Genomic DNA, 57,103 nt, shown 5'->3' on the forward strand with positions numbered 1-57,103 from the left:
TTAAGACCTGGTTTTTTACGCTCAACCATACGTGGGTCACGTGTTAATAGGCCTGCAGCTTTTAAAGGAGCACGGAAATCTGGGTCCACTTGTAGTAACGCGCGAGCGATACCGTGACGTGTAGCGCCAGCTTGTCCAGTGTATCCACCGCCATTTACGTTTACGTGAATGTCATAGCTATCCAAAGTTTCTGTAACTGCTAAAGGTTGTTTAACGATTACATAAAGATATGGGAAAGGCATGTATTCAGTGATGTCTTTTTTGTTCATGATGATTTTACCAGTTCCGGGTACTAAACGTACGCGAGCTGTTGAGTTTTTACGACGGCCTGTGCCGGTATATTGTACTTGTGCCAAAGAATTTCCCTCCTTAAATTAGGTTTGTAATGTCCAATACTTCTGGTTGTTGTGCTTGGTGAGTATGTTCTGCTCCAGCGTAAACGTGTAATTTCATGCCTTGTGCACGGCCTAAAGTGTTTTTAGGTAACATACCTTTAACGGACATTTCAATCAATTTACGAGAGTTGTTAGAACGCAATTCTCCAGCTGAGACTTGTTTCAAACCACCAATGAAACCAGTGTGGTGATAATAAATTTTGTCAGTTGCTTTTTTACCAGTTAATTTGATTTTTTCTGCATTAATAACAATCACAAAGTCACCAGTATCAATGTGGGGTGTGAAAGTTGGTTTATTTTTACCGCGTAGAATAGATGCTACTACAGTAGACAAACGTCCCATTGGGATATCAGTTGCGTCTACCACATACCATTTACGTTCTACTTCGCTAGGTTTAGCCATATAAGTTGTACGCACGTTTTATTCCTCCATATTCTTATCTGTTTGTTTGATGCACAATATAAGTTTCCGGGGCTCATTATGTGGTGGCAAACAATACCATCTAACATTTTACCGTTTATAAAGATAATTGTCAATGTTTCCAGATGTTTTTTTTATTTTAATTTTTCTTATTTAATTTTTTCATTTAATAACAACTTGTCGCCTTTAAGATCAATCACTTTTAGCCAGTTATTATTCTTCACATAAACCGTTTTGTAGACTTGTTCATTGTCTTTTGAAAACAACATCACACGAGTTCCTTGGTTATCTGTCACTAAACGACTCTCGTAAACAGATAAGTCAATCGTGTCTTTAGCATAGACTAGCTCTTCGTATTGACTAATATCTGTCACTATTTCAGCTTTAGCTACTTCTTCTTCACTGATTTGGGCTAGATCGTCGTCTTCCTCGTCAGGCATCTCTGTTGCTGTCGAACTTTCAACAGCCATACTTTCTGATGATACACTTTCTGTCCTAACTTCCTCGCTAGATTGAGCAACTGAATCTGAAGACTCTACAACAGATTCATCCGTTGTTTGTGTGCTGCAACCTCCTAAAACAAATGCTGCGGCAAAAAAGACCATTATTCTTTTATACATCATTTTTCTTTCATTCTCCTTTCAAACATATTCTAAGATAAAATCGTTGATTCATTATAATCTTCTTATCACTATAACAAAACATACTGCTATTCACAAAATATAACTCATCAGAATATCATCTATAAATTGATTATTCATCCAAAACTCTTCTTTCAACGTTCCTTCAATAACAAACCCATTTTTTTGATAAAATCGAATAGCCCCTTGATTTGTTCCTAAGACGCGTAAGCTTAATTTATGGATCCCTTGTTTTTCCGCTTCTTCTTTAACGGCATCCATTAATTTTTCTCCTACTCCGCTCCTTTGCATCATAGGGTCAACACCTATATCAATCGTCCACGTCTTTTTATGGGCCTCTAAGTGCGTTGGAGGATGAAAGCCGATAAATCCAACAGCTTTCCCTTCCAGTTCGCTAAAGGCCACTAAATGTGTACCAATAGGATAGTGTGTTTTATACGCTGCTGCTGAAGAATACGTTATGACTTGAGGTGTGTTTTCTTCATTCCATATCTGATTTTCAATCGCAACTAAAGCCGGATAATCAGACCATAGACTTGGTCGTATCGAAATCGTCATTGTGCCCCTCCGTCTCATGAATAACCTTACTTTCAAATGCCGTTCCTTTCGTTGCTTTTTCATTGTCATAAAAAACTTCAACTAAATACAACCCTTGCGGTGATGCTGTCGGACCAGCTTGACGTCGGTCTTTGACTTCCAACAATCGTTTCATATCATCCGCTGGACGTCTACCATTTGCAATTTGGAGCAACGTACCAATAAAAATTCGAACCATATTATACAAAAAGCCATTACCTCTGAACGTAAAAATAAGTTCTCCTTTTTCTTTATCTTCTACCACGCTCGCTTCATAAACGGTTCTCACTTTATCCTCACGACCACTATTAGTCGCACAAAAACTAGAAAAATCATGAGTTCCCTCGATATCTTTTAGAGCTTGCTCTAAAACAGGTAAATTAATTGGGTATTCATGGTGTTTTGCATACAACCGTTTAAATGGATTTGTATTTTCATGAGTGTCTACTCGGTACATGTATTTTTTTCCTTTTGCTAAATAGCGGGCATGAAAATTAGAATCGACGATTTCAACTTCACGGACTTCTATTTCATCAGTTGTTAAACTATTCATCGCCCGCTGCATATTTTCAGTTGGCATAGGGAAGGGATAGTCAAAATGAATGATTTGTCCTAAAGCATGAACGCCTGAATCGGTTCTTCCTGATCCATGTATCTTAATATCGACTCCTTTTGACATGATTTTTAAAACCCTCTGGATTTCACCTTGCACCGTTCGCCCTTTATCTTGAATTTGAAATCCATTAAAATTTGTTCCATCGTATTGAATCATTATTTTATAGCGTATTTTCTCCATATTATCTAACTCCTAAAGATTCAGTTTTCTTTTCAAAACAGAAAAAGACCGTTCGATTGGTTAATGAACAAGTCTTTATTCTGATCTATTTTCTTAATAAAATTAGTCCAACAGTCAAAAATGCATATGCAACAATCACAACGGTATCACGCGTTTCCCATTTCAAAAGACGGTACTTGCTTCGGCCTTCGCCACCTTGGTACCCTCGCGCTTCCATCGCCGTTGCCAATTCCTCAGCGCGGTTAAATGAACTCACAAATAAAGGGATCAGTAATGGAACAATAGCTTTCATTTGTTGAAAAACAGTGCCTTCGCCAAAATCTACCCCACGCGCACGTTGCGCATTCATTATTTTTTCTGTTTCATCCATCAATGTTGGAACAAATCTTAATGCAATGGATAACATTAAAGCAATTTCATAAACCGGTACTTTTATCGCCAACAAAGGACGCAACAAGAACTCTATTGCATCTGTAAGCGAAAGAGGCATGGTTGTGAGCGTTAATAGCGTCGACATGAATATGATTAGCACAAAACGACAAAAGATGTACACACCGTTTAAAACGCCCTCTTGAGACACCGTGATTGGCCCCCATGAAAAATAAATCGTTTCTCCACCTGTAAACAATACTTGTAAAATCACCGTAAATAAAATTAGCCAAATTAAGGGCTTAACGCCATTGATGAAAAAGCTTAATTTTATTTTAGATAAGTAAATAACAAACATCGTAAAAAGAAACAACAACCCATATGTTTGCCAGTTATTGGCTAAAAATATAATTCCAATAAAAAACATGCTGCCCATTAGTTTAGCTCTTGGATCTAGCTTATGAATCAATGACTGTCCAGGGATATAACGACCAAAAATTAATTTATCCATCATTTGATATCACCTGCTTTTAAGGCTTTCACACGATCAGCGATAGAATCCGCTAACTCTGTAGCCGTTAGGGCAGTTTGATTTTCTTTTACCCCTAATTTTGCGTTTAAACGGTTGCTAAAAGAAACGGCTGCCGGAACTCCTAGTTGTTTGGTTTTTAACCAAGCTTCATCCTGGAAAATTTCACGCGGTGTCCCCTCTTTAACAACCGTTCCTTTTTCTAAAATAATCATGTGATCAGCATAGTCAGCAACGTCATCCATTAAATGTGTTACTAAAACTATCGTTAATCCTTTTTCTTTGTGTAAACGATAGAACATGTCCATCATTTCTTTCCGGCCTTGCGGATCCAGTCCAGCAGTTGGTTCATCTAAAACGAGTATATGTGGCTCCATTGCTAAAACTCCTGCTATAGCAACTCGACGCATCTGTCCACCTGATAAATCAAAGGGTGACCGTTCCATAAAGCTCTCATCCAATCCTACTAAAGGAAGCATCTTTCTAGCTAATTCAGTCGATTTCTCTTCAGAAACACCAAAGTTTTTCGGACCGAAGGCAATATCTTTTGCTACGGTTTCTTCAAATAATTGAGCTTCTGGAAATTGGAATACAATCCCTACTTGCTTACGAATAGATTTAAGATTCTTATTATTGGTCTCTGATGTGATTACACGGTCCCCTATTGTTACTGTACCTTCTGAAGGTTTCATCAATGCATTCAAATGCTGCAACACAGTCGATTTCCCACTACCTGTATGACCAACCAAAGCAGTAAAACTACCTTCTTTAATGATCATATCTATGTCGTATAAAGCTCGATTTTCAAAAGGTGTGCCTTTTTGATAGGTGTACCCTACTTTGTCGAAAATAATGTCCACAGCCAGTCCACCATCCCTTCTTCTGTCAGGTATTCCATTGGCACATCAATACCACGTTCCTTCAATGATAATTTTAACTTTTCAGGAAAAGGTAAATCTAATCCCATTTGGATTAATTTTTCTCCACTAGCAAAAATTTCCTCCGGTGTACCTTCTTGAATTAATTCGCCATTCTTTATAACCATAATACGATTAGCATTAGCCGCTTCATCAATATCATGAGTAATAGAAATAACCGTTAAATTCGCTTTCTCTTTTATCGCCTTGACAGTAGCCAGAACTTCTTGTCGTCCTTGAGGATCCAGCATACTCGTTGCCTCATCTAAAATAATAATCGCTGGACGCAATGCAATCACACCTGCGATAGCTGCGCGTTGTTTTTGACCTCCAGAAAGTCTAGCAGGCTCTTTTTCCATAAACTCAGACATCTTAACTCTTTCAATCGCGTCAATAACACGATCGATCATTTCTTCTCGTGGGATACCTTGGTTTTCTAAACCAAAAGCCACATCATCTTGCACCGTTGATCCAACAAATTGATTATCAGGATTTTGAAAGACCATTCCAACTAATTTTCTTATTTCCCAAATGTTTTGCTCACTTAAAACTAATCCACCAACCGTTACTTCTCCTTGATTAGGCGCAATTAATCCATTAATTGTTTTTGCTAAAGTAGATTTTCCAGACCCATTATGACCAATAATAGCTACCCATTCTCCTGCCTCTATAGAAAGCGAAATATTATTTAAGGCAGGTTTGGCGTCCGTTGTATGGTATTGATACGATATATTTTTTAATATTATAATTTTATCCATTGAACATTCCTCACGTTCTCATTAATTTCAAGTCTCTATAAGACTATCAAAAAAGTAGTTTTGGTGCAATAAACGATACTGCCCTACTTATGTGTATTTTAGCATATTCTAACAGTTCATTTTATATACTAAAACAGGCAACAAATAAAGGGACAAGCCCAGTTATTTGTTGCCTGTTTTAAGACAAAAAAAATCACTTTCCTCGATGAATTTACCCCTCTTAGATGAAACCCATTTTCATCTAAGAGAAGTTTCGAGCTAGACTTGGAGAAACCTAAATGGCTTTCCATCATCGTAACACTCTTTACATACATCAAAAAAGTAAACTTGTTTGAATGTTGTATAATTAAGAACGACTAATTGTAGTAACCGAAGCCATACAACGTTGGTTTAAATTAAACTAATTCAATAATAACCATTGGTGCAGCATCGCCGCGACGTGGTTCTGTTTTCATTATACGTGTGTATCCGCCTTGACGCTCAGCGTAACGAGGTGCGATATCACTAAATAATTTTTGTAATGCAGATTGGATGACAACAGCATCGTCTTCTTCTTTAATAGCTGCTACTTCATTACGAATGTATGCTGCTGCTTGACGACGTGCGTGCAAGTCGCCTTTTTTACCTAAAGTAATCATTTTCTCAGTTGTTTTGCGAACTTCTTTAGCGCGTGCTTCAGTCGTTACAATACGTTCGTTAATGATTAAATCAGATGTTAAATCACGTAACATTGCTTTACGTTGTGAGCTTGTACGGCCTAATTTACGGTAACCCATTTTGATTTTCCTCCCTTGTTACAGTACTAATCGTCTTGGCGCAAACTTAAATTAAGTTCAGCTAATTTATACTTAACTTCTTCAAGTGATTTACGTCCCAGATTGCGTACTTTAATCATTTCAGCTTCAGACTTGTCAGTCAATTCTTGAACAGAATTAATACCAGCGCGTTTCAAACAGTTGTATGAACGTACAGATAAATCAAGTTCTTCTATTGTCATTTCAAGCATTTTTTCTTTATGAGTCTCTTCTTTTTCTACCATGATTTCAGCTTTGCGAGCTTCATCAGTTAGATTTACAAAGATATTCAAGTGTTCTGTCATAATTTTTGCTGCAAGACTAACAGCTTCTTCTGGACTGATTGAACCATCTGCCCAAACATCAAGTGTTAATTTGTCAAAAATATCTTTCTGACCCACTCGTGCGTTTTCTACTTGGTAGTTTACACGACTAACTGGGGTGTAAATCGAATCGACAGGCAATACACCGATAGGCATATCTTCTGGTTTATTGTGTTCAGCTCTTGTATAACCTCTACCTGTTTTAGCTGTCATGCGAACGTGGAAACGTGCACCTTCGGCTACTGTACAAATGTACAAATCAGGGTTTAGTATTTCAACATCGCTATCATAAATGATATCGGCTGCTGTTACAACTGCAGGACCTTTTACATCGATTTCAATCGTTTTATCTTCACCAGAATATAACTTGAGTGCAAGTTTTTTTACGTTCAAAATAATTGACGTTACATCTTCAAGAACACCGTCAACAGCTGAAAATTCATGTAAAATACCATCGATTTGAATAGTGGTTACTGCTGCTCCCGGTAGAGAAGACAACAAGATACGACGTAGAGAATTCCCTAACGTAGTTCCATAACCGCGTTCAAGTGGCTCTACAACGAATTTGCCGAATTTAGCATCATCGCTGATCTCAATCGTTTCGATTCTTGGCTTTTCAATTTCGATCATTCTATCTATACCCCTTTCAAAACGTGAAGTTCATGTTACCGAGTGCAAAAACATTAAATGAAATAGCTCTCAATTATACACGACGGCGTTTAGGAGGGCGGCATCCATTATGTGGAATAGGTGTTACGTCGCGAATAGCGGTAACTTCTAAACCAGTTGCTTGTAGAGAACGGATAGCTGCTTCACGACCTGAACCAGGACCTTTAACGGCTACTTCTACAGTTTTCATACCATTTTCCATACAAACTTTTGCTGCAGTTTCTGCTGCCATTTGTGCTGCGAATGGTGTTGATTTTTTTGATCCACGGAAACCTAGAGCTCCAGCAGATGACCATGCAACAGCGTTACCATGAACATCAGTGATCATTACAATTGTGTTATTAAAAGTAGAGCGAATGTGAGCAACCCCACTTTCGATATTCTTTTTCACACGGCGTTTACGTACAACTTTTTTTACCATGAAGGTTGACCTCCTTACTTAATTATTATTTTTTCTTACCTGCGATTGATTTAGATGGGCCTTTACGAGTACGAGCGTTGTTCTTCGTGTTTTGTCCGCGAACGGGTAAACCACGACGGTGACGCATACCTCTGTATGAACCAATTTCAAGCAAACGTTTAATATTTTGGCTTACTTCACGACGAAGGTCACCTTCGATTTTTAATTTGTCAACTTCTGCACGAACGGCATCTAATTGATCATTTGTTAAATCGATTACACGGATTTCTTCAGAAACGTCAGCAGCTTTCAAAACTTTTTGAGCTGTTGTTTTACCGATTCCGAATATATATGTTAAAGAAATTACTACACGCTTATCACGTGGAATATCTACACCAGCAATACGAGCCATTTATTTACACCTCCTGTTAATTTAACTGATTAACCTTGACGTTGCTTGTGTTTAGGATTTTCGCAAATCACCATAACACGACCATTACGTCGGATAACTTTACATTTGTCACAAATTTTCTTAACTGATGGTCTTACTTTCATGAATTATACCTCCTATTTTAATTGACGGAGTACAATTATTTAAAGCGATAAGTAATGCGTCCACGGGTTAGATCATATGGGGACAATTCAACTGTTACTTTGTCTCCAGGCAGGATTCTAATGTAGTGCATCCGAATTTTTCCTGAAACATGTGCCAATACAATATGGCCATTTTCAAGTTCAACTTTAAACATTGCATTCGGCAAAGTTTCAACGACTGTTCCTTCTATTTCAATGACATCGTCTTTCGCCACGCCTCGTACCTCCTTAAAAGTGTTTCGCATTTTAAACGCGATAAACAGTGAGCGCACTAGCCCTCACTTTTCTGTTTCATCTTAACCTATTAATTATACCACAACATAACAGCATTGAGAATTCAACATCTGGCACATTATACCACAAAATTAATACAGTAACAAGTTTGCTGCAGACTATCGCTATGCTTAGTTCTACTATCCACTTTAATGCGAGATATTGTTCAACACGAGTCAAAACTAGTCACAATCAAACTAAAGTTAATTTTACTTAACTTCTGAAATAATTGCTTGAATATCTTTGAACACATCTTGAAAATCATCTTCACCATTAACGGTATGCAAGACATTGCGTTTTGAATAAAAGTCTACAAGAGTATTTGTTGATTCAAGATTAACATTTATTCGGTTTTCAACGGTTTCAGGTTTATCGTCTTCTCTTTGATAGAATTCATGTTTCCCACAACGATCACAAGTTCCTTCAACCTTTGGCGGGTTGTAAATTTTATGATAGGTTGCGCCACATGAACGACAGATAATCCTTCCAGTTAAACGTTCCATCAAAATGTCTTTATTTACGTTAATGTAAACAACAGCATCTAATTTCTTGTTTAAATCCTTTAAAATACCTTCCAAAACGTTCGCTTGGTTAAGCGTTCTTGGATAACCATCTAGTAAAAAGCCGTCTTTTGTATCTGCTTCAGCCAAACGTTCTTTTACAATCCCGTTTGTTACTTCATCAGGAACTAGTTCGCCTTTGTCCATAAATGTTTTTGCTTCTATTCCTAAGGCAGTTTCATTTTTGATAGCAGCACGAAACATATCACCAGTTGAAATATGCGGCACATGATATGTGTCTACAATTTTCTCGGCTTGTGTTCCTTTTCCTGCACCAGGAAGACCTACTAAAATGAGATTCATCATTTTCCCTCCTACTAATGTAAGAATTGGTGCTGAGGATAATCCCCAACACTTTCTTCTTATTGTATAAAGCCTTGGTAACTTCTTTTAATCATTTGACCTTCTAATTGTCTAACTGAATCTAAAGCAACACCAACTACGATTAATAGACTGGTACCACCTAGAGCTAGGGAAGGAGGCAAATTCCATAAATTAGCAGCTATAATCGGCAACAATGCGATAATTCCTAAATAAATAGCACCTACTGTACTCAAGTTCGTTAACGTTCTTGAAATAAAGTTTTGTGTTGGTTTACCAGGACGCACGCTTGGAATATAACCACCTTGTTTTTGTAAGTTTTCAGCTACTTTTTCTGGATTCACTTGAATGAATGCATAGAAGTAAGTGAATAAAATGATCAATAATGTATACAAAGCTGCACCAGTTGGTTCTTGTAAGTTAAAAACACTATTTAAAACAGTAAACCATGAAGAATCAGCATTGTTCTGACTAAAGAACCCTAATAATGTCTGTGGTGTTGTAATAAATGAACTTGCAAAAATTACTGGGATAACTCCAGCTGAGTTTACTTTTAAAGGCAAGAACGAACTTTGGCTTCCGCCAGTTGCTCGTTTTGAGTACTGAATAGGAATTTTACGTTTAGCATTTTCGATATAAATAACAACAATAACAACTGCTGCAATAGCAATTAACAAAGCTACTGTAAACAAAATTGCTTCAGTAAGTTCATCTCCGGCATTGCGAATTTGAGTATTGTAGTAAGTCATAACGTCTGATGGTACTTTTGCAATGATACCTGAAAAGATAATCATTGATGTTCCATTACCAAAGCCTTTAACCGTAATTTGTTCACCTAACCACATAACCAACATAGTTCCAGCCGTAAGAATCAATGCAATTGAAAGATAAGTAGATGTACTTGGATCTTTAATCAATCCAGTATTCGTTAGAGCATTAAATCCAAAAGAGATACCAATCGCTTGAACAAAAGCCAATCCGATTGTAAAATATCTCGTTACTTGATTTAATTTTCTACGTCCTACTTCACCTTGCTTTGCCCATTCCACAAACTTTGGAATAATGTCCATTTGTAGCAGTTGAATAACGATTGAAGCGGTGATATATGGAGAAACACCTAGAGCAAAAATAGAATAGCTGCTTAACGCTCCACCACCAAAGGTATTTAATAAACTAAAAAGTCCATTTGACGAATCAGAAAGTCCTTTTAGAGCTGATGCATCCACGCCAGGAACCGTTAAATGAGTTCCTATGCGAAAGATAATCAAAATACCAAGAGTGAATAGAATTTTTTTCCTAATGTCCTTTGCTTGAAAAGCATCCTTCAACAGTGTGAACATTAAATCACCTCGATTGAACCACCAGCAGCTTCAATAGCTTCTTTAGCTGCTTGAGAGAATTTGCTTGCCTTAACAGTTAGTTTGCGTTCAACTTGACCGTTACCCAAAACTTTAATCCCAGATTTTTCAGCTTTAATGATACCAGTTTCAACCAACATAGCTGGTGTTACTTCTGTACCATCTTCAAAACGGTTTAATGTTTCAAGGTTGACAATTGCATATTCTTTGCGGTTGATGTTCGTAAATCCACGTTTTGGTAAACGACGGAACAATGGTGTTTGTCCACCTTCGAACCCTAGACGTACGCCACCACCTGAACGTGAGTTTTGTCCTTTTTGACCACGACCTGAAGTTTTACCATTGCCTGATGAAGATCCACGTCCAACGCGATTGCGTTCTTTACGAGAACCTTCGGCAGATTTTAATTCATGAAGTTTCATATAGATTGGGCACCTCCTTCAATAAAAGATTTCGTTCTTTTTAGACTTCTTTAACGTCCACTAAATGTGAAATTGTTTTTACCATACCGATGATTGCTTCATTGGCAGGCTTTACTACAGAACTATTAGTTTTTTTCAAACCTAAAGCTTTTACTGTATCACGTTGGTTTTGAGGACGTCCGATAACGCTACGTTTTAAAGTGATTTCTAAATTAGCCATTTCTTATTGTCCTCCTTTTATCCTAGAATTTCTTCTACAGATTTATTGCGAAGTTTTGCAACTTCTTCAACGCGTTTTAATTGTAATAAACCGTCAACTGTTGCACGTACCATATTAATTGGTGTGCTTGAGCCTAAAGATTTACTTGTAATATCAGAAACTCCAGCAAGTTCTAAGATTGCACGGACAGGTCCGCCAGCAGATACTCCAGAACCTTCTTTAGCAGGTTTCATTAAGATGTTACCGCCACTGTAGCGTCCGATAACTTGATGAGGAATCGTAGTGTCTACCATAGGCACTTGAATAAGATTCTTTTTAGCGTCTTCAATTGCTTTACGGATAGCTTCTGGAACTTCTTGTGCTTTACCAGTACCAAAACCTACGTGTCCGTTTTTATCTCCTACAACAACTAATGCAGCAAAGCGTAGACGACGTCCACCTTTTACAACTTTAGTTACGCGGTTAATAGAAACAACGCGATCTTCTAAGTCCAATTGAGTTGGATCGATGTAAACCATGTGTGGTATTCCTCCTTTTTTTAGAATTCTAGTCCATTTTCGCGAGCAGCTTCAGCTAAAGCTTGAACACGGCCATGGTAAAGGTATCCACCACGGTCAAAGACTACTTTTTTAATTTCTTTTTCAACGGCTAATTTAGCTATAGTTTCCCCAACAATTGATGCTTGGTTTACTTTAGTTTCGCCTGCAATATCTTTATTATCGAATGAAGATGCACTTGCTAGCGTCACACCCGCTACGTCATCAATTAATTGAGCGTAGATATTTTTATTAGAACGGAACACGTTTAAACGTGGGCACTCTGCAGTACCAGAAATTTTTGAACGTACACGTGAATGTCTCTTCAAACGTACTTTATTTTTGTCTGGTTTATTAATCACAATTGTCACCTCTTATCTTTTATATTAGTTTTATGCAGCTAAGTAATTAAAATTACTTACCTGTTTTACCTTCTTTACGACGTACGATTTCGTTAACATAACGAATCCCTTTGCCTTTATAAGGTTCTGGTGGGCGAGTAGCACGAATATTCGCAGCTAATTCACCAACACGTTCTTTATTTGATCCTTTAACAACAACTTTAGTATTCGCAGGAACTTCAACAGTAATTCCTTCTTCGATATCGAATTCTACAGGATGAGAATAACCAACGTTCAATACAAGTTTATTCCCTTGTAATTGAGCACGGTACCCTACACCAATTAATTCTAAAGCTTTTTCGAAACCTACAGTTACTCCAACAATCATGTTGTTTAGGTTAGCACGCATTGTTCCGTGCATTGCACGATTTTCTTTCAAGTCGTTGGGACGTGAAAAAGAAATATCGTTACCATCTACAGTCATTGTAATAACAGGGCTGAAAGAGCGTGTCAACTCACCTTTTGGTCCTTTAACAGTAACTTCATTCTCATTACGAGTAACAGTTACGTTTTCAGGGACAGTGATTACTTTATTACCGATACGGCTCACAGCTGTGCACCTCCTTGTTTATTTATCTATATTACCAAATGTAAGCTAAGATTTCTCCGCCAACATTTTTAGATCTAGCTTCTTTGTCTGTGAATACACCTTCAGAAGTTGATACGATCGCAATACCAAGTCCGTTAAGAACTTTAGGCACTTCGCCAGATTTAGCGTAAACACGCAAACCAGGTTTAGAGATACGTTTCAATCCAGTGATAACACGTTCGTTGTTTTTTCCGTATTTTAAGAAAACGCGGATAACACCTTGTTTGTCATCTTCCATGTATTCAACATTTTTAATAAAACCTTCACGTTTTAAAATTTCAGCAATGTCTTTTTTGATTTTTGAAGCAGGCAATTCTAATGATTCGTGACGTGCCATATTGGCATTACGTATACGAGTTAGAAAATCTGCGATTGGATCTGTCATGACCATTTGTTTTTAGCCTCCTTTATGCAAGTATCGTCTTACCAGCTTGCTTTCTTCACGCCGGGAATTTGTCCTTTATAGGCAAGTTCGCGGAAGCAAATACGGCAAAGTCTAAATTTACGATAAACTGAGTGTGGACGTCCACAACGTTCGCAACGAGTGTACTCTTGAGTTGAGTGTTTTGCAGGACGTTTGTTCTTAGCAATCATTGATTTTTTAGCCACGTAGTTCGCCTCCTTTTTTTATTTTTGGAATGGCATTCCAAGTTGTGTTAAAAGTTCGCGTGATTCTTCATCTGTTTTAGCAGTAGTTACAATAACAATATCCATTCCGCGGACTTTGTCTACTTTATCGTAGTCAACTTCCAAGAAAATTAATTGTTCTTTAACTCCTAAAGTGTAGTTCCCACGTCCGTCGAAAGCTTTTTTGCTTACGCCATGGAAGTCACGTACACGAGGAAGAGAAACAGTAACTAATTTATCTAAGAAATCATACATTCTTTCTCCACGTAAAGTAACTTTAGTGCCAATCGGCATTCCTTCACGTAAACGGAAAGCAGCGATTGATTTTTTAGCTTTAGTTATCATTGGTTTTTGTCCAGAAATAGCAGTTAATTCTTCAACAGCTTTGTCTAGGTTTTTAGCGTTTGATACAGCGTCACCGACACCCATGTTAATAATAATTTTATCAACTTTTGGAGTTTCCATAATTGATTTGTAATCAAATTTTTCCATCATAGATGGAGTAACTTCATTCATGTATTTTTCTTTAAGGCGGTTCATTCGGATTGTCCCTCCTTCCTTATAGTTTATTTATCTAAAACTTCACCAGTTTTTTTAGAAATACGTACTTTTTTACCATCTTCTACTTTGTAACCAACTCTTGTTGGTTCGCCTGTTGAAGCGTCAATTAGCATAACATTTGAAACGTGAACTGGAGCTTCCATTTCAATAATGCCACCTTGTGGGTTCAATTGACTTGGTTTTTGGTGTTTTTTCACCATATTAATTGATTCAACAATTACTTGATCTTTTTTAGGGAAAGCTTTTAAAATTACGCCTTCTTTTCCTTTATCTTTACCAGTAATTACTTTAACTTTATCGCCTGATTTGATGTACATGTTTTCTTGCACCTCCTTATAGTGGATGGTTGAATATTATAAAACTTCTGGTGCTAACGAAATGATTTTCATGAAATTGTTCTCACGTAATTCACGTGCAACAGGTCCAAAGATACGTGTTCCACGCGGACTTTTATCGTCACGAATGATAACACAAGCATTTTCGTCAAATTTGATGTAAGAACCATCTGCACGACGAGCGCCAGTTTTGGTACGAACAATAACAGCTTTAACAACTTCACCTTTTTTGACAACGCCACCTGGTGTAGCGTTCTTCACGCTACAAACGATTACGTCACCAATATTAGCTACTTTACGGCCTGAACCGCCAAGTACTTTAATTGCTAGCACTTCACGTGCTCCTGAATTATCTGCAACTTTTAAACGAGATTCTGATTGGATCACAATAGTATCCTCCTTTCGGATTTAAAAACTGACTTCTTATCTTTAAAGTCAATTAGATAATAACTGATTCTTGTACAACTTCTAATAAACGGAAATGTTTAGTAGCAGATAATGGACGAGTTTCCATGATTTTAACGATATCGCCTATTTTGGCTACATTGTTTTCATCATGTGCTTTATATTTTTTAGAATATTTTACACGTTTACCGTATTTGCTATGTCTCTTTTGAGTTTCTGTTACGACAACAATTGTCTTATCCATTTTATCTGAGACAACGCGACCTTGATAAACTTTACGTTGATTACGTTCTTCACTCATTGCTTGGTAACCTCCTTTGCTAGTCAACTATTTTTGTAACTCAGCTTGACGTAACGCAGTTTTAATGCGTGCAATCGATTTGCGAACTTCACTTAAACGAGAAGTATTTTCTAATTGACCTGTTGCTAATTGGAATCGCAGATTGAATAGTTCAGATTTAAATTCTTTCTCTTTTTCAACCATTTCAGCAGTGGATAACTCTTTAAGTTCATTAGCCTTCATTCGATTCACCACCAATTTCTGTACGTTTTACAATTTTCGTTTTTACGGGTAATTTGTGAGAAGCTAATCGTAATGCTTCACGAGCTACTTCTTCAGATACGCCGCCAATTTCAAACATGATTTTTCCACGTTTAACTGGTGCTACCCATCCTTCAGGAGCTCCTTTACCGGAACCCATACGTACTCCGATTGCTTTAGACGTATATGATTTATGAGGGAAAATTTTAATCCATACTTTCCCACCACGTTTCATATAACGTGTCATTGCTATACGTGCAGCTTCGATTTGGCGGTTAGTAATCCATTGTGAATCAACAGCTTGTAAGCCGTACTCCCCAAAAGTTACTTCTTTTCCACCTTTAGCTTCGCCACGCATTTTACCTCTAAATTCACGACGGAATTTTACGCGTTTAGGTACTAACATGATTATTTCCCTCCTTTCTCAGCGTTCTTTTTTGTTGGAAGAATTTCTCCACGATAAATCCAGACTTTAACGCCTAATTTACCATAAGTAGTATCTGCTTCTTCCCATGCGTAGTCGATATCGGCACGCAATGTGTGTAATGGAACTGATCCTTCAGAGTGAGTTTCGCTACGAGCGATATCTGCACCATTCAAACGACCTGATACCATTGTTTTGATTCCTTTAGCTCCAGAACGCATTGTGCGTTGGATAGCTTGTTTTTGAGCACGACGGAAAGCTACACGGCTTTCTAATTGAGTGGCAATGCCAGCAGCAACTAATTTAGCATCTAAATCAGGGTTTTTAATTTCCACAATATTGATGTGGACACGTTTGCCTGTAAGCTCGTTTAATTTTTTACGTAGTGAATCAACTTCAGAACCGCCTTTACCGATAACCATGCCCGGTTTAGCAGTATGAAGTGAAACATTTACACGATTAGCAGCACGTTCGATTTCGATTTGAGAAATTGAAGCGTCACTAAGTTTTTTAGCAATGTATTCACGGATACGTAGATCTTCATGTAAATAGTTAGCATATTCTTTTTCTGCATACCATTTAGCATCCCAATCACGGATGATGCCTACACGTAAGCCCGTTGGATTAATTTTTTGACCCACAGATTATCCCTCCTTTTTCTCTGATACCACTACTGTAATATGGCTTGTACGTTTTAAGATTGGAGCTGCTGAGCCTTTTGCACGAGGACGGAAACGTTTCATCGTTGCGCCTTCGTTAACGTAAGCTTCGCTAACTACCAAGTTTTCTACGTCTAAATCGTAGTTGTGTTCTGCATTTGCTATAGCTGACATTAGTACTTTTTCAACTGCTGGTGATGCCCCGCGTGGAGTGAATTTCAAAATTGAAATAGCTTCCCCAACACTTTTTCCTCTAATAAGATCGACAACTAAACGAACTTTACGAGGTGCAATACGAACAGTTTTTGCTGTAGCTGTAGCTGCTGTAATTTGTTCTTGCATGAGTATACCTCCCCTCGATATTAACGTCTAGTTCTTTTATCATCCGCAGCGTGACCGCGGTAAGTTCTTGTTGGTGCGAATTCGCCTAATTTGTGTCCGACCATGTCTTCTTGTACATAAACTGGAACATGCTTGCGTCCATCATAGACAGCAATTGTGTATCCTACGAAACTTGGGAAAATTGTTGAACGACGAGACCATGTTTTAACAACTGATTTCTTTTCGCTTTTAGCTAATGCGTCCATTTTTTTCATCAAGTGATCATCTACAAAAGGTCCTTTTTTAAGACTACGACCCATGTTTGGACCTCCTTTCCGCTAGTAGTAAATCAGCTTAAGCTGATTTACTCAAATTATTTTTTCTTGCGTCTACGAACAATAAATTTATCTGATTTAGCTTTTTTATTACGAGTTTTCAATCCAAGAGCAGGCTTGCCCCATGGAGTTAATGGACCGGCATGTCCGATTGGAGCTTTACCTTCACCACCACCGTGTGGGTGATCGTTCGGGTTCATTACTGATCCACGTACGCTTGAGCGTTTGCCTAACCAACGTGAACGTCCAGCTTTACCAATGTTAATTAATTCATGTTGTTCATTACCAACAGAACCAATAGTTGCACGACATGTTGCTAAAATCATGCGAACTTCGCCTGAGTTTAAACGAACCAATACGTATTTGCCTTCTTTACCTAACACTTGTGCGTTAGTTCCAGCTGAACGTACTAATTGTCCACCTTTTCCAGGTTTTAACTCAATGTTGTGAATAACAGTACCGACAGGAATGTTTGCTAAAGGCAATGCATTACCAATCTTGATATCTGCTTCTTCTCCAGAATAAAGGTGTTGTCCAACTTCTATTCCTTTTGGTGCAATGATATACGTCTTAATTCCATCTGTATATTGAACTAATGCAATATTTGCAGAACGGTTTGGATCGTATTCAATTGTTTTAACAATTCCCATGACACCGTCTTTATTACGTTTAAAGTCGATCACACGGTAATTGCGCTTATGGCCACCACCGCGGTGACGGACAGTAATTTTACCATCGTTGTTACGACCAGCATTTCTTTTAATTGGCTCCAACAAAGTCTTTTCAGGTGTTGTTGAAGTAATCTCAGCGAAATCTGAACCAGTCATATTACGACGACCGTTTGTAGTAGGTTTATACTTTCTAATCGCCACGTGTTTTCCCTCCTGAATATTATTTCAAAGCTTTAATTACGCTTCGAAAAATTGGATTTCTTTAGAATCAGTTGTTAATGTTACGATTGCTTTACGACGTTTTTTTGTATATCCAGCAAATTTACCTTGACGCTTTAATTTTCCGCGTACATTCATAATGTTTACTTTTTTTACTTTAACGTCAAAAATTTCTTCAACTGCTTTTTTAACTTCTGTTTTACTAGCGCGAACATCTACTTCAAAAGTAAATTTTTTGTTTTCTTGAGCTTCCATTGAAGCTTCAGTAATAACTGGGCGCTTAACTACGTCTTGTGCATCCATTATTGAAGAACCTCCTCTACCTTAGTAAGAGCAGTTTGTGTCAAAATCAATTTGTTATGAGATACAACATCAAGTACGCTAACGTTGTCAGTTGCTACTACTGTAACACCTGGAAGATTACGTGCTGATAACATTGTGAAATCATTACCGTCTTCAACAACTACTAATACTTTTGTTTCAACGTTTAGATTTTTTAACACTTGTGCAAACTCTTTAGTTTTTGGTGCATCAAAGTTCAATGCGTCAACAATAATTAGATCTTGTTCGATTACTTTAGTAGAAAGAACAGATTTAATTGCTAAGCGACGAACTTTTTTAGGAAGTTTGTAGCTATATGAACGTGGAGTTGGTCCGAAGACAATTCCACCACCACGCCAAATTGGAGATCTAGTTGACCCTGCACGAGCACGACCAGTTCCTTTTTGAGCCCATGGTTTACGTCCACCACCGGAGACAGCGCTACGGTTTTTAACTGCATGATTTCCTTGTCTTAATGAAGCACGTTGCATGATGATTGCATCAAACACAACGTTTTCGTTTGGTTCAATACCGAAGATAGCGTCGTTTAAAGTAACTTCACCATTTTGAGTACCGTCTTGTTTGTATAATGCTAATTTTGGCATTCCTTGTTCCTCCTCTCTTAGTTAATTATTTAGCTACTTTTTCAAAAGCAGATTTAATTTGGATTAAGGATTTTTTAGCTCCTGGTACATTCCCTTTAATAAGGATTACATTTTTTTCTACGTCTACACGTACAACTTCAAGGTTTTGAATTGTTATACGGTTTCCGCCCATGCGTCCAGGTAGTAATGTTTGTTTAAATACGCGCGCTGCGTTAGCGTCACCCAATGAACCAGGACGACGGTGGTGACGGGATCCGTGAGACATTGGTCCACGACTATGTCCGTGACGTTTAATAACACCTTGGAATCCTTTACCTTTTGTTGTCCCCGTAACATTAACGATGTCTCCAGCTTTGAAACTATCAACACGAATTTCTTTACCCACTTCGTATTCACTAAGCTCAACATCGTCAAATTCACGAATGAAGCGCTTAGGAGCAGTATTTGCTTTTGCTACATGTCCTTTTGCAGGTTTGTTTGATAATACTTCGCGTTTGTCTTGGTAACCCAATTGAACAGCTTCGTATCCATCGTTTTCCATTGTTTTAACTTGTAAAACAACGTTTGGTGTTGCTTCGATAACTGTTACAGGTATTAATTCGCCTGATTCAGTAAACACTTGTGTCATCCCTACTTTTTTGCCTAAGATTCCTTTGGTCATGAGTACACCTCCATTTTTTTAGTTTTTATTAAAGTTTAATCTCGATATCTACGCCAGACGGTAGATCAAGTTTTGTTAACGCGTCAACAGTTTTAGGTGTTGGATTGATAATATCAATTACACGTTTGTGTGTAAGCATTTCAAATTGCTCACGAGAATCTTTGTACACGTGAGTTGCACGTAATACTGTAAAAAGATTTCTTTCTGTCGGCAATGGAATTGGACCAGACACGCTAGCACCAGTTCTTTTTGCTGTTTCTACAATTTTCTCCGCTGATTGATCTAAAATGCGATGTTCATACGCTTTTAAACGGATACGAATTTTTTGTTTTGCCATCATTTTCCCTCCTTCGCCTAGTTTAAAATTAGACTTTGCTCCACGAAAATTTTCCAACACCCTCACCGTGACAAAGCGGCCTGGTGTGTCGCAACCTCTCGTTTCATAGCCGTTGGTTCTCTTTCGAAATACCCAGTACGATTTCTCGGTTGAAATCTGCACCTGTCCTATTATACAAGACATAACTTTATATTTCAAGACTTTTTTATTTATTTTTGCATTTTTTTTATCTTAAAAAAGTTTTATCTATATTCTATTATATATAGAAGAAATTCATTCTTCTAAACAGAGTTAGGATAAGTTTTTTCAACGCTTCCTATCCTAACTCACCACAGTCTATTTGTCTAGTCTAACACTTTCCTAATGCATTATTATTTCATCTAAATTTATTAAACTTTTACAATCCAACCTTCCGGAGCTTCTATTTCTCCATATTGGATACTCGTTAGTTCTTTGTATAATTTCTTTGTTACGGGTCCGATTTCTGTTTCACTATAAAATACATGGAAATCCTCTTTATATTGTATCCCTCCGATAGGCGTGATAATTGCAGCAGTACCGCAAGCGCCCGCTTCAGTAAAACGATCTAAATGATCAATAAAGACCTCTTCTTCTTTTACTTTTAACCCTAAACGATTTTCTGCTAAATATAATAAAGAATATTTTGTAATGCTTGGTAGGATAGATGGAGATAAAGGAGTGATAAATTGATTGTCTTTTGTGATTCCAAAAAAATTGGCTGCCCCTACTTCTTCTATCTTAGTATGAGTAATGGGATCTAGGTAAATTGCATCAGCAAAGTTTCGTTCACGCGCTTCGCTGCCGGGCAGTAAACTTCCACCATAATTCCCACCAACTTTAGAAGCACCGGTACCATTACCAGCCGCTCTATCGTATTCAGACACTAAAAAATTAGTTGGTACTAAACCATTTTTAAAGTAAGCTCCAACTGGCATACAAAAAATCGAAAACAAATAACTTTCTGCTGGTTTAACACCAATATTATCTCCAATCCCAATTATGTATGGTCTTAAATATAAGGAACCTCCTGTACCGTAAGGAGGGATATACGCTTCATTAGCTTTAACAACTTTCTTAACAGCTTCGATAAAAACATCTGTAGGAATCACGGGCATTAATAATCTTCTACAACTACGTTGCATCCGTTTAGCATTCTCTTCTGGACGAAACAAGTTAATGCTGCCATCTTTCGCTCGATAGGCCTTCATTCCTTCAAAAACTGTTTGACCATAATGCAAAGCTGTCGAACCTTCGCTAATATGTACAACATTGTCTTCAGTTAATGCTCCGTCATCCCATTGCCCGTTATTCCAATAAGAGATGTAACGTTGATCTGTCCTAATATAATCAAATCCTAAGTTAGCCCAATCTAATTCCATATTTTTCTTCATATACATACTCCTCATCTTTTTATGTTTTTTAGTATAACATGTTTGAAAAATATAATAATCAGAATTTATGTTATTTATTTTTTATGTACTCTTTTAAACAGAAATACTATTTTTGTAGAACACTTATTTTAGTAAGGCTAATAATATTTAAATAAGTGAATATAAAAAGACCACATCGTTAATCGATGTGGTCTTTTTTCGTCTGAACACGCTCTATTTTTTAACAGAGTCCTTTGTTACATAAAAAATAATTAATTATTTTTCGATTGAAGCTACAACGCCGGCTCCAACAGTACGTCCACCTTCACGAATAGTGAATTTAGTTCCTGCATCGATAGCGATTGGTGCAATCAATTCTACAGAGATTGTAACGTTGTCTCCTGGCATAACCATTTCAGTACCTTCTGGTAACTCAACAACACCAGTTACGTCAGTTGTACGGAAATAAAATTGTGGGCGGTAGTTTGCGAAGAATGGAGTATGACGTCCACCCTCTTCTTTAGATAAGATATAAACTTCACCTGTAAATTTTGTATGTGGAGTAATTGAGCCTGGTTTAGCTAATACTTGTCCACGTTGGATGTCTTCACGTGCAACTCCACGTAATAATGCACCAATGTTGTCTCCTGCTTGAGCAAAATCTAACAATTTACGGAACATTTCAACTCCAGTTACAGTTGATTTAGTTGTTGCTTCGTGGATTCCGATGATTTCGATTTCTTCACCGACTCTGATTTCTCCAGTTTCTACACGACCTGTAGCAACAGTTCCACGTCCAGTAATTGAGAATACGTCCTCAACTGGCATCATGAATGGTTTGTCAGTATCACGAACTGGTGTTGGGATGTAAGAATCTACAGCTGCCATCAAGTCCATGATTTTATCTTCGTATTCTGCAACGCCTTCTAAAGCTTTAAGTGCTGAACCAGCAACAACTGGAGTGTCGTCTCCTGGGAAATCGTAGTCTGATAACAAGTCACGAACTTCCATTTCAACTAATTCTAGTAATTCTTCATCATCAACCATGTCAACTTTGTTTAAGAAAACAACGATGTATGGAACACCAACTTGGCGAGATAATAGAATGTGTTCACGAGTTTGAGGCATAGGGCCATCAGCAGCAGATACTACTAAGATAGCTCCATCCATTTGTGCAGCACCAGTAATCATGTTTTTAACATAGTCAGCATGGCCTGGGCAGTCTACGTGAGCGTAGTGACGAGTTTCAGTTTCATATTCAACGTGAGATGTTGAAATTGTGATTCCACGTTCGCGCTCTTCTGGAGCACCATCGATAGAAGCGTAATCTGTTGCTGTACTCTTGAATCCTTTTTTAGCTAATACAGTTGTAATAGCAGCTGTTAAAGTTGTTTTACCATGGTCAACGTGTCCGATAGTACCAACGTTAACATGGGGTTTTGAACGATCATATTTTTCTTTTGCCATTTTAGTAATTTCCTCCTCGAATTGAGTTTTAATTTTTTGATAAAAAAAACGTTAAGCTTTTCCCATCATTCGTAAAAATTATACCTATTATTGCTAATAAAAGCAATACTTAACAATCGGTAGAAAAGCTTACGCTTCTCCACCATTTTTCTTGATGATTTCTTCAGAAATAGATTTAGGAACATCTTCATAATGATCAAATGTCATTGAGAAAGTTCCGCGACCTTGTGTTGAAGAACGTAAAGAAGTAGCATAACCAAACATCTCAGATAAAGGAATAGTTCCTTTAACGATCATTGTGTTTCCACGTGCTTCAGAACCTTCGATACGTCCACGACGTGCAGAAATATGTCCCATTACATCTCCTAAATAATCTTCAGGAACTGTAATTTCAACAGCCATCATTGGTTCTAGAATTACTGGATTTGCTTTCTTAGCAGCGTTTTTAAGCGCCATTGAAGCAGCTACTTTAAAGGCTGTCTCATTTGAATCGACGTCATGGTATGAACCATCATAAAGTTTTGCTTTAATATCCACTAATGGATAACCAGCAAGAACACCGTTATCTAATGAAGCTTCTAGTCCTGCTTTAACTGCTGGGATGTATTCACGAGGAACAACACCACCAACGATTGCATCTTCAAACTCAAAACCTTTTCCTTCTTCATTTGGTGAGAACTCAATCCATACGTGACCGTATTGACCTTTACCACCAGATTGACGAACGAATTTACCTTCAGCTTGAGTAGAGCCACGGAATGTCTCACGATAAGAAACTTGTGGAGCACCAACTGTAGCGTCAACGTTAAATTCACGTCTCATACGGTCTACGATGATATCCAAGTGTAACTCACCCATACCAGCAATAATTGTTTCGCCAGTTTCATGGTCAGTTTCAGCACGGAAAGTTGGATCTTCTTCAGCAAGTTTTTGTAACGCAACACCCATTTTATCTTGATCTGCTTTTGATTTAGGTTCAATAGCAACCTGAATAACTGGTTCTGGGAAATCCATAGATTCTAAGATAACTTGTTCTTTTTCATCACATAAAGTGTCACCAGTTGTTGTATTTTTCAATCCAACAGCTGCGGCGATATCGCCTGCAAACACTTCAGGAATTTCGCTACGTGAGTTAGCATGCATCTGTAAGATACGGCCTACACGTTCACGTTTACCTTTAGATGAGTTTTGAACATAAGAACCAGCTTGTAAAGTACCTGAGTATACACGGAAGAAAGTTAAACGTCCAACGAATGGATCTGTCATAACTTTAAACGCTAAAGCTGAGAAAGGTTCGCTGTCATCTGCATGACGTAAAACACGTTCTTCATCTCCAACAAGTACACCTTCAATAGCTTCAACATCAAGTGGTGATGGTAGGTAGTCAATAACTGCATCAAGCATTAATTGAACACCTTTATTTTTGAATGCTGATCCGCAAAGTACTGGATAAAATTCAACTTTTATCGTTGCTACACGAATAGCTTTTTTCAAATCTTCTTGAGAAATTTCTTCTCCTTCAAGATATCTTTCCATCAAATCTTCATCAGTTTCAGCAACAGCTTCAACTAATTTAAGACGCCACTCTTGAGCTAATTCTAGATATTCAGCAGGAATTTCTTCCTCACGGATGTTAATTCCTAAATCATCTTCATAGATTTCAGCTTTCATTTTCACTAAATCAATGATACCTGTGAAGTTATCTTCAGCACCAATGGGTAATTGGATTGGATGAGCGTTAGCTTGTAAACGGTCATGAATCGTTCCTACAGAATATAAGAAGTCAGCTCCAGTTTTATCCATTTTATTAACAAAAACGATACGAGGCACGCCATAAGTTGTTGCTTGACGCCAAACTGTTTCAGTTTGAGGTTCAACACCTGATTGAGCATCAAGTAACGCAACCGCACCATCTAATACGCGAAGCGAACGTTCAACTTCAACAGTGAAATCAACGTGACCTGGAGTATCGATAATGTTAACACGGTGGCCAGCCCAAGCAGCAGTTGTTGCCGCAGAAGTGATTGTAATTCCACGCTCTTGTTCTTGTTCCATCCAGTCCATTTGTGAAGCCCCTTCATGGGTTTCACCAATTTTATGAATACGGCCAGTATAATAAAGAACACGCTCAGTCGTTGTTGTTTTACCAGCATCGATATGGGCCATGATTCCAATATTACGGGTATTTTCTAGAGTAAATTCTCTTTTTGCCATTTTGCACTAACACCCCTTTTTCATTTAAGTTTTCTTTCTATTAAAAAAAACACATTTTTCCAATAAAGGCATGGTCTTCAAAAAACAAAAACCAAGCCTTTTTCGGAATATTTTACCAGCGGTAATGAGCGAAAGCTTTATTAGCTTCTGCTACTTTATGTGTTTCTTCGCGTTTCTTAACTGCAGCACCTGAGTTGTTTGCAGCATCCATGATTTCTTTAGCAAGACGTTGTTCCATAGTGTCTTCTCCACGTAGACGTGCATAGCTCACTAACCAACGTAATGCAAGAGCAGTACGACGGTCTGGACGAACTTCAACTGGTACTTGGTAGTTAGAACCCCCAACACGACGAGCTTTAACTTCAATAACAGGCATGATATTTTTCATTGCTTGTTCAAATACTTCAATAGGATCGTTGCCAGTTTGCTCTTTAACAACTTCTAAAGCGTTATAAAGAATCGTAGCAGCTTTTCCACGTTTTCCATCAACCATTAAACGGTTAATTAAACGAGTAGCTAATTTAGAATTATAAATTGGATCAGGTAACACATCACGTTTAGTAATAGGACCTTTACGAGGCATCCAAATTCCTCCTTTCGAATATGATTTTTTTGTTTTTAATTTCTTTTAGTTTAGGAAAAGCTTAGTTTTTAGGCTTTTTAGCACCATATTTAGAACGGCTTTGTTTACGGTCTGTAACACCAGCTGTATCTAAAGCACCACGAACGATATGATAACGAACTCCTGGTAAATCTTTAACACGTCCTCCACGGATAAGTACAACACTATGTTCTTGCAAGTTGTGTCCTTCTCCTGGGATATATGCTGTTACTTCAATTAAGTTAGACAAACGAACACGTGCATATTTACGTAACGCTGAGTTAGGTTTTTTAGGAGTCATTGTCCCCACACGAGTACATACACCACGTTTTTGAGGTGAGTTTACTGTTGTTTGTTTTTTTCTTTTACTGTTGTAACCTCTATTTAAAGCAGGAGATTCTGATTTTCCGACTTTAGATTTACGAGGGCTACGAACTAATTGATTAATAGTAGGCATTGGTAATTTCCTCCTTCCCTGTATTTATCTTTCCTAGTCCACACATCCAGGTGGTTCTTTTTTTAGCAAAAAAATAGTGCTGCAAATCGCAACCAACTTTACTTGTGGAATGTTTGGCCATTGTACCAGTCAGAACGACCGATAGATAGGAATCTGTATACAAAAGCACCTTGTGAATCATACCACGTCATTTTTCCTTTGTCAACAAATGATAGAAATATTTATTTTTTATTTTAACTAAATTGAAAAGAGTTACGTACATTTTAACTAATGATGAAAAACATCTATCTTTAAGTGAGGAGATAAACATGGAACAGATTGTATTATTATTTTTAGTTTGGATGGTTGGAACATATGCAGGCTCTTTTTTTATAGTTATCGGAATAGCAATTCCCGCTGGTCAATCTCTTATGCACCAACGTTCAACTTGCTCTTCTTGTTTTAGTCGTCTTAGTCTAATTGAGCTCATTCCCTTTTTTTCTTACATCGTACAAAAAGGTCGTTGTCGTCATTGTTATACAAGAATTCCATTTCTGTATCCTTGCACCGAATCATTTACCGGCTTATTATTTGTTTTAACTTTTTTCCAATTCATGTATCAGCCTAAAGAAATGCTCTCGCTCTTTTTTTTAATTGCTTTTGGTATTATCTTTATGATTAGTGATTTACACTATTTTTTATTGCCTGATTCTCTCATGTCTTTATTTTTTTTGCTAACACTAATTATCCGTTTATGGTTTCACCCACTACCCTTACTCCATTATGTGATAAGTGGAATAGCCTTCTTTTTATTCTTTTATGCCTTTTATATTTTTACGAGTCAAGGAATAGGCGGTGGTGATGTTAAACTTTTCGGGGTCTTAGGCTTATTCTTTGGATTTGAGTTAACCTTATTCATTTTGTTTATTGCTTGCTTAATAAGTCTTTTAATAGGTTTTCCCCTTGTTTATTTAAACAAGCTACCTCAACAAACTTTTTTCCCATTTGCACCCTCTATCTTTCTAAGTTCTTTTATCGTTGCTCTCTGTGGACCGGATACGTTAACAACTCTTTACTCTTTTCTTTTCATTCGTTAATAAAAATGGTTAGTCTGTTTTATTAACGGTATGCACTTGTAACAGTATCCTCCCTCTACCATGTTTACTTTCGCATTTTTTTGTAGCTTCACGGACTTTTTCAAATGGATATATTGCTTCAATTTCTGCATTTATTATTCCTTGAGCCATTAACCCTGACAGCTGGTTTAGTTCGTTCAACGGCGGACTATCTTGACTATAGATTGCTATCACTAAAGGATATTTTGAAGCTAACTCGTTATCAATACCAATCAAACTAACAAGTTTGCCTCCCGGTTTAATAATTGACCATGATTTCTTTTGTGTTTCTCCACCAATTAAGTCTATTACTAAATCAACTTGCCCTACTTCTTTTTCAAATTTTTGCACGCTATAATCGATTGCTTGATCTACACCTATTTCTTTTAGAAAATTCTGATTCTTGGTAGAGGCTGTACCTATAACTTCCGATCCCTTCCACCTAGCCAGTTGAACAGCAAAGTGTCCCACTCCTCCTGCTGCTCCATGGATCAGCACACGTTGCTCTTTTTTTAAGTCTCCTTTTGAAAATAATGCTTCCCATGCCGCTTCTGCTCCTGCTGTTATTGTTGTAGCATCTTTAAAGAGAAGTTGTTCCGGCTTATGAGTTAAGTGTTTCATAGGTATAGTCGCGTACTCTTTATAAGCACCTCGTTTAGCTCTTCCAAAAACGGCATCTTCAACTTTAAAACCAACTACATCTTCCCCAATCTCTTCGATAACTCCTGACACAGCTATTCCTGGGGTGTAAGGGAAGCTTCTTTTCCCAAACTTACCTTGACGGATTTTGAAATCAGACGGTAAAACTCCAGCATAGTAAACTTTTACAAGCACTTCATCTTCTTTAGGTATCGGTTTTTCAACATTTCGTAACTTTAGTTGATCGACTCCTCCAAATTCATAGACGCAAATAGCTTTCATTTTTTCCCTCCTCTCTTTCTTGTTGCTTCCACTAACTTATTCAGTATTTTAGAGAAGTAGTTGAGTAAAGTTATCGTTTGAAACTACTTGCAATTCATCTACCTATCTTTACTGGTAGCATAGCACATCTTATTTATCCTTAAAAATATGAACACTTTCAATTATACAAAAAAAGGCTGTTCAACTGATTTTAAAATCAGTTGAACAGCCTTTAAATGATTTTACCTACTAGTCATTAATGCTGTAAACATTTTCGCTTACAACGCCAACACCTTTTGGTTCCATTTTACGGTATTTAGCCATTCCGGTACCAGCTGGAATAATTTTACCGATGATAACATTTTCTTTCAATCCTAATAACGGATCACGCTTACCGCGAATTGCAGCATCTGTTAAGACACGAGTCGTTTCTTGGAAGGATGCAGCTGAAAGGAAACTGTTCGTTTCCAATGAAGCTTTTGTAATTCCTAATAAGACTGGACGAGCCGTAGCTGGTATGCCACCTGCCATTAAAGTCTTAGTGTTTTCTTCTGTAAAGTCATGAATATCAATTAAAGTACCTGGTAAGACATCGGTTTCGCCCGGATCCATAATTCGAACTTTGCGCAACATTTGACGAACCATTACTTCAATATGTTTATCTCCGATTTCTACCCCTTGCATGCGGTATACTTTCTGAACTTCACGTAACAGGTAATTTTCAACAGATAAAACATCACTTATACTTAATAATTGTTTAGGATCTATTGACCCTTCAATTAAACGAGTACCACGTTCAATTTTATCCCCTTCAACAACTTTCATACGAGACATAAACGGAACTTGGTAGCTACGAGTATCTGTTTCACCTTTAATGGTAACTTCTTTAGTACGATCAGCAGGGTTTTCATCAATTGAGATAACTTCCCCTGTAACTTCTGTAATAACTGATTGCCCTTTAGGATGACGAGCTTCAAATATCTCTTGGATACGAGGTAGCCCTTGAGTAATATCTGCTCCAGCAACTCCACCTGTATGGAATGTACGCATAGTCAATTGAGTTCCTGGCTCACCAATTGATTGAGCAGCGATTGTTCCAACTGCTTCACCAACTTCAACTTCAGAACCAGTCGCTAAGTTACGACCATAACAATACTTACATACACCATGTTTAGTATTACATGTGAAGACTGAACGAATCGTAATGGATTCAATTCCTGCATCGATGATTTGTTTAGCGATATCTTCAGTAATGATTTCATTGCTCTTAATAATAACTGAACCATCAGTAGGGTTAACAACTGTTTTACGAGTATAACGACCTAACAGACGTTCTTCAAGAGGCTCAATAACTTCATTTCCTTCTTTAATCGCCATAATTTCAAGTCCACTATCGGTTCCACAATCTGTTTCACGAATGATAACATCTTGCGCCACGTCTACTAAACGACGAGTCAAGTAACCTGAGTCAGCAGTTTTCAGAGCTGTATCGGTCATCCCTTTACGAGCTCCATGGGTAGAGATGAACATTTCTAAAACGGATAGACCTTCACGGAAGTTAGATGTGATTGGCAATTCCATGATCTGACCATTCGGTGCAGCCATTAATCCACGCATACCAGCAAGCTGTGTAAAGTTGGAGATGTTACCACGGGCACCAGAGTCACTCATCATGAAGATTGGGTTACGATCATCCAAACTTTCCATAAGTCTAATTTGAATACGATCTTTTGTAGCATTCCAAACAGCAATAACACGTTCATAACGTTCCTCATCGGTAATTAAACCACGACGGAATTGTTTTGTTATGTTATCTACTTGATCATGAGCTTCGTCTAACATTTGTTGTTTTTCTTCTAAAACAACAATATCAGAGATACCAACAGTTATACCCGCGATTGTAGAATATTTGTATCCTAAATCTTTCATCTTGTCTAACATTTTTGAAGTTTCAGCAATTTTAAATCTTTTGAAGACTTCAGCAATGATATTACCTAGATTTTTTTTCTTGAACGGTTTGATTAATTTTTGCTCTTTAATATGAGCTAAAACATCTGTACCTGCTTCAACAAAATAATTATCAGGCGTTGCAATTTCAAGGTTTTCTTGTGTTGGTTCATTCAAATATGGGAACTCATTTGGCATAATTTCATTGAAAATCAATTTACCAACTGTTGTAATTAATAATTTGTCTTTTTGCCATTCAGTAAATGGTTTACCAGGAATATCTATCGAGCGAATACCAACTCGTGAATGTAGATGTACATATCCACTTTGGTAGGCAATTAAGGCTTCATTCAAACTACTGAATATCATTCCTTCGCCTTCACGATCTTCTTCTTCCATTGTCAAATAATAGTTACCTAAAACCATATCTTGTGATGGAGTAACTACCGGCTTACCATCTTTAGGGTTCAAGATGTTTTGGGCAGCAAGCATTAACATACGGGCTTCAGCTTGCGCTTCGTCACTTAATGGTACATGGACAGCCATTTGGTCACCATCGAAATCGGCATTATAAGCTTCACAGACTAGAGGGTGAAGACGAATAGCTTTACCTTCTACCAAAATAGGCTCAAATGCTTGGATACCTAATCTATGCAGTGTAGGTGCTCGGTTCAAAAGAACTGGATGTTCACGGATAACTTCTTCTAAAACAGGCCAGATAGCATCATCTTGACGATCAATTTTGCGTTTTGCATTTTTGATATTGCTAGCAATATCACGAGCAACTAATTCACGCATAACAAATGGTTTGAATAACTCAATAGCCATTTGCTTAGGCAAACCACATTGATACATTTTTAATGTTGGTCCAACTACGATAACTGAACGACCAGAATAGTCAACACGTTTACCTAGCAAGTTTTGACGGAAACGTCCTTGTTTTCCTTTAAGCATATGAGATAAAGATTTCAAAGGACGATTTCCTGGACCTGTAACCGGACGGCCACGGCGACCATTATCAATCAAAGCATCAACGGCTTCTTGTAACATCCGTTTTTCGTTTTGAACAATAATATTTGGCGCCATTAAATCTAATAAACGTTTTAAACGATTATTACGGTTGATAACGCGACGATACAAGTCATTTAAATCACTCGTTGCAAAACGTCCGCCTTCTAATTGAACCATTGGACGGATTTCTGGTGGAATTATAGGAATAACATCCATAACCATCCATGAAGGCTGATTTCCTGAATTACGGAATGCTTCTAAAATATCTAAACGACGAATAGCACGTGTACGTTTTTGTCCTTGAGCTGATTTCAATTCTTCTTTTAGCTCGCCAACTTCTTTTTCTACGTTTACATCATTCAATAACTGCTTGATAGCTTCTGCTCCCATTGCTGCTTGAAATTCGTTTCCGTATTGTTCGCGTCGTTCACGGTATTCTCTTTCAGTTAACAACTGTTTTCGTTCCATTGGAGTATTTCCTGGTTCAGTGACTACGTAAGAAGCAAAATAAATAACTTCTTCAAGTGCACGTGGACTCATATCTAAAACAAGCCCCATACGACTTGGTATTCCTTTGAAATACCAAATATGAGTAACAGGTGCCGCTAATTCAATGTGTCCCATACGCTCACGACGTACTTTTGAACGTGTTACTTCAACGCCACAGCGATCGCAAACAATCCCTTTATAACGAATACGTTTGTACTTTCCACAAGAACATTCCCAGTCTTTTGAAGGTCCGAAAATACGCTCGCAGAATAATCCATCACGTTCAGGTTTTAATGTACGATAATTAATGGTTTCTGGTTTTTTTACTTCTCCATAAGACCAACTACGGATCTTATCTGGAGAGGCCAAACCAATTTGCATGCTTTCAAAATTATTAACATCTATCAAGGGGCCTACCTCCCTTTATTTTTTTCGAGCTGCCCTATCTTGCTCTCTGTTTTATGGTTTTCAATTGAGCTTTGTACTCTAACTCTTTGGGAAATTCAAAACTATCCTCGAGGCCATTGCCTCTTGTGGTAATTCTTCATTTCCTTTCAGAGTTAAGCAGAGTACTACGCATCTTTTTTCAATTGAGCTTCGCACTCTAACTCTTTGGTGAATTCAAAACTATCCTCGAGGCCATTGCCTCTTGCAGTAATTCTTCATTTCCTTTTAGAGTTAAGCAGAGTACTACGCATCTTAATCTTTTAGTCGTTCTTGTTCGGCTGCTTCTGCACGAATCTTCTCTTGTTCTTCAGCATATTTACTTAATGCATCAATATTTACGATATCGTCATCATCATCCATGTCACGTAGTTCGATTTCCTCGTCATCAGCATTCAATACTTTCATATCCAATCCTAATGCTTGTAATTCTTTAACGAGTACGCGGAACGACTCAGGAACTCCTGGTTTTGGAATAGGTTCGCCTTTAACAATAGCTTCATAAGTTTTCACACGTCCAACCACATCATCTGATTTGTACGTTAGGATTTCTTGTAACGTATAAGCTGCCCCATACGCTTCAAGTGCCCAAACTTCCATCTCACCGAATCGTTGTCCACCAAATTGAGCTTTACCACCCAATGGTTGTTGTGTAACTAATGAGTAAGGTCCTGTTGAACGAGCATGTAATTTATCATCAACCATGTGGGCTAATTTAATCATATACATGACCCCAACAGATACGCGGTTATCAAATGGTTGGCCTGTTCGTCCATCATATAAAACAGTTTTAGCATCCGAAGCCATTCCTGCTTCTTTAACAGTTTCCCAAACATCTTGATCATTTGCACCATCGAATACTGGAGTGGCGATATGAATGCCTAATTGACGAGCAGCCATACCAATATGCAACTCTAATACTTGTCCAATATTCATCCGTGAAGGAACTCCTAATGGGTTCAGCATGATATCTACTGGTGTTCCATCAGGCATAAATGGCATATCTTCTTCAGGCATGATTAAAGAGACAACCCCTTTATTACCATGACGTCCGGCCATTTTATCCCCTTCATTAATTTTACGTTTTTGAACAATGTACACACGAGCAAGCATATTAACTCCTGGAGATAATTCATCCCCGGCTTCACGCGTAAAGATTTTAACATCATGAACTGTTCCGCCACCACCATGTGGTACACGTAAAGAAGTATCACGAACTTCGCGAGCTTTTTCTCCAAAGATAGCATGCAGTAAACGTTCTTCAGCAGATAGTTCAGTTACTCCCTTAGGTGTTACTTTACCAACTAATAAATCACCATCGCGTACTTCAGCACCAATACGAATAATACCCATCTCATCTAAATCTTTTAATGCATCTTCCCCGACGTTAGGAATTTCACGAGTAATCTCTTCAGGTCCAAGTTTTGTGTCACGAGCTTCTGATTCATATTCTTCAATATGGATAGAAGTATACACATCATCTTTTACTAGACGTTCACTCATAATAATAGCATCTTCATAGTTGTATCCTTCCCAAGTCATGAAGGCTACTAGAGGGTTTTGGCCTAATGCCATTTCTCCATTTTCCATAGAAGATCCATCAGCTAAGATTTCACCTTTATCTACACGGTCGCCTTTAGCAACAATAGGACGTTGATTGTAACAAGTTCCAGCATTTGAGCGACGGAATTTTGTAACAGCGTACTTGTCTAATGCACCGTTGCTTTGACGGATACGAATTTCTTTAGCATCTACATATTCAACAACTCCATCATTTTGACAAATGATTGCAGCACCTGAATCTTTTGCAGCAACGTGTTCCATCCCTGTTCCAACTAAAGGAGCTTGTGGATTAACCAAAGGAACGGCTTGACGTTGCATGTTAGCTCCCATAAGAGCACGGTTACTATCATCATTTTCAAGGAAAGGAATACATGCTGTCGCAACAGCAACTACTTGCTTAGGCGATACATCCATATAGTCTACTCGGCTAATAGGAACTTCTAAGTTTTCTTCAACATAACGAGCAAGGACGTTTTCATTCGCAAACGTACCATCCTCATTTAATTTTGCATTTGCTTGAGCTACTACATAAGAATCTTCCTCGTCAGCAGTTAAATAATCAATTTGATTCGTTACTTTACCTGTTTCGCGGTCTACACGACGATAAGGAGTTTCAATGAAACCAAATTTATTTATTTTAGCATAACTTGATAGACTGTTAATTAATCCAATGTTCGGTCCCTCAGGAGTTTCAATCGGACACATACGGCCATAATGCGAGTAATGTACGTCTCGAACTTCATAACCAGCACGGTCTCTAGTTAAACCACCGGGTCCTAGGGCTGATAAACGACGTTTGTGTGTTAACTCGCCTAAAGGATTAGTTTGATCCATAAATTGTGACAATTGAGAAGAACCGAAGAACTCTTTAATTGCTGCAACTACTGGACGAATGTTGATTAATTGTTGTGGCGTAACAGTTGCCATATCTTGAATAGACATTCTTTCACGAACCACACGTTCCATACGAGACAAACCAATACGGTATTGATTTTGTAATAATTCACCCACTGAACGAATACGACGGTTCCCTAAATGATCGATATCATCTACATTACCGATTCCTTCTTGCAAGTTAAAGAAGTAGTTCATTGACGCAATAATATCAGCAGGAGTAGCATTTTTAATTTCAGTTGAAATTACGCTATTTCCAATAACATTAACAATACGCTCGGGATCTTTTGGCGAAACTACTTTTACAACTTGTAATAAAATAGGATCTTTTACTACTGCATCCTCAGATGGGTAGTATGTTACACTATTCAAACCAGCATCCAAATAAGGATCTAAAATATCCATTTGATTACGATCTAAAAGTGTACCTTTTTCAATTATAATTTCACCTGTTTCAGGATCGATTAGCGTCTCAGCTAATGTCAAATTGAATAAGCGAGTTTTTAAGTTTAATTTTTTATTCAATTTGTAACGACCAACATTAGCTAAGTCGTAACGTTTTGGGTCAAAGAAACGAGCAGTCAGCAAACTTCTCGAGCTATCTGCTGTTTTAGGCTCACCTGGACGTAAACGCTCATAAACGTCTTTCAACGCTTCTTCTGTACGTGAATCACTGGCATTCTTGTGCAAATCTTTTTCAATCGTTAAACGAAGACTTTCGTTATCGCCAAAAATTTCAAAGATTTGGTCATCTGAACCAAAACCTAATGCACGAACTAAAACAGATAAAGGAATTTTACGAGTACGATCAATGCGGACATAAGAAATATCTTTAGCATCTGTTTCATACTCTAACCATGCTCCACGGTTTGGAATTAATGTTGTTCCAAAATTCTCTTTACCGTTCTTATCTAACTTACTATTAAAGTAAACTCCTGGAGAACGTACCAATTGAGAAACAATTACTCGTTCAGCTCCATTGATAACAAAAGTACCCATATCTGTCATTAATGGGAAATCGCCAAAGAATACTTCTTGGTCTTTAACTTCACCTGTTACTTTATTAATTAGACGTAACTTTACATAAATAGGCGCTGAGTAATTAGCATCATGAGAACGAGCTTCTTCAACTGTATATTTTGAATTTTGTAATTGGTAGTCCAAGAACTCTAAAGATAGGTTTCCTGCAAAGTCTTCTATCGGAGAAATGTCTTTAAACATTTCGCGTAAGCCTTCATCTAAGAACCATTGGTAGGAATTGGTTTGAATTTCAATCAAATTTGGAAGTTCTAGAACTTCACTGATTCGCGCAAAACTTTTACGTGTACGGTGTTTTCCGTAATTTACTAAGTGGCCTGCCAACCTATTCACCCCTTAAAATTGTTTTGTATGTGTTTCATAGATATCAAAAACGTAAAATGCTTATGTTACATTTACATGTCATTTATTAACATTGAGTAACACTTTATAAAACACTCTATTTTTTGACAAAAAAAAACCAAAAGAGTCGTGAACTTTAAAATAAAAATCACATTTTCTTTTGTTTTAGTTAAAAAGGCTGTTCTGGACAATATTTCAGAACAAACTTATTCTAATCTACACACTGATTGCATTAGATTATTTTACATCAAATAAACCAAAGAGTCAAGACCGGAATCTAGCATAAGAGTCTCGATCTCTATTTAACTCTTTTTACTTTGAATAATCCAATAACCTTTATCTTTTGCAATTATTTCTGCATTGCCAAATGTTTCTTCCATTTTTTCTCTCGCGCTAGGCGCACCTTGTTTTTTCTGGATAACAACAGTCAAGGTTCCTTTTGGTTTTAAACGAGCGAAAGACCCTGTTAATATTTCATGTACAACTTTTTTACCAGCACGAATAGGAGGGTTACTAATGATTGCGGCGAAAGAATCTCCTTCTACTTGTTTGTAGATATCAGAAAGGTGAATTTTCGTATTGCTAATTCGATTATTAGAAGCGTTTTGCTTTGCCAACCCTAGCGCACGTTCATTAACATCTACCATTTCAACTACTCTTCCAGTTGCTTCTTTAGCTAAAGAAAGCCCCATAGGACCGTATCCACATCCAACGTCTAAAATATCCCCTTCAATCATTTCATCTAAATTAATCGTTTCAATCAATAAACGAGAACCAAAATCAACTGTTTTTTTAGAAAAAACACCTAAATCCGTTACAAATTTAAACGTTTGACCGCGTAATTTATAGGTCCACGCCGACTGCTCACTCTCGGTATTGGGTTTATTTGTAAAATAGTGATCTGCCATTTTTAAAACCTCCTCATTTTACTTTTATGATTAAAAAAGACACGCAGCGAACTGCGTGTCTCGAAAGTTTTCAATATGAATTATTGAATTATTTAACTGTTACAGTTGCGCCAGCAGCTTCTAGAGCTTCTTTCATTGCTTCAGCATCTTCTTTAGAGATATCTTCTTTAATTGCTGCAGGTGCTCCGTCAACTAAAGCTTTAGCTTCTTTCAAACCTAAACCAGTTGCTTCGCGAACTGCTTTGATTACTTTAATTTTTGCGTCTCCAACAGCTGTTAATTCAACTGTGAATTCTGTTTGCTCAGCAGCAGCAGATTCTGCTCCACCAGCAGCAGCTACAGGAGCTGCAGCAGTTACGCCAAATTCTTCTTCAATAGCTTTTACTAAGTCGTTTAATTCTAATACTGTTGATTCTTTCAAATCAGCAATGATTTGTTCAATGTTTAATGACATTTTTATATTCCTCCATTATTGGTTAGTTTTTTGTTTTTTCTTACTATATTGCTAAAAGAGCGATTCGTTCTATTAAGCTACTAAGCTACTTCTTCTTTTGATTCTGCAACTGCTTTGATAATAAGAGCAGTATTGCGAATTGGAGCTTGAAGTACAGATAGTAACATTGATAGTAAACCATCGCGATTCGGTAATGTTGCAAGAGCGTTCATTTCTTGTGCTGATGATACTTTGCCTTCAATTACTCCACCTTTAATTTCTAAAGCTGGTGCTACTTTAGCAAAATCTGCAATAATTTTTGCAGGTGCAATTACATCTTCATTACTAAAAGCAATAGCTGTAGGTCCTTTAAAAACATCATTCATTCCTTCTAAACCTGCTGCTTCTGCTGCACGGCTCAAAACAGAATTTTTGATTACTTGCATCACAATACCTGCTTCACGCAATTGTTTACGTAATTCAGTCGCTTCTTGAACAGTTAAACCACGGTAATCCATTACTACAACAGATGCTGCATTTTGGAATTGTGTTGTTGCTGTTTCAACTAGCAATTGTTTTTCTGCGATTGCTGCTTGACTCATTAATTTTTCACCTCCCGATCGATTGATGGAATTCCCTTGTCTATTCAACTTAAAAAGTCTTTAAAACGCAAAAACTCCATGTCACCGTAGACATAGAGGGAGTGTTGTATGCTTTCACATATCATCCTCGGCAGGATATTAAGGCAAAAAGCCACCTACTGTCTTCGGTAATAGTACTTAACTTAGACGATTTTAACAAGACAAATCGTCTAGGTCAAGACATTTATTATTTTTTATGCAAATGTATTAGCGTCAACTTTAACGCCAGGTCCAAATGTGCTAGTGATTGATATATTTTTAATATATTGACCTTTAGCAGTTGAAGGTTTTACTTTAAGCATTGTGTCATTGATTGTGCCAAAGTTTTCAATTAATTTAGCTGTATCAAATGATACTTTTCCGATAGGAGCATGAACGTTTCCTGCTTTGTCTACACGGTAAGTAACTTTACCAGCTTTAATTTCGTTGATTGCTTTAGTAACATCCATAGTAACAGTACCTGTTTTAGGGTTAGGCATTAATCCTTTGGGTCCTAAAACGCGTCCAAGACGACCTACTTCAGCCATCATGTCTGGTGTAGCTACGACAACGTCAAAATCAAACCATCCACCATTGATTTTTTGAACTAATTCAGCTTCGCCGACGTAGTCTGCTCCAGCTGCTTGTGCTTCTTTAGCTTTTTCGCCTTTAGCAAAAACTAAAACTTTTTGTGTTTTACCTGTTCCGTTTGGAAGAACAACTGCCCCACGAATTTGTTGGTCAGCTTTCTTAGGGTCTACACCAAGTCTATATGCTACTTCGATAGTTTCATCAAATTTAGCAAAACTAGTTTCTTTTATCAAAGCTACAGCTTCTTCTACAGTATAAAGCTTTTCAGCATCTACTTTTTCTAAAGCCGCTAAATATTGTTTACTTTTTTTAGCCATGTTTTTATTCCTCCTTGATTGTGGTTATAACGGTTTTACCTCCCACTTGATCCTCGCCTTATTCTAGACGAGAGACACTGAGAAGCGTGTTTCGGGATTAACCTTCGACAGTAATTCCCATGCTTCGTGCAGTACCTTCTACCATTTGCATTGCAGCTTCAACAGTTGCAGCATTTAGGTCAGGCATTTTTGTTTCAGCAATTTCTTTTACTTGTGCACTTGTAACAGCTGCAACTTTTTTCTTATTTGGTTCACCGGATGCTTTATCAATACCAGCAGCTTTTTTAAGCAAAACAGCCGCAGGCGGTGTTTTTGTAACAAATGTAAAAGAACGATCTTCATATACAGAAATAACAACTGGTGTCAGTAATCCACCTAAATCTTGCGTACGTGCATTGAATTCTTTACAGAATCCCATGATGTTCACTTGCGCTTGACCTAAAGCTGGACCTACTGGTGGAGCTGGACTTGCTTTCCCTGCAGGAATCTGCAATTTAACTAACTTTACAACTTTCTTGGCCACGTGACATACCTCCTTGAATGAGTCCGCGATGTGGTTAATGGGGCTAAGATTTCCCCTCCCACATTTAATCATACGTAAAACGTACTGACTAACTATAGCATGTTAAATGCGATAGAACAAGTCTTAATTCAAACTTTTCATTTTTTTCGAACGGAATTTTTTTTCGTATCCACTTACACCGGTTCTATTCTTAGTATTCTTCCGTTTTTTCAGCAACTGAACAAGACCATACATAATTCCAGCTACTATACTATAAATGAAAAAGAACACAACAAATCCCCAAAGTCCCATTACGGCATCAGCAAATTCCATATTCCCGCGATTAGTAATGGCTTGTTGGATTTCAATCGCAAAAACTAAGACTACCATCATTGTAAATGTATAAATAAAAGCTAGAATGGTTGTTTTGAATTTAAACCGATCAATCCATTTGAACATGAGATAGGTTAATAAAAAGAATAAAATACCGACTAATCCGATTACCCAAAAATGCAATTCTTTATCTGTCATTTGTATACCAAATCGTAAAGTAATTTGATCGTGTACCTCATTAACCAAGCTAGCTAGCCATAAAATTAATCCTTTCATAAAACCCTCCACTTCTAACATATTTTCATCCCTTGAACTCAACCTAACTATATAGATGAGAATAATAAAAAAACCTTTTATAGAATCAGAAAACCATTTTTTGGTTTTATCATCTTCCACAAAAGGCTCTAAATCTTTATTAAAGTTTATCTGCTTGTTCAAAATCAAGTTCTGTACTTGTTTCGCGACCGAACATCTCTACATTTACTTTTAATTTAGCTTTTTCTTGTTCGATTTCTGTAATCTTACCGACCATACCACTGAAAGCACCTTCGATAATCGTAACCGATTCGCCGATTTCAAACTGAACTTCTTTATGACGAGAACTAATTCCTAAGCGACGTAAAATAACTTCGATTTCTTCTTTCAGTAATGGTGCTGGCTTACTACCCGCTCCATGAGAACCAACAAAACCTGTTACTCCTGGAGTATTACGAACAACATACCAAGAATCATCAGACATAATCATTTCCACCAAAACGTAACCAGGGAACGTTTTTTTCATCGTTACTTTATCTTTGCCGTTTTTCTTTTCAGTTTCTTCTTCTTCAGGGATAACAACTCGGAAGATATATTCTTCCATCCCCATACTGTTAGCGCGTGACTCGATATTTTGTTTTACTTTATTTTCGTAGCCTGAATATGTGTGTAAGACATACCAGTGCTTTTCAATTTCAACTTGTTCCACTATAATCTCTCCTATCTATTGTTTGAACTATTGATTTATTATCAGTTATCATACTTTATTTTAAGCCATACAAAAAAACCTCCGTTAAGATTAAAGAAGGTTTTGGCGCGTCGGTTATTTGTGGATAGTATACCATCTTTCAGATAAACTCGCCAGTAATTTTGATAGATTTATAAAATAAGATCAAGCAGAGAATCGATTCCGAAATCAACCACTATAAAGAAAATCGCAAATAACAGACAAACTCCGAACACAATAATTGTGTTTCTTTTTAATTCTTTACCTGTAGGCCAAGTGACAGCTTTCATTTCTCGGCTTACGCCACCAAAAAAACCTTTTATTTTATTCATACTATTCCCTCCGAACAGTTCAATTATACTAGTTTTTATTTCGTTTCACGATGCATTGTGTGTTGATTGCAATATTTACAAAACTTCTTTACTTCTAGTCGTTCTGTGCGTCCAGCACTATTCACTTTTTTAGAATAGTTTCTAGATCCGCAAATTGAACAAGCTAGAGCAGATTTTTTAACAGTCATTTTTTCACCTAAACTTTCTATTTTAGCGAGTGAAATCTCATTAAATTTAACACCACTTTGCGAAAGTGTCAATTATTCTTTTAATTAATTAAATAATCTAATCAACAAACAGTAAACTAAAAGCTAACAAGAGTATTTCTGCTCCACTAAAAATAGTTATATTCTTAATAGCTATAAAAAAAGTCTCTTCTTTTATTTGTTGCTGATTAAATTGCTGAAGATTATTCTTAAGTGGAATTAATGTCATCACAATCAAGAGCAATAAAGGGTGCATCAATTTAAGTATAACTGCCAAAATAATAACAATATACGAAGCATAGGTTAAGGCATTAAATAATAATACAGCATATTTCTTTCCTATATAAAATGGCAGCGTAAAGCGATGATTGTCAATATCTTGATTTAAATCACAAATGTTATTAGCTAACATAATATTGGCGATTAAAAAGACAGTTGGCAGCGAAACAAAAGCTATTTTTATAATGGAGAGATAGTCTCCTGTTAACAGAAAACTCGTTCCTTCAAACGTTAAGTTTAGCAGAGTCTCTGCTTCTACATTTACATATATAGTAATAAAAAAAATCCCAAAGCCCATAACTAATCCTGAAAGTATCTCTCCTAAGGGCATCCTTGAGATCGGAACAGGACCAAAGGTATAAAAAATACCAACAATAAAGCAGGCCCCTCCCATAAATAGCAGAAGGATTGTTGTTTGGAAAACCAACCACAGACCTAACAGCGAAGCAATACTTAGCATAACAATAATAAGTTGAATCACCGTTTTTTCTGCTATATTTTGTTGTCCAATAATATTCACTTCATTTTTGTACGTTTCATCTTTAGCTTTTTGATAATCCATTAGATTGTTAATAGCTGTCGTGGTCATATCAAACAAAAGCATGGCTATAAAAAAAAGCAATGTGTTCGTTATATTAAATGTTTTAAAGTACGTTAGAGAAAATAACGCACCCAATAAAAATGGAAATAAACTAGCAATTTTCGTCTGTATTTCAACAAGTTTTAAAAAAACGTTTACTGTCAATTAAGTACTCCTTCTTCTATTATAAAATAGAGTCGAATCTTTTTTCTACAATTAGTTCCTTATCGTAAACTCATCATCGTTCAATCTGAATTGTTCCTTTAGTCCTTTAGACAAATAAATCGACTTATCCTTCGTAACGAAGACCGCCTCTACATCTTCACTTTGATTAATAAAATCCAATCCCTCTTGCAAACCCTTAGAAAAGACAACAGTTGATAACCCATCTCCGTCAATTGATTTATCCGTTACAATACTGACTCCAGCTAGCTCATTATCAAACGGATCACCTGTTTTTGGATCCAGTAAATGATGATACTTTACTCCGTCTACTTCAATAAATCTTTCATAAATACCTGATGTTACAATTGTTTTGTTGCTAATCGGAATCGAACCTAGAATTTCACCTCTTGTCTCAAAAGGATTTTGAATCCCTACATTCCACTCAGCATCTTTAGCACGAGGACTATTGCCTAGAACAAATATATTTCCTCCTAAATCAATAATTGCAGTACTAACACCATTAGACTTTAAAACTTTTACCACTTCATCTGTAATATATCCCTTTGCAATGGCTCCTAAGTCTAGACGCATATTTTCTTCTTTCAAAAAAACGGTGCGTTTCTCATCATCTAATTCTACTTTTGTGTAGTCAATTAAACTTAAGGAATTTTCAATTTCAGATTGAGTAGGCTTTTTAGCATCATCAAAACCAATCCGCCAAAGGTTAGTCAAAGGTCCTACAGTCAAATCAAAACTACCGTCACTCTCACTGCTATATTCGTACGCAGCTTCTACTAAAGTATATACATCCTCAGATACCTCTTGTGGTTGAATTCCAGCTTGTTCGTTTATTTTCTCTACTTCGGATTGTCCTTCATTAACTGTAATTTTATTAGATAGCTCTTTGATACGATCAAAAACAATTGCTATCACATCTTTTTTTCCTTCATCGTAAATCTTTATGTTCACTACTGTACCCATTAAGAATTCCGTCTTACTATATGGCTCCTTCGTTAGTTGTGTTTCCTCTTTTTCTTCACTACAACCAGAAATAATGAACAGCATACTAAATAGGAGAATAAAATAATTTAAATTCTTTCTAGCCCTCATTTTCATTTCTCCTCTGCTTAGTTTAGACCATAATATCAAAACTTCTAATTAAAGTGAATACAAAATTCCAACAAGGTCTTAGAAATTAATCTAAGACCTTGTTTATTATGTTGTTAAATTGATAGAGCTATTTTCTATTCCTCTTCTACTTTGTTGTCCACTACGATTGTTTCTGTCTTTCCTTCTTTAGCAGCATCAACTAATTGTTGTGCATATGTTTTAAAAGATTCTGATGAATGAGTTGCTCCTGTAACAACTTCAACCTCAGCAGGATCTCCTTTTTCTACTAGATCTGCATTTAATTCAGGAGTATAATCAGCAGGACCTGTTCCAACTTTTTCCTTCATTGCTTTTTGGTACCCTTCATCTTCTGTTTTTAATGCGCCATCTTTATTAAGCGAATCGTAGTTCGATTCAGTAATTTTCCCATCTTTAACTGTAATAGCAAAATTAACTTTCCATCCATTTTGATCCAAGTTTTTTTCTTCTAATTTATAAGTACCATCTTGTAATTCCTCTACTGCTACTGTCGAGCTTTCTTCTTTCGCTGCGTCGTCACTACCACAAGCAGCTAAAACGATTGTTGATGCAAAAATAAGAGATGCTAATTTAAAGCCTTTTTTAATTTCCATAATGATTTACCACCCTGTTTTTAGTCTGTTCTTCCTTTTTTTGGTAATTTATTCACAAATAGGAAGAACATCTAAAAATAGTATAACCATTTATATTTAAATTGTCTATATCTTTCACAATCATTTTAATTTTGGACATATTTCATTTAGCTTTATCTGTTTCCTTCATTTGAATGTAGACAAATAGTTTTTTTTTTAGTATACTTACTTTTACATAGGTTGTGAATTTTTTAACTAACTTTTGTTTTCTCAATTTATCCTTATCGTATTAACTCGATTGATTACTTTCAAAAATATTGATTTTATATTTACTTAAACACTATCATAATAAGGAGTGGAAAGAATGACTTTAAAAAATATCGTCGTTGTTGGGGCTGGCTTCGCTGGAATCGCTACTACAAAAAAATTAGCAAAACGTTTTAAAAAAAATCCGGAGGTAAAAATTACTCTAATCGACCGCCATTCTTACCAAACATATATGACGGAATTACACGAAGTAGCTGGTGGCAGAGTAGAAGAGGATGCTATCAAATTTGATTTACAACGTTTATTCTGTAGATTAAAGAATGTTGATTTAGTTACCGATAATGTAACTCAAATTGATCATAACAAAAGAGTTGTTCTTACAGAAAATGGATCATTTCCTTTTGACTACCTTGTTTTAGGTATGGGTGGAGAACCAAATGATTTCGGAACTCCTGGAGTAAAGGAGAATGCTTTCACATTATGGTCACTAGATGATGCTTTAAAAATAAGAACTCATATAGAAGAAAAGGTTTCACTTGCTGCTATTGAAAGAGATACTGCTAAGCGTAAAGCGATGTTGAATTTTGTTGTTTGTGGTTCTGGTTTTACAGGAATAGAAATGATCGGCGAATTATTAGACTGGAAAAAAAGATTAGCTAAAAATAATAAAATTGATCCCTCTGAGATTAATTTAATGGTTGTAGAGGCTGCTCCTACTATTTTAAATATGATTACTCGTAAAGATGCAGATAAAGCTGAAAAATACATGGCTAAAAAAGGAATTCAATTGTTAAAGAATTCTCCAATTATAGCTGTTGAATCAGATCATATTGTTTTAAAATCTAATGAAAAGATACCTACTCATACCTTAATATGGACTGCCGGAGTTAAGGCTAATACCGATACAGAAAAATTTGAAATGGAGGCTGCTCGCGCAGGTCGCCTAGTTGCCAATGAATATATGGAAGCAAAAGGATTAGAGCAAGTCTATGTCGTTGGAGATTTAGTGTATTATGAAGAATTTGAAGACACACCGACACCACAAATTGTTCAGGCAGCTGAACAAACTGGCCATACCGCTGCTGACAATATTATTGCCTCTATCGAACAAACAGAAAAGAAAGTCTACTCAGGTAAGTACCAAGGGTTTATGGTTTCAATTGGCGCTACTTATGGCGTTGCACATCTAGGTGGATTCCTTCACTTAAGTGGCTTCCTAGCTATTTTGATGAAACACTTAGTTAATTTATATTACTTCTTTGGCATTCGTTCAGGATACTATGCTACACAATATATCTTCCATGAATTTTTCCATATTAAAGACCAACGAAATATTTTCCGTGGCCATTTGTCACGTTATGGTAATGTCCTTTGGAGTGTTCCTTTACGTATTTTTTATGGTAGCATGTGGCTTTTTGAAGGTATTAAAAAAGCATTTGGCTTATTCGGAACAGATAGCTGGTTTGGAAATAAAGTTGCCCTACCTTTCTCTTGGCTACAAGATGCTACAGCCGGTGCTTCGGCCGCTGACACGGGCGCTGTTGAGGCAGCAAAACCAATATTTGGACTAAGTTATGCATACGGTGAAGAGCCAATGATGGTCTTTACAAAAGCTCCTGAATGGTTCGAAAGCATCATGAAAATTATGGTCCCAACACCAGAAATTGCTTTAATATTCCAAAAAGTAATGACTCTTCTCGAAATAGCAATCGGCCTTGCTCTTATTGGTGGTCTATTCGTATGGTTGCTAAGTGCCTTAACCGTGGTCTTAGTTGCAAGTTTCTCTTTATCAGGAATGTTCTACTGGGTTAATATCTGGTTCATTTTTGTAGCAATTGCACTCATGAACGGTTCTGGTCGCGCTTTTGGCTTAGATTATTACGTTATTCCATGGATTCAAAAAATAGCAGGAAAATGGTGGTATGGAACACCTACTTCATTGTATAATAAGAAGGCATAGGTTTTACACGAAAAGAGTGGGTGCAGTTTACATCTGCCTTCACTCTTTTTTATATTATAAAATAGGAGGTATTCTGCGATGACAAAAAATCAGAAGATTGTCTATATTGCTTTACTAGCTGCACAAGCTGTTATCTTAGGCTTAATCGAACGAAGTATTCCTTTCCCGTTTGCTTTTGCTCCTGGAGCAAAATTAGGAATTGCTAATTTAATAACTATCATCGCATTATTCACTCTTCCTTTTAGAGATAGTTTTACTGTTGTTTGGATACGGTTAATCATGACAACTTTATTAGGAGGCACACTTTCTACTTTCCTTTATAGTTGTGCTGGCGCCTTGTTAAGTTATTTAGGTATGTTTTTAGTTAAGCAACTAGGTCCAAAATATGTTAGCATTATTGGTATTAGTGCCACAGGAGGCATCTTACATAATGTTGGCCAATTAGTCGTCGCCAGCTGGATTTCACAAACTTGGACGGTCATGTTGTATTTACCTATTCTATCTTTTATGGGTATCTTGTCTGGTATCGCTATAGGAATTGCAGCTAACTATTTAATGGAGCATATTCGAACACTTAGAGAATTTAACGTTTTTTATTATGATAAAACAACTAATTAAGAAAAAAATTATTCTATTAAGTTAGAGAAAGGAGTTGTTAATGATGTCTATGTCTTCTTTTTGGGAACCATATTTAGAACTACAAACAGAATTAGAATCAGTCTCACAGTTAATGGCTAAACAAATCCATTTACGAAACAAAGAGATTGAAGCAGCACTTTTAGATAGTATTTATTCTGGTGGGAAAATGGTGCGTCCTGCTTATACACTACTTTTCTCTAAATTTGGTGATAATCAGCAAGCAGATCGAACACTTGCACTTGCAGCTGCAGTAGAATTACTACATACTGCTACCTTAATCCATGACGATATCGTTGATGACTCTCCTTTAAGACGTGGAAACCCTAGTATTCAATCTAAATATGGTAAAGACGTTGCTGTTTATGCGGGTGACTATCTTTTTACTGTATGTTTTCGTCTTTTGTCTACTTATGCAGATACTCAAGAACAGGTTGAGATTAATTCCCGAGGTATGGAACGCATCCTAATGGGAGAACTTGATCAAATGTATTTACGTTACAACAAAAGAATGTCTATTCGTAACTATTTAACTCAGATTTCTGGAAAAACGGCTCAGTTATTTGCACTAGCTTGTTATTCAGGTGCATTAAATGGCGGTCAAACAGAGAAGTTTTCTAGAAATAGTTTTTATATTGGTAGCCATATTGGTATGGCCTTTCAAATTATTGATGATATTCTAGATTATTCCCAGACGTCTGATGTTTTCGGTAAACCTGTTTTAGAAGATGTTCGTCAAGGTGTTTATACTGCTCCTTTAATTTTTGCACTTAAAAAGGACAACAACCGATTAAGAGAGCTGATTGATAAAGAAACTCTTATGACTGATGAAGATGCTAGAGAAGTTCGTAAGTTAGTTGTCGAACTGGGTGGTTTAGAACAAGCAAAACAATTAGCTACAAAATACACTCAGAAAGCTCTAAAGCGAATAGAACTGCTACCTGAAAAACAAGAAAAGAATCAGATCAAACAGATTACACTAGCTTTGTTAAATCGTGGTGTTTAATAATTAGTTGTTTAAGTTACCTGAAAAAAATGACCTTGTAAAAGATTTTTATCTTTTACAAGGTCATTTTTTCTTAAAAACTTGCAAGAATAGTAGACAATTTTTTTATTAAATTAAACTACATTTTTATAGTATGCGCTTTCAAATTAACGTTTCTTCAATCAAGTAATTGTTTTAATTTACGTTTGCAGCGATCTAATGCATTTTTGACTTGTAAAATATCACAATTTAGATTAACTGATATCTCCTCAGCTTCATTATTATGGATAAAATCTAAAAATACACGTTGCTCAAATTCTGATAAAGTTGCTTGGTAATCAGCAAGTCTTTCTCTAACTTGAAGTATCTCAATCGTTGGCAGTTGATCCTTTCCTTGTAATATGTATTGCATACTTTGTTTACTCTCCAACATTTCTTCTAAGGATTCAGCATTTTTTTCAATCATTCTTTTCTTTGCCATATCTTTTCGAACTAAACTGAATATATGATGCTTCAAATTCAACTTATAAAAGTTGCCGAACGTGTGACCTTTTTCACTATCAAAGGAATGAATAGTCTTATGGAAAACTATTCTAGCTTCTTGTAGAAAATCATCTGACTCAAAACTTTTTAAATAAAAATCTTTTGTAATCTTTACAGACAAAGCGTGATAGCGCTTAAAAATAACATCAAAAGGAGTGTCATCTCCATTTTTTATAATCTCTATTATTTCCAAGTCGCTCATTTGTGTAAAAAGGCCATCGTTCTCTAACATCTTATTTCCTCCTTAAGATAATTAACTGTTAAAATCAAAAAATAATTTTTGAGTCTACTATTCTCGAAAGTTTCTAAAAAACGAACTAACAGTCATTTATTTTTTAGTCAAATCATCTCTCAATTTTTCCAGTTTATCTAGTTGAAGGCGGTTCCAAGGAGAATTACGGCGATACTGTTGATAATGGTATTCTTTTGCGTCTAAAGCAATAGCTTTTTTGGCCGTTTGCAAATCTTTGTACAATTCATTGGCAGATTTACGCAAAGCGCCTTTTTGGAAAACCAACCATTGTTCTGCGAGATCACTCGTTGCGACCGTTACTTGAGTAATCAATAAATTTTCATCTCCAATTACCCGTTCAATATAAGTATCCGCAGTTTCTCCTTCTTTCGTGAAAACAACGGTTAATGTATATTTTTTATATGACTTTTGGATTCCTGGGACAAGTTGGGCGTCAAATATCACTCGCGTTTCAATACCCGCGTACTGCTGATAATTCGCTAATTCATGAAGCAGCATTTCCCTAGCATCTTCCATCTTATCTCTATCTTTTAATTTCACTAATTCTGGCCACGAACCTATCATATTATATCCATCAATAATTAACAATTCTTTTTTCATGAAATTTCGCCCTCCTTTCCACATCGTTTTCTCATTTAAATTTTATGACGTCCTCTGAAGACTTCATACATCAATAAACTAGCAGCAACACTGGCATTTAGACTCTGAACATGCCCTGTCATAGGGATTGTTAACATACCATCCATTTGCTCCTTAACCAATCGAGTAATCCCTTTCCCTTCATTTCCGATGACTAATGCTAACGGTATAGTCGTTTCCCACTTCCGATAATCTTGACCTTCCATATCTGTTCCATAGAACCAAATACCACGTTCCTTTAATTCGTTAATTGTATGAGTTAAGTTAGTTACTCTAGCTACGGGCACATGTTCAATTGCTCCAGTTGAAGCTTTAGCAACCGTTGCAGTTAGACCAACAGCACGTCTCTTAGGAATAATTATTCCGTGTGCTCCGCTTGCATCAGCAGTACGCATAATAGAACCAAGGTTATGCGGATCTTCTACTCCATCTAAAATAATAAAAAATGGATCTTCATTTTTTGCAGCAGCAGCAGCAAATAAGTCATCGATTGTTGCATATTGAAAAGCAGCAGCCGCAATAACTACCCCTTGATGCACGACTCCTTCTACTAATCGGTCTAATTTTGTTTTAGGTACATAAGAAATTTGAACATTTCTTTTTTTAGAAAGTTGTTGAATTTCATTCATTTTAGATCCACTTAATCCTTCTTGAATGAATACTTTATTGATATCGCGTTCTGATTTTAATACTTCTATTGCAGGTAGTCGACCTGCAACTAAATCTTGTTGTTGTTCTTCTTCGTCCATTATCTCAGTTGGAATACTCTCTTCTCTTCGGGCTCTAGCAGGTTTCGATTGTTTCTTTTGATTTGGATTTTGCTTGTTAAACGTACGCTTATCTTTGGACATTGTTCTTTACCTCCACAGTGTTAATACACCAATTGATTAATTCTTCCATTCTATTTGTTTGTTTAGATAAATGCAAATAACCCATCAATGCTTCGAACCCTGTTGATGTTCGATAAGTAATGATATCTGCATTTTTTGCAGTAGTATGACTTTTAGAATTCCGGCCACGTTTATACATTTCGATTTCTTTTTCATTTAATAAATCTTGTGCATCTAACATCTCATGCATCAACATATTTTGAGCTTTAGCTGAAACATATTTGGTTGCCGTTTTATGCAATTGATTGGGTCGTGTAAATCCAATCTGGACTAAATGCTCACGAATATAAATCTCATATATTGCATCTCCAACATACGCTAAAGCTAATCCATTTAATAAAGACCAATCTTTTTTTACTATTTCTTTATTATTCTCTTCTCCATCTTGTTCCTTGTGGGGTATCATCTAAAATAATTCCTTCCGTTTTCAATAACTCTCTAATCTCATCACTTTTTTTGAAATCTTTGTTTAATCTTGCTACATTTCTATCTTCAATCAGCTCTTCAATTTTAGTATCTACTAATTCTTTTGCTCCAAAATTTATTCCGAAAATTTGCATCAGCTCTTCAAATTGAGACAACATCGCTGTTATTACCACTTTTGAAACAATCTCATTTTCACTATAGATATTCATTAATTTCGCTAGCTCATAAATAATGGTAATGCCATTTGCTGAATTAAAATCATCATCCATCTCTTCAATAAAACTTGTTTTTAATGTCGCCAGTTGCTTCAAATAAACTGAGTCATCAGACGATGTTTCTAACGCATTCTTTAAACGGTAAGAACTATTATCAAATGCTCTTCTTAATTTATTCAAATTTGTCTTTGCATCCTCAATTGTAGACTCATTATAACTAATAGGACGTCTATAGTGTGTAGTAGCCATAAAGAATCGTAAAATCTGCGGATCCATTTTTTTTATCATATCATGAACCAATACAAAATTCCCAAGAGATTTGCTCATCTTTTCGTTATCCATTGTCACAAAACCATTATGCATCCAATATTTAGCGAATGTATGGCCTGTCTTTGCCTCGCTTTGTGCTATTTCATTCTCATGGTGCGGAAATGATAAATCTTGTCCTCCAGCATGGATATCAATCGTATCACCTAGATACTTTGTTGCCATAACTGAACACTCAATATGCCAGCCTGGTCTACCCAATCCCCATGGTGCTTTCCAACTGATTTCATCTAATTTAACTGCTTTCCACAATGCAAAATCTAATGGATCTTCCTTTTTATCGTTCTCACTAGATATTGTGCGATTGCTTGCACCGACCTCTAATTCATCAATAGAAATTCCGCTTAGCTGTCCGTATTTCTTAAACTTTCTTGTTCTAAAATAAACGTCTCCATCCACAGCATATGCATATTCTTTTTTAATCAAATCCGCTATAAAGTCTATTATTTCAGGAATATTTTCCATTACGCGTGGGTTCGCTGTTGCATCCCTAACACCCAATGCTTTCGTATCAGTATGATAAGCCTCAATGAAACGATCTGCTACTTCTTGAGCAGTTAGATTAAGATCCTTCGCTGTATGGATAATTTTATCATCCACATCAGTAAAATTTGAGATGTAGTTAACTTCATAGCCACGGTATTCTAAGTAGCGTCGAACTGTATCGAACGCGACTGTACTTCTTGCATTTCCAATGTGAATGTAATTATACACTGTTGGACCACAAACATACATCTTTACTTTTCCTGGTTCTAAAGGAATAAACATTTCTTTTTCTCTTGTTAAGGTATTGTATATTTTAATCATTGCCATTCTCCTCACTTTAAATCTAGTTTATTTAGTTATCTTTATAACTACCTTTGTACTACTTTAGCTGGTATACCGACAGCTGTTACACCTGCTGGAATAGATTTTAGAACCACAGCTGATGCACCTATTTTAGTATCGTTTCCTATAGTAATTGGCCCAATAACTTGAACATGTGCTGATAGTAATACATTATTGCCTATCGTTGGATGTCGTTTACCTTTATCTTTACCGGTTCCTCCCAGTGTTACGCCATGAAACATCACAACATCGTCACCTATAACAGCTGTCTCCCCTACTACAATACCCATCCCATGATCAATAAATAGTCTTCTTCCAATAATTGCCCCGGGATGAATTTCGATTCCAGTTAAAAATCTAGAAAAATTAGCAATGATTCGAGCAAGTAAATAAAAATGATTTAAATGTAATTTATGAGCTACGCGGTGTAGTAAAATAGCATAGAAGCTGGGATAAGTTAAAATGATTTCAAGTTTACTTTTAACAGATTGATCTTTATTTTTAATTGTCTGAAGATCTTCTCTCATTCGTTTCATTGTATCCCTCCACTTGCTTAAAGATAGTGTAAGAAATTAAAACAGCGTCTTTTATTTTTATAAAAGACGCTGTTAACGTTGTTCCACTTTTTTTCTGTTGCAGTTTCTATACACAACATGAAATTATCTATAGAATTGTATCGGACAAATTAACGGTTGTTACCGGTTGATATCTACTCTTTTCAATACCACAACTCAGAGAGGCACTTCACATTTAAAAAAACGTCTGTTTACACCGCCACAGACTCTCTTTAGATTTTTTAAACCTTACTTTTTCTCGTCATAGTTTTTATTTTATTCAATTATATTGACTGATTCTATTTCTATAGATGTGAGATCGCTGTTTTTAAGTGTGCTTTCGTTTTTTCGCGACCGAGTAATTCAATTGTTTCCGGTAACTCAGGTCCATGGACCTGACCAGTTACACCTACTCTAATTGGCATAAAGAGGTTTTTACCTTTTATACCTGTTTCTTTTTGAATAGCTTTAATTCCAGCTTTGATACTAGCAGCATCAAAGTTTTCTAAATCTGTTATAACTTTTTCAAAGGCACTTAGCACTTCAGGAACAGTTTCTCCTGCTAGTATTTCTTTTGCTGCTTCATCTAATTCTGGTGTCTCTGTAAAGAATAAGCTAGCTAATGTGGTGATTTCAGCACCGTAACTCATTTGGTCATGGTACAATCCAATAATTTTTTGAACCCATTCTTTTTTATCATCAGATAGATTTTCTTCTACATAGCCCGCTTTAACTAAATGAGGCATAGCTAATGTTGTCACTGTTTCTAAATCAGTTTGCTTCATATACTGATTATTAATCCAATCTAGTTTTTTAGGATCAAAAGCTGCTGGTGATTTACTCAAACGATCTGGATTAAACATTTTTATAAAACTTGCTTGATCAAAAATTTCGTCTTCTCCAACTGGCGACCAACCTAGTAAAGCAATAAAGTTAAACATAGCTTCTGGTAGGTAGCCTAAATCACGGTACTGTTCAATAAATTGTAAAATACTTTCATCACGTTTACTCAATTTCTTACCTGTTTCACTGTTGATAATTAAAGTCATATGCCCAAAAGTTGGTGGTTTCCAACCAAATGCTTCATAGATCATTAATTGTTTAGGTGTATTAGCAATATGATCGTCACCGCGTAAAACATGACTGATTTCCATATAATGATCATCTATTGCAACAGCAAAATTATAAGTTGGCATGCCATCACGTTTAGCGATGACAAAATCTCCACCAACACTGCTGGCTTCGAATGTAATCGTTCCTTTTACCATATCTTCAAAACTATAAGTATTTTCTGGCGAAACTCTGAAACGGATAACAGGTTCTATCCCCTCTGTTCCTTTAGCTTTTTGCTCTTTAGGAGACAAGTTAGCACATTTCCCACCATAATGAGGCATTTCTCCACGAGCGCGTTGTGCATCACGTTCTGACTCTAATTCTTCTTCAGAGCAATAACACTTATAAGCACGACCACTTAATAATAATTGTTCCACTAGCGGATCATAAGTAGATCTTCTTTCAGATTGTCTATATGGACCATGTTTCCCAGGTTTATCCGGACTTTCATCCCAGTCCATTCCTAACCATTTTAAATTCTCTAACTGACTTTTTTCACCATTCTCTATATTGCGTTTTTGGTCCGTATCTTCAATTCTTATAATGAAATCTCCACCATTATGTTTGGCGAATAAATAATTGAACAAAGCTGTTCGAGCATTCCCGATGTGTAGATTTCCTGTTGGACTTGGCGCATAGCGTACACGAACTTTTTTTGTCATGATTGTTTCCTCATTTCTAAATAGTATTTTTTTCAAGTAAACAAATAGCCATTGCTGCAATACCTTCTTGACGCCCGACAAAACTCATTTTCTCAGATGTTGTCGCTTTTACGTTAACACGTTCTGCATCCATTTGACAATCAAATGCTAAGTTTTCTTTTATTTCTTTTAAATAAGGCTGCATCTTTGGTTTTTCTGCCAAGATTGTCGTATCTATATTAATAATAGTAAATCCTTCTTCAGTCAATCGTTTACTAACTTGTTGCAGTAACTCCCTTGAATTCGCATCCTTAAAATCCGGGTCATTATCAGGGAATAAATGACCTATATCGCCTTTTCCGGCTGCTCCAAGTAAAGCATCTATAATTGCATGAATTAAAACATCCGCATCAGAATGACCTAAAAGACCTTTTTCAAAAGGTATTTTTACTCCACCAATAATACAAGGTCGCCCTTCTACTAATTGATGAACATCATATCCTTGTCCAACTCTTTGCATAGGATACTCCTTCTGTTCTTTTTGATGATTCTTCAGTAGTGCTTCGCCTATTATTAGATCTTCAGGAGTTGTTATTTTGATGTTATCGTAGTTACTTAAAACCACACTAACGTCTTCACCTATACGCTCTACTAACGAAGCATCATCTGTTCCTAAAAAATTTTCACCCTCAGCTAGTTGATGTGCTCTAATGATTAATGAACTGCTAAATGCTTGAGGGGTTTGAATTTGCCATAATTTTGACCTCGGTACGGTTTCGATTACAAACTCTTTTTCAACTTTTTTAATCGTATCTTTAACAGGAACTCCTAAAATAGCTGCTTTTGTTTTACGGACGGTATCATTTAAGCTCTGAATAGAGTAATTATCTATAAATGGTCTTGCTCCGTCGTGAATCATAACAAAACCATCTATATTTTTTAATTTTTCTAAACCACAACTCACACTATCTTGGCGCTCAATTCCACCTTCAACAAATGTGATAGGGGTCGTAGTAGCTAACCCTTCTTTTAAAGATAATTCTTTTAATAGCGGTATTTCCTCTTTTTTTGCCACAATAATAATATGACAGCAGTTGCTATCTTTTAGAAAAGTTCTTAAGGGATAGACAATCATTGGTTTATTTAATAGTGGCAGCAAAACTTTATTTTTCGAAGTTCCCATGCGCTTTCCATGACCGGCCGCTAATAAAATCAGCTCATAGTCTTTGTTCATCACAAGGCTCCTATTCTTTTTCTTTGATTCCTTTTTGAGAATGCACTGGTTTTGCGAAAATCATACGGCCAGCAGCCGTTTGTAGTGCGCTTGTTACAACAACGTTAATTGTTTTATTCATATAATACTGACCATCTTCAACTACAATCATTGTCCCATCATCTAGATAAGCTACTCCTTGATTACGTTCTGTTCCTATTTTAACAACCATAACCGTCATTTGTTCGCCTGGAATCACAACAGGTTTCACAGCATTTGCTAATTCGTTGATGTTCAAAACTGGAACATTTTGGAATTCACTCACTTTATTCAGGTTATAGTCATTTGTAACGACTACTCCGTCTAAAAGTTTTGCTAATTTAATCAGCTTCGAATCAACTTCAGCAATATCCTCAAAGTCACCATCGTACATTTCAACATCCATATCATTCTCTTTTTGAAGAGCATTTAAGATATCTAATCCTCTTCGTCCTCGTACGCGTTTAAGGCTATCCGAAGAGTCTGCGATGTATTGTAGTTCTTGTAAAACAAAGTTAGGGATTAACAGTACACCCTCAACAAATCCTGTTTTAGCAATATCGTAAATTCTACCATCAATAATAACACTAGTATCTAGAATTTTGTATTTTCTAAAGGTTTCATCTGATTTTCGTTCTAACACCTGATTTTCATCATCTGTTTCCGTATTCTTTTTAGATTTTGTTTGAAACATTTTCTGCCACTCTTCACGTCTAGTGGTACCAATACGGAAACCAAGATAAGCAAAAATAAACATTAGAATTATTGGTAAGATACTACTAATAAATGGCAATGATAGACCAATTAGGAAAAGACTTCCTAGCCAAGCTAATACCATCCCTATAATTGTCCCTATACTTCCAAATAATAAGTAAGTAAGGCTTTGTTGGCTCAATAATACTTCTATTTTTTTAATTCCTTGTTCAATATACTTTGTGGTAGGAAGAGAAATCAATAAAAATATAATAGCACCAATCACAATATTCACAAAGCTATAATTTACAAATGCATTTGAAACGCTAAAGATTTCCCAAACTAATGGTAAGAAACTAGCTCCGATACTTCCACCGATTAGTACAAAAATTCCCATAATAATTTTTTTGGCCAAAATAATCCTCCTTTTTCAATAAATGCGTCTCTCTGCTTACTAGTATCCGAAGCAGAGAGACACTTTATATTTAATTTTTATCATTAATTCCCGAAAGCTTTTCGTATACTATCAGAGATAGTTGACACTCCTATAATTTCAATATCCTTTGGAAATGTCCAACCACCAATATTATTTTTTGGAATAAATATTCTTGTAAAACCAAGTTTAGCCGCTTCCTGAACTCTTTGGTCTATCCGACTAACTCTTCTTACTTCACCAGTTAGTCCTATTTCACCAATAAAACAATCTTTTGCTCGTGTCTCTTTTTCTTGGTAGCTAGAGGTGATGCTCATCGCAATCGCTAAATCAATCGCCGGTTCATCTAATTTAACTCCACCTGCTGCTTTTAAATACGCATCTTGGTTTTGCAGCAATAAACCAGCTCTCTTTTCTAGAACAGCCATAATCAAGGATACTCGGTTATGATCTAATCCACTTACCGTTCGCTTAGCATTCCCAAAAACGGTTGGTGTAATCAAAGACTGAATTTCTGCTAGGATCGGTCTTGTCCCTTCCATCGCAGCCACAACTGCTGAGCCTGTTGCTCCGGCTAAACGTTCTTCAAGGAACATCTCTGAGGGATTAAGAACTTCTATTAAACCTCCGTTGCGCATTTCAAAAATCCCAATTTCATTTGTTGAACCAAAGCGATTTTTAACGGCTCTTAAAATACGAAAAGTATGGTGTCGATCGCCTTCAAAATAAAGAACTGTGTCAAC

General features: G+C 36.6%; 71 protein-coding genes, 1 pseudogene and 2 other annotated features (1 of these 74 cut by a window edge). Of the genes and pseudogenes, 4 read left to right on the forward strand and 68 right to left on the reverse strand.

Annotation, left to right across the window (positions count from 1 at the left end):
* From rpsI to rpsL, 42 genes are all read right to left on the reverse strand, one after another.
* A partial coding sequence (rpsI, locus tag WBF61_RS01225) for a 30S ribosomal protein S9 (protein WP_424253208.1) occupies positions 1-356 on the reverse strand: 356 nt, incomplete at its 3' end.
* Positions 357-369: 13 nt separating this feature from the next.
* Entirely contained in the window at positions 370-798 is a 429-nt protein-coding gene (gene rplM / locus WBF61_RS01230) for a 50S ribosomal protein L13 (protein WP_424253316.1), read from the reverse strand.
* Between the two features lie 167 nt (positions 799-965).
* Positions 966-1,439, reverse strand: coding sequence for a hypothetical protein (locus WBF61_RS01235; protein WP_424253210.1), 474 nt, complete (start codon positions 1,437-1,439; stop codon positions 966-968).
* 90 nt (positions 1,440-1,529) lie between these two features.
* The gene (locus tag WBF61_RS01240) at positions 1,530-2,015 is read right to left on the reverse strand and encodes an N-acetyltransferase family protein (protein WP_424253211.1); all 486 of its coding nucleotides are present in this window, start codon (positions 2,013-2,015) and stop codon (positions 1,530-1,532) included.
* Positions 1,981-2,829: a tRNA pseudouridine(38-40) synthase TruA gene (gene truA, locus WBF61_RS01245; protein ID WP_424253212.1), complete on the reverse strand. Its 849-nt coding sequence runs from the start codon at positions 2,827-2,829 to the stop codon at positions 1,981-1,983. The genes WBF61_RS01240 and truA overlap by 35 nt, the downstream gene beginning before the upstream one ends.
* 85 nt (positions 2,830-2,914) lie before the next feature.
* Positions 2,915-3,712 carry an energy-coupling factor transporter transmembrane component T family protein gene (locus WBF61_RS01250; RefSeq protein WP_424253213.1) on the reverse strand — a complete coding sequence of 266 codons (798 nt, stop codon included), beginning with the start codon at positions 3,710-3,712 and terminating at the stop codon, positions 2,915-2,917.
* A complete protein-coding gene (locus WBF61_RS01255; RefSeq protein ID WP_424253215.1) occupies positions 3,709-4,587 on the reverse strand; it encodes an energy-coupling factor ABC transporter ATP-binding protein in 879 nt (292 codons plus the stop codon). Before WBF61_RS01255 ends, WBF61_RS01250 begins: the two co-directional genes overlap by 4 nt.
* Entirely contained in the window at positions 4,563-5,402 is an 840-nt protein-coding gene (locus WBF61_RS01260; RefSeq protein ID WP_424253217.1) for an energy-coupling factor ABC transporter ATP-binding protein, read from the reverse strand. Before WBF61_RS01260 ends, WBF61_RS01255 begins: the two co-directional genes overlap by 25 nt.
* A gap of 395 nt (positions 5,403-5,797) precedes the next feature.
* The gene (gene rplQ / locus WBF61_RS01265) at positions 5,798-6,178 is read right to left on the reverse strand and encodes a 50S ribosomal protein L17 (RefSeq protein ID WP_034551741.1); all 381 of its coding nucleotides are present in this window, start codon (positions 6,176-6,178) and stop codon (positions 5,798-5,800) included.
* Positions 6,179-6,204: 26 nt separating this feature from the next.
* Positions 6,205-7,149, reverse strand: coding sequence for a DNA-directed RNA polymerase subunit alpha (locus WBF61_RS01270; protein WP_424253219.1), 945 nt, complete (start codon positions 7,147-7,149; stop codon positions 6,205-6,207).
* A gap of 73 nt (positions 7,150-7,222) precedes the next feature.
* Positions 7,223-7,609, reverse strand: a complete 387-nt coding sequence (rpsK, locus tag WBF61_RS01275) for a 30S ribosomal protein S11 (protein WP_414839321.1) — start codon at positions 7,607-7,609, stop codon at positions 7,223-7,225.
* Between the two features lie 25 nt (positions 7,610-7,634).
* Complete coding sequence (gene rpsM, locus WBF61_RS01280) at positions 7,635-8,000, reverse strand: 30S ribosomal protein S13 (protein ID WP_424253221.1); 366 nt, start codon at positions 7,998-8,000, stop codon at positions 7,635-7,637.
* Between the two features lie 29 nt (positions 8,001-8,029).
* Positions 8,030-8,143, reverse strand: coding sequence for a 50S ribosomal protein L36 (rpmJ, locus tag WBF61_RS01285; protein WP_034551737.1), 114 nt, complete (start codon positions 8,141-8,143; stop codon positions 8,030-8,032).
* 35 nt (positions 8,144-8,178) lie between these two features.
* Complete coding sequence (gene infA, locus WBF61_RS01290; protein WP_034551736.1) at positions 8,179-8,397, reverse strand: translation initiation factor IF-1; 219 nt, start codon at positions 8,395-8,397, stop codon at positions 8,179-8,181.
* 267 nt (positions 8,398-8,664) lie between these two features.
* Complete coding sequence (locus WBF61_RS01295; RefSeq protein ID WP_424253224.1) at positions 8,665-9,318, reverse strand: adenylate kinase; 654 nt, start codon at positions 9,316-9,318, stop codon at positions 8,665-8,667.
* A 59-nt stretch (positions 9,319-9,377) separates the two neighbouring features.
* On the reverse strand, positions 9,378-10,676 hold the full coding sequence (gene secY / locus WBF61_RS01300; RefSeq protein WP_424253225.1) for a preprotein translocase subunit SecY: 1,299 nt from the start codon (positions 10,674-10,676) through the stop codon (positions 9,378-9,380).
* The gene (gene rplO, locus WBF61_RS01305; RefSeq protein ID WP_034551731.1) at positions 10,676-11,116 is read right to left on the reverse strand and encodes a 50S ribosomal protein L15; all 441 of its coding nucleotides are present in this window, start codon (positions 11,114-11,116) and stop codon (positions 10,676-10,678) included. The genes secY and rplO overlap by 1 nt, the downstream gene beginning before the upstream one ends.
* 40 nt (positions 11,117-11,156) lie before the next feature.
* Positions 11,157-11,336 carry a 50S ribosomal protein L30 gene (rpmD, locus tag WBF61_RS01310; RefSeq protein ID WP_424253227.1) on the reverse strand — a complete coding sequence of 60 codons (180 nt, stop codon included), beginning with the start codon at positions 11,334-11,336 and terminating at the stop codon, positions 11,157-11,159.
* Between the two features lie 17 nt (positions 11,337-11,353).
* Complete coding sequence (rpsE, locus tag WBF61_RS01315; protein WP_424253229.1) at positions 11,354-11,854, reverse strand: 30S ribosomal protein S5; 501 nt, start codon at positions 11,852-11,854, stop codon at positions 11,354-11,356.
* Between the two features lie 20 nt (positions 11,855-11,874).
* Positions 11,875-12,234 (reverse strand): 50S ribosomal protein L18, encoded by a 360-nt coding sequence (gene rplR, locus WBF61_RS01320; RefSeq protein WP_424253231.1) that lies wholly within the window; start codon positions 12,232-12,234, stop codon positions 11,875-11,877.
* Between the two features lie 52 nt (positions 12,235-12,286).
* Positions 12,287-12,823, reverse strand: a complete 537-nt coding sequence (rplF, locus tag WBF61_RS01325) for a 50S ribosomal protein L6 (protein ID WP_424253232.1) — start codon at positions 12,821-12,823, stop codon at positions 12,287-12,289.
* 31 nt (positions 12,824-12,854) lie between these two features.
* Entirely contained in the window at positions 12,855-13,253 is a 399-nt protein-coding gene (rpsH, locus tag WBF61_RS01330; protein ID WP_085559013.1) for a 30S ribosomal protein S8, read from the reverse strand.
* A 32-nt stretch (positions 13,254-13,285) separates the two neighbouring features.
* Complete coding sequence (locus WBF61_RS01335) at positions 13,286-13,471, reverse strand: type Z 30S ribosomal protein S14 (RefSeq protein WP_071130224.1); 186 nt, start codon at positions 13,469-13,471, stop codon at positions 13,286-13,288.
* 18 nt (positions 13,472-13,489) lie between these two features.
* Positions 13,490-14,029 (reverse strand): 50S ribosomal protein L5, encoded by a 540-nt coding sequence (gene rplE / locus WBF61_RS01340; RefSeq protein WP_424253234.1) that lies wholly within the window; start codon positions 14,027-14,029, stop codon positions 13,490-13,492.
* A gap of 26 nt (positions 14,030-14,055) precedes the next feature.
* On the reverse strand, positions 14,056-14,367 hold the full coding sequence (rplX, locus tag WBF61_RS01345) for a 50S ribosomal protein L24 (RefSeq protein ID WP_424253236.1): 312 nt from the start codon (positions 14,365-14,367) through the stop codon (positions 14,056-14,058).
* Positions 14,368-14,403: 36 nt separating this feature from the next.
* Positions 14,404-14,772, reverse strand: a complete 369-nt coding sequence (rplN, locus tag WBF61_RS01350; protein ID WP_085559009.1) for a 50S ribosomal protein L14 — start codon at positions 14,770-14,772, stop codon at positions 14,404-14,406.
* 52 nt (positions 14,773-14,824) lie between these two features.
* A complete protein-coding gene (gene rpsQ, locus WBF61_RS01355) occupies positions 14,825-15,091 on the reverse strand; it encodes a 30S ribosomal protein S17 (RefSeq protein ID WP_424253238.1) in 267 nt (88 codons plus the stop codon).
* A gap of 27 nt (positions 15,092-15,118) precedes the next feature.
* Positions 15,119-15,313: a 50S ribosomal protein L29 gene (gene rpmC, locus WBF61_RS01360; RefSeq protein ID WP_424253239.1), complete on the reverse strand. Its 195-nt coding sequence runs from the start codon at positions 15,311-15,313 to the stop codon at positions 15,119-15,121.
* On the reverse strand, positions 15,303-15,737 hold the full coding sequence (rplP, locus tag WBF61_RS01365; RefSeq protein WP_424253241.1) for a 50S ribosomal protein L16: 435 nt from the start codon (positions 15,735-15,737) through the stop codon (positions 15,303-15,305). The genes rpmC and rplP overlap by 11 nt, the downstream gene beginning before the upstream one ends.
* A 2-nt stretch (positions 15,738-15,739) precedes the next feature.
* Entirely contained in the window at positions 15,740-16,396 is a 657-nt protein-coding gene (gene rpsC, locus WBF61_RS01370; RefSeq protein ID WP_424253243.1) for a 30S ribosomal protein S3, read from the reverse strand.
* A 3-nt stretch (positions 16,397-16,399) separates the two neighbouring features.
* Entirely contained in the window at positions 16,400-16,756 is a 357-nt protein-coding gene (gene rplV, locus WBF61_RS01375; RefSeq protein WP_424253245.1) for a 50S ribosomal protein L22, read from the reverse strand.
* A gap of 20 nt (positions 16,757-16,776) precedes the next feature.
* Positions 16,777-17,055, reverse strand: coding sequence for a 30S ribosomal protein S19 (rpsS, locus tag WBF61_RS01380; protein ID WP_085559004.1), 279 nt, complete (start codon positions 17,053-17,055; stop codon positions 16,777-16,779).
* A gap of 53 nt (positions 17,056-17,108) precedes the next feature.
* Positions 17,109-17,942 (reverse strand): 50S ribosomal protein L2, encoded by an 834-nt coding sequence (gene rplB, locus WBF61_RS01385; protein ID WP_424253247.1) that lies wholly within the window; start codon positions 17,940-17,942, stop codon positions 17,109-17,111.
* 36 nt (positions 17,943-17,978) lie between these two features.
* Positions 17,979-18,263: a 50S ribosomal protein L23 gene (rplW, locus tag WBF61_RS01390; protein ID WP_424253249.1), complete on the reverse strand. Its 285-nt coding sequence runs from the start codon at positions 18,261-18,263 to the stop codon at positions 17,979-17,981.
* On the reverse strand, positions 18,263-18,886 hold the full coding sequence (gene rplD, locus WBF61_RS01395) for a 50S ribosomal protein L4 (protein WP_424253251.1): 624 nt from the start codon (positions 18,884-18,886) through the stop codon (positions 18,263-18,265). The genes rplW and rplD overlap by 1 nt, the downstream gene beginning before the upstream one ends.
* 25 nt (positions 18,887-18,911) lie before the next feature.
* Complete coding sequence (gene rplC / locus WBF61_RS01400) at positions 18,912-19,547, reverse strand: 50S ribosomal protein L3 (RefSeq protein ID WP_414839333.1); 636 nt, start codon at positions 19,545-19,547, stop codon at positions 18,912-18,914.
* 28 nt (positions 19,548-19,575) lie between these two features.
* A complete protein-coding gene (gene rpsJ, locus WBF61_RS01405; RefSeq protein WP_424253252.1) occupies positions 19,576-19,884 on the reverse strand; it encodes a 30S ribosomal protein S10 in 309 nt (102 codons plus the stop codon).
* A gap of 389 nt (positions 19,885-20,273) precedes the next feature.
* Complete coding sequence (locus WBF61_RS01410) at positions 20,274-21,311, reverse strand: branched-chain amino acid aminotransferase (protein ID WP_424253253.1); 1,038 nt, start codon at positions 21,309-21,311, stop codon at positions 20,274-20,276.
* Positions 21,312-21,551: 240 nt separating this feature from the next.
* On the reverse strand, positions 21,552-22,742 hold the full coding sequence (gene tuf / locus WBF61_RS01415) for an elongation factor Tu (RefSeq protein WP_424253255.1): 1,191 nt from the start codon (positions 22,740-22,742) through the stop codon (positions 21,552-21,554).
* Positions 22,743-22,871: 129 nt separating this feature from the next.
* Complete coding sequence (gene fusA, locus WBF61_RS01420) at positions 22,872-24,956, reverse strand: elongation factor G (RefSeq protein ID WP_424253257.1); 2,085 nt, start codon at positions 24,954-24,956, stop codon at positions 22,872-22,874.
* 112 nt (positions 24,957-25,068) lie between these two features.
* Positions 25,069-25,539 carry a 30S ribosomal protein S7 gene (gene rpsG, locus WBF61_RS01425; RefSeq protein WP_424253259.1) on the reverse strand — a complete coding sequence of 157 codons (471 nt, stop codon included), beginning with the start codon at positions 25,537-25,539 and terminating at the stop codon, positions 25,069-25,071.
* Positions 25,540-25,600: 61 nt separating this feature from the next.
* The gene (gene rpsL, locus WBF61_RS01430) at positions 25,601-26,014 is read right to left on the reverse strand and encodes a 30S ribosomal protein S12 (protein ID WP_424253260.1); all 414 of its coding nucleotides are present in this window, start codon (positions 26,012-26,014) and stop codon (positions 25,601-25,603) included.
* 308 nt (positions 26,015-26,322) lie between these two features.
* Here rpsL and WBF61_RS01435 point away from each other — a divergent pair, with 308 nt between their 5' ends.
* A complete protein-coding gene (locus WBF61_RS01435; protein ID WP_424253262.1) occupies positions 26,323-27,090 on the forward strand; it encodes a prepilin peptidase in 768 nt (255 codons plus the stop codon).
* A gap of 9 nt (positions 27,091-27,099) precedes the next feature.
* Here the strand turns inward: WBF61_RS01435 and WBF61_RS01440 are convergent, their stop codons facing one another.
* From WBF61_RS01440 to WBF61_RS01510, 15 genes are all read right to left on the reverse strand, one after another.
* A complete protein-coding gene (locus WBF61_RS01440; protein WP_424253263.1) occupies positions 27,100-28,029 on the reverse strand; it encodes an NADP-dependent oxidoreductase in 930 nt (309 codons plus the stop codon).
* 228 nt (positions 28,030-28,257) lie between these two features.
* Positions 28,258-31,863 carry a DNA-directed RNA polymerase subunit beta' gene (rpoC, locus tag WBF61_RS01445; protein ID WP_424253265.1) on the reverse strand — a complete coding sequence of 1,202 codons (3,606 nt, stop codon included), beginning with the start codon at positions 31,861-31,863 and terminating at the stop codon, positions 28,258-28,260.
* Between the two features lie 291 nt (positions 31,864-32,154).
* Complete coding sequence (gene rpoB, locus WBF61_RS01450) at positions 32,155-35,727, reverse strand: DNA-directed RNA polymerase subunit beta (RefSeq protein WP_424253267.1); 3,573 nt, start codon at positions 35,725-35,727, stop codon at positions 32,155-32,157.
* A 311-nt stretch (positions 35,728-36,038) separates the two neighbouring features.
* A complete protein-coding gene (locus tag WBF61_RS01455; RefSeq protein ID WP_424253269.1) occupies positions 36,039-36,644 on the reverse strand; it encodes a class I SAM-dependent methyltransferase in 606 nt (201 codons plus the stop codon).
* 88 nt (positions 36,645-36,732) lie between these two features.
* Entirely contained in the window at positions 36,733-37,098 is a 366-nt protein-coding gene (gene rplL / locus WBF61_RS01460) for a 50S ribosomal protein L7/L12 (protein WP_085558989.1), read from the reverse strand.
* A gap of 80 nt (positions 37,099-37,178) precedes the next feature.
* Positions 37,179-37,679 carry a 50S ribosomal protein L10 gene (gene rplJ / locus WBF61_RS01465; protein WP_424253270.1) on the reverse strand — a complete coding sequence of 167 codons (501 nt, stop codon included), beginning with the start codon at positions 37,677-37,679 and terminating at the stop codon, positions 37,179-37,181.
* Positions 37,680-37,737: 58 nt separating this feature from the next.
* Positions 37,738-37,865, reverse strand: a sequence feature (ribosomal protein L10 leader region).
* A gap of 47 nt (positions 37,866-37,912) precedes the next feature.
* On the reverse strand, positions 37,913-38,605 hold the full coding sequence (rplA, locus tag WBF61_RS01470) for a 50S ribosomal protein L1 (protein ID WP_424253272.1): 693 nt from the start codon (positions 38,603-38,605) through the stop codon (positions 37,913-37,915).
* A 97-nt stretch (positions 38,606-38,702) separates the two neighbouring features.
* Complete coding sequence (gene rplK, locus WBF61_RS01475) at positions 38,703-39,128, reverse strand: 50S ribosomal protein L11 (RefSeq protein ID WP_424253274.1); 426 nt, start codon at positions 39,126-39,128, stop codon at positions 38,703-38,705.
* A 123-nt stretch (positions 39,129-39,251) separates the two neighbouring features.
* Positions 39,252-39,716, reverse strand: a complete 465-nt coding sequence (locus WBF61_RS01480) for a hypothetical protein (protein ID WP_424253275.1) — start codon at positions 39,714-39,716, stop codon at positions 39,252-39,254.
* A gap of 139 nt (positions 39,717-39,855) precedes the next feature.
* The gene (gene nusG / locus WBF61_RS01485; protein WP_424253277.1) at positions 39,856-40,404 is read right to left on the reverse strand and encodes a transcription termination/antitermination protein NusG; all 549 of its coding nucleotides are present in this window, start codon (positions 40,402-40,404) and stop codon (positions 39,856-39,858) included.
* Between the two features lie 170 nt (positions 40,405-40,574).
* Positions 40,575-40,754 carry a preprotein translocase subunit SecE gene (gene secE / locus WBF61_RS01490; protein WP_424253279.1) on the reverse strand — a complete coding sequence of 60 codons (180 nt, stop codon included), beginning with the start codon at positions 40,752-40,754 and terminating at the stop codon, positions 40,575-40,577.
* A 35-nt stretch (positions 40,755-40,789) separates the two neighbouring features.
* A complete protein-coding gene (gene rpmG / locus WBF61_RS01495; RefSeq protein ID WP_424253281.1) occupies positions 40,790-40,942 on the reverse strand; it encodes a 50S ribosomal protein L33 in 153 nt (50 codons plus the stop codon).
* Between the two features lie 97 nt (positions 40,943-41,039).
* Complete coding sequence (gene menA / locus WBF61_RS01500) at positions 41,040-41,984, reverse strand: 1,4-dihydroxy-2-naphthoate polyprenyltransferase (protein ID WP_424253283.1); 945 nt, start codon at positions 41,982-41,984, stop codon at positions 41,040-41,042.
* A gap of 51 nt (positions 41,985-42,035) precedes the next feature.
* Positions 42,036-43,094, reverse strand: coding sequence for an FAD:protein FMN transferase (locus WBF61_RS01505; protein ID WP_424253284.1), 1,059 nt, complete (start codon positions 43,092-43,094; stop codon positions 42,036-42,038).
* Between the two features lie 134 nt (positions 43,095-43,228).
* On the reverse strand, positions 43,229-43,726 hold the full coding sequence (locus WBF61_RS01510; protein WP_424253286.1) for an FMN-binding protein: 498 nt from the start codon (positions 43,724-43,726) through the stop codon (positions 43,229-43,231).
* 343 nt (positions 43,727-44,069) lie between these two features.
* Here WBF61_RS01510 and WBF61_RS01515 point away from each other — a divergent pair, with 343 nt between their 5' ends.
* From WBF61_RS01515 to WBF61_RS01525, 3 genes are all read left to right on the forward strand, one after another.
* Positions 44,070-45,932 carry an FAD-dependent oxidoreductase gene (locus WBF61_RS01515; RefSeq protein ID WP_424253288.1) on the forward strand — a complete coding sequence of 621 codons (1,863 nt, stop codon included), beginning with the start codon at positions 44,070-44,072 and terminating at the stop codon, positions 45,930-45,932.
* A 78-nt stretch (positions 45,933-46,010) separates the two neighbouring features.
* Positions 46,011-46,550: a Gx transporter family protein gene (locus tag WBF61_RS01520; protein ID WP_424253289.1), complete on the forward strand. Its 540-nt coding sequence runs from the start codon at positions 46,011-46,013 to the stop codon at positions 46,548-46,550.
* 43 nt (positions 46,551-46,593) lie between these two features.
* Positions 46,594-47,574, forward strand: a complete 981-nt coding sequence (locus WBF61_RS01525; protein WP_424253291.1) for a polyprenyl synthetase family protein — start codon at positions 46,594-46,596, stop codon at positions 47,572-47,574.
* Between the two features lie 157 nt (positions 47,575-47,731).
* Here the strand turns inward: WBF61_RS01525 and WBF61_RS01530 are convergent, their stop codons facing one another.
* The 11 genes and pseudogenes from WBF61_RS01530 to radA form a co-directional block, all read right to left on the reverse strand.
* The gene (locus WBF61_RS01530; RefSeq protein ID WP_424253293.1) at positions 47,732-48,328 is read right to left on the reverse strand and encodes a sigma-70 family RNA polymerase sigma factor; all 597 of its coding nucleotides are present in this window, start codon (positions 48,326-48,328) and stop codon (positions 47,732-47,734) included.
* A gap of 96 nt (positions 48,329-48,424) precedes the next feature.
* Entirely contained in the window at positions 48,425-48,949 is a 525-nt protein-coding gene (locus WBF61_RS01535; RefSeq protein ID WP_424253295.1) for an NYN domain-containing protein, read from the reverse strand.
* A 35-nt stretch (positions 48,950-48,984) separates the two neighbouring features.
* The gene (rlmB, locus tag WBF61_RS01540; RefSeq protein ID WP_424253318.1) at positions 48,985-49,737 is read right to left on the reverse strand and encodes a 23S rRNA (guanosine(2251)-2'-O)-methyltransferase RlmB; all 753 of its coding nucleotides are present in this window, start codon (positions 49,735-49,737) and stop codon (positions 48,985-48,987) included.
* 88 nt (positions 49,738-49,825) lie between these two features.
* The gene (locus tag WBF61_RS01545) at positions 49,826-50,284 is read right to left on the reverse strand and encodes a Mini-ribonuclease 3 (RefSeq protein ID WP_424253297.1); all 459 of its coding nucleotides are present in this window, start codon (positions 50,282-50,284) and stop codon (positions 49,826-49,828) included.
* The gene (gene cysS / locus WBF61_RS01550; RefSeq protein ID WP_424253299.1) at positions 50,247-51,653 is read right to left on the reverse strand and encodes a cysteine--tRNA ligase; all 1,407 of its coding nucleotides are present in this window, start codon (positions 51,651-51,653) and stop codon (positions 50,247-50,249) included. The genes WBF61_RS01545 and cysS overlap by 38 nt, the downstream gene beginning before the upstream one ends.
* Before the next feature lie 47 nt (positions 51,654-51,700).
* Positions 51,701-52,210: a serine O-acetyltransferase EpsC gene (gene epsC, locus WBF61_RS01555; protein ID WP_424253301.1), complete on the reverse strand. Its 510-nt coding sequence runs from the start codon at positions 52,208-52,210 to the stop codon at positions 51,701-51,703.
* Between the two features lie 59 nt (positions 52,211-52,269).
* Positions 52,270-52,503: a binding site (T-box leader), on the reverse strand.
* Between the two features lie 30 nt (positions 52,504-52,533).
* On the reverse strand, positions 52,534-54,003 hold the full coding sequence (gltX, locus tag WBF61_RS01560; protein ID WP_424253302.1) for a glutamate--tRNA ligase: 1,470 nt from the start codon (positions 54,001-54,003) through the stop codon (positions 52,534-52,536).
* 16 nt (positions 54,004-54,019) lie between these two features.
* The gene (gene ispF / locus WBF61_RS01565) at positions 54,020-54,502 is read right to left on the reverse strand and encodes a 2-C-methyl-D-erythritol 2,4-cyclodiphosphate synthase (protein ID WP_424253320.1); all 483 of its coding nucleotides are present in this window, start codon (positions 54,500-54,502) and stop codon (positions 54,020-54,022) included.
* A 42-nt stretch (positions 54,503-54,544) separates the two neighbouring features.
* Positions 54,545-55,216 (reverse strand): annotated as a pseudogene (gene ispD / locus WBF61_RS01570) (2-C-methyl-D-erythritol 4-phosphate cytidylyltransferase); the annotation flags it as partial.
* Positions 55,217-55,226: 10 nt separating this feature from the next.
* Complete coding sequence (locus WBF61_RS01575; RefSeq protein ID WP_424253304.1) at positions 55,227-56,342, reverse strand: PIN/TRAM domain-containing protein; 1,116 nt, start codon at positions 56,340-56,342, stop codon at positions 55,227-55,229.
* An 83-nt stretch (positions 56,343-56,425) separates the two neighbouring features.
* A protein-coding gene (gene radA / locus WBF61_RS01580) for a DNA repair protein RadA (RefSeq protein ID WP_424253306.1) crosses the window boundary here: on the reverse strand, positions 56,426-57,103 show its end. 696 nt of this gene lie beyond the right edge of the window; only the last 678 of its 1,374 coding nucleotides appear in the window; the start codon falls outside the window, past its right edge — the gene reads right to left on this strand; its stop codon occupies positions 56,426-56,428.

The organism is Carnobacterium sp. (assembly GCF_049673005.1).
Classification (GTDB): domain Bacteria; phylum Bacillota; class Bacilli; order Lactobacillales; family Carnobacteriaceae; genus Carnobacterium_A.

Bases quoted from the DNA above. Each gene is read 5' to 3' on its own strand.
- rpsE (WP_424253229.1), bottom strand. From the start codon at position 11,854: ATGGTTTACATCGATCCAACTCAATTGGACTTAGAAGATCGCGTTGTT.
- WBF61_RS01535 (WP_424253295.1), bottom strand. From the start codon at position 48,949: ATGAAAAAAGAATTGTTAATTATTGATGGATATAATATGATAGGTTCG.
- WBF61_RS01295 (WP_424253224.1), bottom strand. From the start codon at position 9,318: ATGAATCTCATTTTAGTAGGTCTTCCTGGTGCAGGAAAAGGAACACAA.
- WBF61_RS01270 (WP_424253219.1), bottom strand. From the start codon at position 7,149: ATGATCGAAATTGAAAAGCCAAGAATCGAAACGATTGAGATCAGCGAT.
- rplX (WP_424253236.1), bottom strand. From the start codon at position 14,367: ATGTACATCAAATCAGGCGATAAAGTTAAAGTAATTACTGGTAAAGAT.
- epsC (WP_424253301.1), bottom strand. From the start codon at position 52,210: ATGAAACGAATGAGAGAAGATCTTCAGACAATTAAAAATAAAGATCAA.
- WBF61_RS01530 (WP_424253293.1), bottom strand. From the start codon at position 48,328: ATGTTAGAGAACGATGGCCTTTTTACACAAATGAGCGACTTGGAAATA.
- secE (WP_424253279.1), bottom strand. From the start codon at position 40,754: ATGAATAAAATAAAAGGTTTTTTTGGTGGCGTAAGCCGAGAAATGAAA.
- rplQ (WP_034551741.1), bottom strand. From the start codon at position 6,178: ATGGGTTACCGTAAATTAGGCCGTACAAGCTCACAACGTAAAGCAATG.
- rplC (WP_414839333.1), bottom strand. From the start codon at position 19,547: ATGACCAAAGGAATCTTAGGCAAAAAAGTAGGGATGACACAAGTGTTT.
- rpmD (WP_424253227.1), bottom strand. From the start codon at position 11,336: ATGGCTAATTTAGAAATCACTTTAAAACGTAGCGTTATCGGACGTCCT.
- fusA (WP_424253257.1), bottom strand. From the start codon at position 24,956: ATGGCAAAAAGAGAATTTACTCTAGAAAATACCCGTAATATTGGAATC.
- rpsH (WP_085559013.1), bottom strand. From the start codon at position 13,253: ATGGTCATGACAGATCCAATCGCAGATTTTCTAACTCGTATACGTAAT.
- rpmC (WP_424253239.1), bottom strand. From the start codon at position 15,313: ATGAAGGCTAATGAACTTAAAGAGTTATCCACTGCTGAAATGGTTGAA.
- WBF61_RS01235 (WP_424253210.1), bottom strand. From the start codon at position 1,439: ATGATGTATAAAAGAATAATGGTCTTTTTTGCCGCAGCATTTGTTTTA.
- rpsJ (WP_424253252.1), bottom strand. From the start codon at position 19,884: ATGGCAAAACAAAAAATTCGTATCCGTTTAAAAGCGTATGAACATCGC.
- rpsG (WP_424253259.1), bottom strand. From the start codon at position 25,539: ATGCCTCGTAAAGGTCCTATTACTAAACGTGATGTGTTACCTGATCCA.
- WBF61_RS01520 (WP_424253289.1), top strand. From the start codon at position 46,011: ATGACAAAAAATCAGAAGATTGTCTATATTGCTTTACTAGCTGCACAA.
- tuf (WP_424253255.1), bottom strand. From the start codon at position 22,742: ATGGCAAAAGAAAAATATGATCGTTCAAAACCCCATGTTAACGTTGGT.
- WBF61_RS01250 (WP_424253213.1), bottom strand. From the start codon at position 3,712: ATGATGGATAAATTAATTTTTGGTCGTTATATCCCTGGACAGTCATTG.
- rplO (WP_034551731.1), bottom strand. From the start codon at position 11,116: ATGAAACTTCATGAATTAAAATCTGCCGAAGGTTCTCGTAAAGAACGC.
- rpsS (WP_085559004.1), bottom strand. From the start codon at position 17,055: ATGGGTCGTAGTCTTAAAAAAGGACCTTTTGTAGATGATCACTTGATG.
- cysS (WP_424253299.1), bottom strand. From the start codon at position 51,653: ATGATTAAAATATACAATACCTTAACAAGAGAAAAAGAAATGTTTATT.
- WBF61_RS01525 (WP_424253291.1), top strand. From the start codon at position 46,594: ATGTCTATGTCTTCTTTTTGGGAACCATATTTAGAACTACAAACAGAA.
- rpsL (WP_424253260.1), bottom strand. From the start codon at position 26,014: ATGCCTACTATTAATCAATTAGTTCGTAGCCCTCGTAAATCTAAAGTC.
- WBF61_RS01260 (WP_424253217.1), bottom strand. From the start codon at position 5,402: ATGGATAAAATTATAATATTAAAAAATATATCGTATCAATACCATACA.
- WBF61_RS01410 (WP_424253253.1), bottom strand. From the start codon at position 21,311: ATGAGGAGTATGTATATGAAGAAAAATATGGAATTAGATTGGGCTAAC.
- rplW (WP_424253249.1), bottom strand. From the start codon at position 18,263: ATGGATGCACAAGACGTAGTTAAGCGCCCAGTTATTACTGAAGCTTCA.
- WBF61_RS01505 (WP_424253284.1), bottom strand. From the start codon at position 43,094: ATGAGGGCTAGAAAGAATTTAAATTATTTTATTCTCCTATTTAGTATG.
- WBF61_RS01515 (WP_424253288.1), top strand. From the start codon at position 44,070: ATGACTTTAAAAAATATCGTCGTTGTTGGGGCTGGCTTCGCTGGAATC.
- WBF61_RS01545 (WP_424253297.1), bottom strand. From the start codon at position 50,284: ATGATACCCCACAAGGAACAAGATGGAGAAGAGAATAATAAAGAAATA.
- WBF61_RS01435 (WP_424253262.1), top strand. From the start codon at position 26,323: ATGGAACAGATTGTATTATTATTTTTAGTTTGGATGGTTGGAACATAT.
- rplP (WP_424253241.1), bottom strand. From the start codon at position 15,737: ATGTTAGTACCTAAACGCGTAAAATTCCGTCGTGAATTTAGAGGTAAA.
- rplM (WP_424253316.1), bottom strand. From the start codon at position 798: ATGGCTAAACCTAGCGAAGTAGAACGTAAATGGTATGTGGTAGACGCA.
- rlmB (WP_424253318.1), bottom strand. From the start codon at position 49,737: ATGGACGAAGAAGAACAACAACAAGATTTAGTTGCAGGTCGACTACCT.
- gltX (WP_424253302.1), bottom strand. From the start codon at position 54,003: ATGACAAAAAAAGTTCGTGTACGCTATGCGCCAAGTCCAACAGGAAAT.
- WBF61_RS01510 (WP_424253286.1), bottom strand. From the start codon at position 43,726: ATGGAAATTAAAAAAGGCTTTAAATTAGCATCTCTTATTTTTGCATCA.
- rpmJ (WP_034551737.1), bottom strand. From the start codon at position 8,143: ATGAAAGTAAGACCATCAGTTAAGAAAATTTGTGACAAATGTAAAGTT.
- rplL (WP_085558989.1), bottom strand. From the start codon at position 37,098: ATGTCATTAAACATTGAACAAATCATTGCTGATTTGAAAGAATCAACA.
- truA (WP_424253212.1), bottom strand. From the start codon at position 2,829: ATGGAGAAAATACGCTATAAAATAATGATTCAATACGATGGAACAAAT.
- secY (WP_424253225.1), bottom strand. From the start codon at position 10,676: ATGTTCACACTGTTGAAGGATGCTTTTCAAGCAAAGGACATTAGGAAA.
- rplV (WP_424253245.1), bottom strand. From the start codon at position 16,756: ATGCAAGAACAAATTACAGCAGCTACAGCTACAGCAAAAACTGTTCGT.
- rpsQ (WP_424253238.1), bottom strand. From the start codon at position 15,091: ATGAGTGAAGAACGTAATCAACGTAAAGTTTATCAAGGTCGCGTTGTC.
- rpmG (WP_424253281.1), bottom strand. From the start codon at position 40,942: ATGACTGTTAAAAAATCTGCTCTAGCTTGTTCAATTTGCGGATCTAGA.
- rpsK (WP_414839321.1), bottom strand. From the start codon at position 7,609: ATGGTAAAAAAAGTTGTACGTAAACGCCGTGTGAAAAAGAATATCGAA.
- WBF61_RS01440 (WP_424253263.1), bottom strand. From the start codon at position 28,029: ATGAAAGCTATTTGCGTCTATGAATTTGGAGGAGTCGATCAACTAAAG.
- ispF (WP_424253320.1), bottom strand. From the start codon at position 54,502: ATGCAAAGAGTTGGACAAGGATATGATGTTCATCAATTAGTAGAAGGG.
- rplE (WP_424253234.1), bottom strand. From the start codon at position 14,029: ATGAACCGCCTTAAAGAAAAATACATGAATGAAGTTACTCCATCTATG.
- WBF61_RS01240 (WP_424253211.1), bottom strand. From the start codon at position 2,015: ATGACGATTTCGATACGACCAAGTCTATGGTCTGATTATCCGGCTTTA.
- rplA (WP_424253272.1), bottom strand. From the start codon at position 38,605: ATGGCTAAAAAAAGTAAACAATATTTAGCGGCTTTAGAAAAAGTAGAT.
- rplD (WP_424253251.1), bottom strand. From the start codon at position 18,886: ATGCCAAAATTAGCATTATACAAACAAGACGGTACTCAAAATGGTGAA.
- WBF61_RS01480 (WP_424253275.1), bottom strand. From the start codon at position 39,716: ATGAAAGGATTAATTTTATGGCTAGCTAGCTTGGTTAATGAGGTACAC.
- WBF61_RS01455 (WP_424253269.1), bottom strand. From the start codon at position 36,644: ATGGCAGATCACTATTTTACAAATAAACCCAATACCGAGAGTGAGCAG.
- rplJ (WP_424253270.1), bottom strand. From the start codon at position 37,679: ATGAGTCAAGCAGCAATCGCAGAAAAACAATTGCTAGTTGAAACAGCA.
- rpsM (WP_424253221.1), bottom strand. From the start codon at position 8,000: ATGGCTCGTATTGCTGGTGTAGATATTCCACGTGATAAGCGTGTAGTA.